General features: G+C 73.4%; 52 protein-coding genes (2 of these 52 running past the window's edge). 21 read left to right on the forward strand and 31 right to left on the reverse strand.

Annotation, left to right across the window (positions count from 1 at the left end; all coding sequences use genetic code 11):
• From ACIQF6_RS17945 to ACIQF6_RS17960, 4 genes are all read right to left on the reverse strand, one after another.
• Positions 1 to 902, reverse strand: partial view of an AI-2E family transporter gene (locus ACIQF6_RS17945; protein ID WP_400895845.1) — the 5' portion only. Its footprint begins 637 nt before the window's first position; only the first 902 of its 1539 coding nucleotides appear in the window; its start codon is at positions 900 to 902; its stop codon lies beyond the left edge, outside the window.
• 116 nt (positions 903 to 1018) lie between these two features.
• Positions 1019 to 1735, reverse strand: coding sequence for a glycerophosphodiester phosphodiesterase (locus tag ACIQF6_RS17950; RefSeq protein ID WP_400895848.1), 717 nt, complete (start codon positions 1733 to 1735; stop codon positions 1019 to 1021).
• 197 nt (positions 1736 to 1932) lie between these two features.
• Complete coding sequence (locus ACIQF6_RS17955) at positions 1933 to 2346, reverse strand: molybdopterin-binding protein (RefSeq protein WP_400895851.1); 414 nt, start codon at positions 2344 to 2346, stop codon at positions 1933 to 1935.
• A gap of 171 nt (positions 2347 to 2517) precedes the next feature.
• Positions 2518 to 3912, reverse strand: a complete 1395-nt coding sequence (locus ACIQF6_RS17960; protein WP_400895854.1) for an ROK family transcriptional regulator — start codon at positions 3910 to 3912, stop codon at positions 2518 to 2520.
• Between the two features lie 85 nt (positions 3913 to 3997).
• Between ACIQF6_RS17960 and ACIQF6_RS17965 the strand changes: the two genes are divergently transcribed.
• A complete protein-coding gene (locus ACIQF6_RS17965) occupies positions 3998 to 5191 on the forward strand; it encodes an MFS transporter (RefSeq protein WP_400895857.1) in 1194 nt (397 codons plus the stop codon).
• 288 nt (positions 5192 to 5479) lie between these two features.
• On the opposite strand, the gene ACIQF6_RS17970 is transcribed toward ACIQF6_RS17965, so the two are convergent.
• A complete protein-coding gene (locus tag ACIQF6_RS17970) occupies positions 5480 to 6244 on the reverse strand; it encodes a class I SAM-dependent methyltransferase (RefSeq protein ID WP_400895860.1) in 765 nt (254 codons plus the stop codon).
• 120 nt (positions 6245 to 6364) lie between these two features.
• Here ACIQF6_RS17970 and ACIQF6_RS17975 point away from each other — a divergent pair, with 120 nt between their 5' ends.
• Together ACIQF6_RS17975 and ACIQF6_RS17980 are read left to right on the forward strand one after the other, a co-directional pair.
• The gene (locus ACIQF6_RS17975; RefSeq protein WP_400895862.1) at positions 6365 to 7279 is read left to right on the forward strand and encodes a deoxyribonuclease IV; all 915 of its coding nucleotides are present in this window, start codon (positions 6365 to 6367) and stop codon (positions 7277 to 7279) included.
• 265 nt (positions 7280 to 7544) lie between these two features.
• Entirely contained in the window at positions 7545 to 8372 is an 828-nt protein-coding gene (locus ACIQF6_RS17980; protein WP_400895865.1) for a TVP38/TMEM64 family protein, read from the forward strand.
• A gap of 151 nt (positions 8373 to 8523) precedes the next feature.
• Here ACIQF6_RS17980 and ACIQF6_RS17985 read toward each other — a convergent pair whose 3' ends face one another.
• Positions 8524 to 8898 carry a YrdB family protein gene (locus ACIQF6_RS17985; protein WP_400895867.1) on the reverse strand — a complete coding sequence of 125 codons (375 nt, stop codon included), beginning with the start codon at positions 8896 to 8898 and terminating at the stop codon, positions 8524 to 8526.
• A gap of 223 nt (positions 8899 to 9121) precedes the next feature.
• Here ACIQF6_RS17985 and ACIQF6_RS17990 point away from each other — a divergent pair, with 223 nt between their 5' ends.
• From ACIQF6_RS17990 to ACIQF6_RS18005, 4 genes are all read left to right on the forward strand, one after another.
• The gene (locus tag ACIQF6_RS17990; RefSeq protein ID WP_400896403.1) at positions 9122 to 9586 is read left to right on the forward strand and encodes a DinB family protein; all 465 of its coding nucleotides are present in this window, start codon (positions 9122 to 9124) and stop codon (positions 9584 to 9586) included.
• Between the two features lie 590 nt (positions 9587 to 10176).
• Positions 10177 to 10572 carry a cell division protein SepF gene (locus tag ACIQF6_RS17995; protein WP_400895870.1) on the forward strand — a complete coding sequence of 132 codons (396 nt, stop codon included), beginning with the start codon at positions 10177 to 10179 and terminating at the stop codon, positions 10570 to 10572.
• Between the two features lie 346 nt (positions 10573 to 10918).
• Positions 10919 to 11473, forward strand: a complete 555-nt coding sequence (locus ACIQF6_RS18000; RefSeq protein WP_400895873.1) for a TetR/AcrR family transcriptional regulator — start codon at positions 10919 to 10921, stop codon at positions 11471 to 11473.
• Positions 11470 to 13140, forward strand: a complete 1671-nt coding sequence (locus ACIQF6_RS18005) for an MFS transporter (protein ID WP_400895876.1) — start codon at positions 11470 to 11472, stop codon at positions 13138 to 13140. Before ACIQF6_RS18000 ends, ACIQF6_RS18005 begins: the two co-directional genes overlap by 4 nt.
• A 109-nt stretch (positions 13141 to 13249) precedes the next feature.
• Here the strand turns inward: ACIQF6_RS18005 and ACIQF6_RS18010 are convergent, their stop codons facing one another.
• The gene (locus tag ACIQF6_RS18010) at positions 13250 to 14899 is read right to left on the reverse strand and encodes an alpha/beta hydrolase (RefSeq protein ID WP_400895879.1); all 1650 of its coding nucleotides are present in this window, start codon (positions 14897 to 14899) and stop codon (positions 13250 to 13252) included.
• A 357-nt stretch (positions 14900 to 15256) separates the two neighbouring features.
• Between ACIQF6_RS18010 and ACIQF6_RS18015 the strand changes: the two genes are divergently transcribed.
• A complete protein-coding gene (locus tag ACIQF6_RS18015; RefSeq protein WP_400895882.1) occupies positions 15257 to 15997 on the forward strand; it encodes a hypothetical protein in 741 nt (246 codons plus the stop codon).
• Positions 15998 to 16132: 135 nt separating this feature from the next.
• On the opposite strand, the gene ACIQF6_RS18020 is transcribed toward ACIQF6_RS18015, so the two are convergent.
• The gene (locus tag ACIQF6_RS18020; RefSeq protein ID WP_400895885.1) at positions 16133 to 16420 is read right to left on the reverse strand and encodes a hypothetical protein; all 288 of its coding nucleotides are present in this window, start codon (positions 16418 to 16420) and stop codon (positions 16133 to 16135) included.
• Between the two features lie 227 nt (positions 16421 to 16647).
• Here ACIQF6_RS18020 and ACIQF6_RS18025 point away from each other — a divergent pair, with 227 nt between their 5' ends.
• Positions 16648 to 17799: a nitrous oxide reductase family maturation protein NosD gene (locus ACIQF6_RS18025; RefSeq protein ID WP_400895888.1), complete on the forward strand. Its 1152-nt coding sequence runs from the start codon at positions 16648 to 16650 to the stop codon at positions 17797 to 17799.
• A gap of 44 nt (positions 17800 to 17843) precedes the next feature.
• The gene (locus ACIQF6_RS18030; protein WP_400895891.1) at positions 17844 to 18929 is read left to right on the forward strand and encodes a methyltransferase; all 1086 of its coding nucleotides are present in this window, start codon (positions 17844 to 17846) and stop codon (positions 18927 to 18929) included.
• A 113-nt stretch (positions 18930 to 19042) separates the two neighbouring features.
• Here ACIQF6_RS18030 and ACIQF6_RS18035 read toward each other — a convergent pair whose 3' ends face one another.
• Genes ACIQF6_RS18035 through ACIQF6_RS18080 form a run of 10 tightly spaced genes read right to left on the reverse strand, consistent with a single transcriptional unit; the run spans position 19043 to position 27815 of the window.
• Complete coding sequence (locus ACIQF6_RS18035) at positions 19043 to 20410, reverse strand: acetyl/propionyl/methylcrotonyl-CoA carboxylase subunit alpha (RefSeq protein WP_400895894.1); 1368 nt, start codon at positions 20408 to 20410, stop codon at positions 19043 to 19045.
• A gap of 9 nt (positions 20411 to 20419) precedes the next feature.
• Entirely contained in the window at positions 20420 to 20926 is a 507-nt protein-coding gene (locus ACIQF6_RS18040; RefSeq protein ID WP_400895896.1) for an acetyl-CoA carboxylase biotin carboxyl carrier protein, read from the reverse strand.
• Positions 20923 to 22605 (reverse strand): acetyl-CoA carboxylase, carboxyltransferase subunit beta, encoded by a 1683-nt coding sequence (gene accD, locus ACIQF6_RS18045; protein ID WP_400895899.1) that lies wholly within the window; start codon positions 22603 to 22605, stop codon positions 20923 to 20925. The genes ACIQF6_RS18040 and accD overlap by 4 nt, the downstream gene beginning before the upstream one ends.
• 45 nt (positions 22606 to 22650) lie before the next feature.
• Positions 22651 to 22971 carry a TcmI family type II polyketide cyclase gene (locus tag ACIQF6_RS18050; RefSeq protein ID WP_400896405.1) on the reverse strand — a complete coding sequence of 107 codons (321 nt, stop codon included), beginning with the start codon at positions 22969 to 22971 and terminating at the stop codon, positions 22651 to 22653.
• A 5-nt stretch (positions 22972 to 22976) separates the two neighbouring features.
• Positions 22977 to 23435, reverse strand: a complete 459-nt coding sequence (locus ACIQF6_RS18055) for an SRPBCC family protein (protein ID WP_400895902.1) — start codon at positions 23433 to 23435, stop codon at positions 22977 to 22979.
• Position 23436: 1 nt separating this feature from the next.
• The gene (locus tag ACIQF6_RS18060) at positions 23437 to 23691 is read right to left on the reverse strand and encodes an acyl carrier protein (protein WP_400895905.1); all 255 of its coding nucleotides are present in this window, start codon (positions 23689 to 23691) and stop codon (positions 23437 to 23439) included.
• A 26-nt stretch (positions 23692 to 23717) separates the two neighbouring features.
• Positions 23718 to 24941 carry a beta-ketoacyl synthase N-terminal-like domain-containing protein gene (locus ACIQF6_RS18065; protein ID WP_400895907.1) on the reverse strand — a complete coding sequence of 408 codons (1224 nt, stop codon included), beginning with the start codon at positions 24939 to 24941 and terminating at the stop codon, positions 23718 to 23720.
• Positions 24938 to 26200, reverse strand: coding sequence for a beta-ketoacyl-[acyl-carrier-protein] synthase family protein (locus ACIQF6_RS18070; RefSeq protein WP_400895910.1), 1263 nt, complete (start codon positions 26198 to 26200; stop codon positions 24938 to 24940). The genes ACIQF6_RS18065 and ACIQF6_RS18070 overlap by 4 nt, the downstream gene beginning before the upstream one ends.
• Entirely contained in the window at positions 26197 to 26628 is a 432-nt protein-coding gene (locus ACIQF6_RS18075) for a cupin domain-containing protein (RefSeq protein ID WP_400895913.1), read from the reverse strand. Before ACIQF6_RS18075 ends, ACIQF6_RS18070 begins: the two co-directional genes overlap by 4 nt.
• Before the next feature lie 44 nt (positions 26629 to 26672).
• Complete coding sequence (locus tag ACIQF6_RS18080; RefSeq protein ID WP_400895916.1) at positions 26673 to 27815, reverse strand: SchA/CurD-like domain-containing protein; 1143 nt, start codon at positions 27813 to 27815, stop codon at positions 26673 to 26675.
• A 223-nt stretch (positions 27816 to 28038) separates the two neighbouring features.
• Between ACIQF6_RS18080 and ACIQF6_RS18085 the strand changes: the two genes are divergently transcribed.
• From ACIQF6_RS18085 to ACIQF6_RS18110, 6 genes are all read left to right on the forward strand, one after another.
• The gene (locus ACIQF6_RS18085) at positions 28039 to 29709 is read left to right on the forward strand and encodes an FAD-dependent oxidoreductase (RefSeq protein WP_400895919.1); all 1671 of its coding nucleotides are present in this window, start codon (positions 28039 to 28041) and stop codon (positions 29707 to 29709) included.
• A gap of 228 nt (positions 29710 to 29937) precedes the next feature.
• Positions 29938 to 30498 carry an RNA polymerase sigma factor gene (locus ACIQF6_RS18090; protein ID WP_400895922.1) on the forward strand — a complete coding sequence of 187 codons (561 nt, stop codon included), beginning with the start codon at positions 29938 to 29940 and terminating at the stop codon, positions 30496 to 30498.
• Positions 30495 to 31316 (forward strand): zf-HC2 domain-containing protein, encoded by an 822-nt coding sequence (locus ACIQF6_RS18095; protein WP_400895924.1) that lies wholly within the window; start codon positions 30495 to 30497, stop codon positions 31314 to 31316. The genes ACIQF6_RS18090 and ACIQF6_RS18095 overlap by 4 nt, the downstream gene beginning before the upstream one ends.
• Before the next feature lie 30 nt (positions 31317 to 31346).
• The gene (locus ACIQF6_RS18100) at positions 31347 to 32153 is read left to right on the forward strand and encodes an ABC transporter ATP-binding protein (protein WP_400895927.1); all 807 of its coding nucleotides are present in this window, start codon (positions 31347 to 31349) and stop codon (positions 32151 to 32153) included.
• Positions 32150 to 33550 (forward strand): hypothetical protein, encoded by a 1401-nt coding sequence (locus tag ACIQF6_RS18105; protein ID WP_400895929.1) that lies wholly within the window; start codon positions 32150 to 32152, stop codon positions 33548 to 33550. The genes ACIQF6_RS18100 and ACIQF6_RS18105 overlap by 4 nt, the downstream gene beginning before the upstream one ends.
• A complete protein-coding gene (locus ACIQF6_RS18110; protein WP_400895932.1) occupies positions 33547 to 34122 on the forward strand; it encodes a hypothetical protein in 576 nt (191 codons plus the stop codon). The genes ACIQF6_RS18105 and ACIQF6_RS18110 overlap by 4 nt, the downstream gene beginning before the upstream one ends.
• 72 nt (positions 34123 to 34194) lie before the next feature.
• On the opposite strand, the gene ACIQF6_RS18115 is transcribed toward ACIQF6_RS18110, so the two are convergent.
• From ACIQF6_RS18115 to ACIQF6_RS18160, 10 genes are all read right to left on the reverse strand, one after another.
• Positions 34195 to 35595 (reverse strand): MFS transporter, encoded by a 1401-nt coding sequence (locus ACIQF6_RS18115; protein WP_400895935.1) that lies wholly within the window; start codon positions 35593 to 35595, stop codon positions 34195 to 34197.
• A gap of 96 nt (positions 35596 to 35691) precedes the next feature.
• Positions 35692 to 36150 (reverse strand): hypothetical protein, encoded by a 459-nt coding sequence (locus ACIQF6_RS18120; RefSeq protein WP_400895937.1) that lies wholly within the window; start codon positions 36148 to 36150, stop codon positions 35692 to 35694.
• Positions 36151 to 36263: 113 nt separating this feature from the next.
• Positions 36264 to 38789: a SpoIIE family protein phosphatase gene (locus ACIQF6_RS18125; RefSeq protein ID WP_400895940.1), complete on the reverse strand. Its 2526-nt coding sequence runs from the start codon at positions 38787 to 38789 to the stop codon at positions 36264 to 36266.
• A 187-nt stretch (positions 38790 to 38976) separates the two neighbouring features.
• A complete protein-coding gene (locus ACIQF6_RS18130; protein ID WP_400895943.1) occupies positions 38977 to 39591 on the reverse strand; it encodes a TetR/AcrR family transcriptional regulator in 615 nt (204 codons plus the stop codon).
• A 52-nt stretch (positions 39592 to 39643) separates the two neighbouring features.
• Complete coding sequence (locus ACIQF6_RS18135; protein ID WP_400895946.1) at positions 39644 to 41221, reverse strand: AMP-binding protein; 1578 nt, start codon at positions 41219 to 41221, stop codon at positions 39644 to 39646.
• A 126-nt stretch (positions 41222 to 41347) separates the two neighbouring features.
• Positions 41348 to 42175, reverse strand: a complete 828-nt coding sequence (locus ACIQF6_RS18140) for an inositol monophosphatase family protein (RefSeq protein ID WP_400895948.1) — start codon at positions 42173 to 42175, stop codon at positions 41348 to 41350.
• A 79-nt stretch (positions 42176 to 42254) separates the two neighbouring features.
• A complete protein-coding gene (locus tag ACIQF6_RS18145; protein WP_400895951.1) occupies positions 42255 to 43445 on the reverse strand; it encodes an acyl-CoA dehydrogenase family protein in 1191 nt (396 codons plus the stop codon).
• Positions 43446 to 43503: 58 nt separating this feature from the next.
• Entirely contained in the window at positions 43504 to 45432 is a 1929-nt protein-coding gene (locus tag ACIQF6_RS18150; RefSeq protein WP_400895954.1) for an acetyl/propionyl/methylcrotonyl-CoA carboxylase subunit alpha, read from the reverse strand.
• 38 nt (positions 45433 to 45470) lie between these two features.
• The gene (locus ACIQF6_RS18155; protein WP_400895957.1) at positions 45471 to 47069 is read right to left on the reverse strand and encodes an acyl-CoA carboxylase subunit beta; all 1599 of its coding nucleotides are present in this window, start codon (positions 47067 to 47069) and stop codon (positions 45471 to 45473) included.
• Positions 47066 to 48778 carry an acyclic terpene utilization AtuA family protein gene (locus ACIQF6_RS18160; protein WP_400895960.1) on the reverse strand — a complete coding sequence of 571 codons (1713 nt, stop codon included), beginning with the start codon at positions 48776 to 48778 and terminating at the stop codon, positions 47066 to 47068. Before ACIQF6_RS18160 ends, ACIQF6_RS18155 begins: the two co-directional genes overlap by 4 nt.
• 837 nt (positions 48779 to 49615) lie before the next feature.
• Here ACIQF6_RS18160 and gcvH point away from each other — a divergent pair.
• Both gcvH and ACIQF6_RS18170 read left to right on the forward strand, forming a co-directional pair.
• A complete protein-coding gene (gene gcvH / locus ACIQF6_RS18165) occupies positions 49616 to 49999 on the forward strand; it encodes a glycine cleavage system protein GcvH (RefSeq protein ID WP_400895962.1) in 384 nt (127 codons plus the stop codon).
• A gap of 61 nt (positions 50000 to 50060) precedes the next feature.
• On the forward strand, positions 50061 to 50657 hold the full coding sequence (locus ACIQF6_RS18170) for a GrpB family protein (RefSeq protein ID WP_400895965.1): 597 nt from the start codon (positions 50061 to 50063) through the stop codon (positions 50655 to 50657).
• 15 nt (positions 50658 to 50672) lie between these two features.
• Here ACIQF6_RS18170 and ACIQF6_RS18175 read toward each other — a convergent pair whose 3' ends face one another.
• Positions 50673 to 51107 carry a VOC family protein gene (locus ACIQF6_RS18175; protein WP_400895968.1) on the reverse strand — a complete coding sequence of 145 codons (435 nt, stop codon included), beginning with the start codon at positions 51105 to 51107 and terminating at the stop codon, positions 50673 to 50675.
• Positions 51108 to 51552: 445 nt separating this feature from the next.
• Between ACIQF6_RS18175 and ACIQF6_RS18180 the strand changes: the two genes are divergently transcribed.
• From ACIQF6_RS18180 to ACIQF6_RS18190, 3 genes are all read left to right on the forward strand, one after another.
• The gene (locus ACIQF6_RS18180) at positions 51553 to 52017 is read left to right on the forward strand and encodes a bacteriocin immunity protein (RefSeq protein WP_400895971.1); all 465 of its coding nucleotides are present in this window, start codon (positions 51553 to 51555) and stop codon (positions 52015 to 52017) included.
• A gap of 108 nt (positions 52018 to 52125) precedes the next feature.
• Positions 52126 to 52578 (forward strand): hypothetical protein, encoded by a 453-nt coding sequence (locus ACIQF6_RS18185; protein ID WP_400895974.1) that lies wholly within the window; start codon positions 52126 to 52128, stop codon positions 52576 to 52578.
• 35 nt (positions 52579 to 52613) lie between these two features.
• Positions 52614 to 53741 (forward strand): hypothetical protein, encoded by a 1128-nt coding sequence (locus tag ACIQF6_RS18190; protein WP_400895977.1) that lies wholly within the window; start codon positions 52614 to 52616, stop codon positions 53739 to 53741.
• A gap of 79 nt (positions 53742 to 53820) precedes the next feature.
• On the opposite strand, the gene ACIQF6_RS18195 is transcribed toward ACIQF6_RS18190, so the two are convergent.
• Together ACIQF6_RS18195 and ACIQF6_RS18200 are read right to left on the reverse strand one after the other, a co-directional pair.
• Positions 53821 to 54009, reverse strand: a complete 189-nt coding sequence (locus ACIQF6_RS18195; protein ID WP_400895980.1) for a hypothetical protein — start codon at positions 54007 to 54009, stop codon at positions 53821 to 53823.
• Between the two features lie 422 nt (positions 54010 to 54431).
• A protein-coding gene (locus ACIQF6_RS18200; RefSeq protein WP_400895983.1) for a phosphatase PAP2 family protein crosses the window boundary here: on the reverse strand, positions 54432 to 55349 show its 3' portion. 87 nt of this gene lie beyond the right edge of the window; only the last 918 of its 1005 coding nucleotides appear in the window; its start codon lies off the right edge, out of view; it ends in the stop codon at positions 54432 to 54434.

Below are 55349 nucleotides of genomic sequence, written 5' to 3' on the forward strand. Positions count from 1 at the left end.
GTGACCAGACCGAGTCCGGACAGCACCCCGTTGGCGAGAGAGTCCACCAGGTTGCTTCCCGCACCGGCGCTCTGGCGAAGCGCGTACTGGATCCGGTCGCCGAACGGTCCGAGCCAGGAGGCGATCCGGTCACCCGCCTGCTGGAGCCCCGCGGCGATCTGTGGAGCGCTGTCCACCAATGAGTTGACGAGCAGTGCGATACCGCTGGTGACAACCGCCACCAGGGCGGCACAGGTCAATCCGGCGGCCGCGCCGCGGCCGACGCCTCGGTTCACCAGCCATGGCATGACGGGGTAGAGCAGGGCGGTGGCCAGCAGCGCCACCACCATCGGGATGGTCGCTGCCCTGAGTTCCACAACCACGAACACGGCGAACCCGGCGACGGTGATGAACAGGATCACCGCAGCCGACCAGGCGGCGGCCGCGCGAATGGTCGGCGGCAGTATCACGGCCGGCCGCCGATCGTCCGGCACCGCCACGGGAGCGGCCGCCACGCCACCCGTTCCCGACGGGCCCTCAGTACCTATGGAGGTGTTTTCACTTGATGTCGATCGCTCACCGGACTCCGACGCCGCACCGGCGGCACCGGCGGCGCCGCCACGACCATCCCCGGTCCGCTCGCCGGAGGCAGGATTGCCGGCCCGCTCTTCACCGGCCGCACCGGCCGCACCAGCCGCGCCGCCTTCGGCTGGACCGGACTGTCCAGCCGCTGACGGCCTGTCACCAGCCCTGTCACCAGCCGGCCCCGGCGCGCCGGAGTGTTCGGTCGAATCCGCAGCCGACGGGTCACGATCCGAGTCGTTCACATTGGGCTGCTCAGGGCTGCCCCTGTCGCCGGGCGATGCCTGCGACTCGGCGGACTCGTTCGATTCGCGCGGTTCTGGGGAGTCGCCCGTTGCCACTGCTGCCTCCTCCGCCGCCGCCACGCCGAAATGATCGTCTTATTTCAGCACAAAACGGTCATCGCGGTTGGCAGTCACCGTGGGTCCGGCGCGCCGCCCTCGGAGGCGGTGGCGCCTCACATGGCGCGTCGGATGCCCGGGTGCTGGTCGATCGTCCGACGCAGCAGGCCGACCCGGTTGGAGGTGAGCGAGTCGACGCCGAGGTCGAGCATGCGTCGCATCGTCCTGCGCAGGTCGACGGTCCAGGTGGCGAGGCCGAGGCCGGCGTCGTGCACGGTCGCGACCAGGCGCTCGTCGACCAGTCCGAAGGGAGGGTTGAGGTAGCTGGGCCGCAGTTCGTCCAGCAGCCGCTGCTTGGGCAACTGAGGTCGGCTCCAGGTCAGCGAGATCTCCGCCTGGGGCGCGAGTTCCCGCACGGCAAGCATCGCGGCGACCGAGCCGCAGAATGCGACGCGGTCCGCCAGGTTGAGGTCACTGACGGTCCGCCAGGTAGCGGCAGCCGGCTGGGCGTCGTCCAGGTCGATCAGCAGCTGCGGGCCATCGGTCTGCGCCACAACCGCCAGTGCCTCGGAGAGGGTGGGGATCCGCAGGCCGGGTGTGGCCAGGTCCGCAAGCTGTTCGGCCGTCACGCGGTTGACCTGCCGCGGGTCGTTCCAGAGCCGTTCCAGCGTCCGGTCGTGGAGCAGTACCGGCACGCCGTCCCTGGTGAGCTGGACGTCGACCTCGACGGCGTCCGCTCCCGCCACGAGGGCGGCACTGACCGCAGGCAGGGTGTTCTCGCGGTGCTGGTACGGATCACCACGGTGGGCAACGGCGCGCACGCGGCTCTTCAACGGGGTCGTCCTCTCGCACAGTCGGGCAACTCACACCACGGGCCGCTTCACCAGCGGTTAGCCGCAGAACTCCGCATCCTAGGCGTCATCCGTTCGAGACTGCGCGGGCACCTCCGGCACCTGGCGGCGGCCGCCGCAGCCGGGTGGTCCAGGAGACTGCTGCACCGGCAGCCCGGGCTCGCCGATCGAACAACGGGTCAGCGGCGCTCGACGACGACATTGGTCGACTTGATGACGGCGGTGGCGGGGGCACCGGGCACCAGGCCGAGTTCCTCCACCGAGTCCCGGCTGATCAGTGAGACCACCCGGAACGGTCCGGCCTGGATCTCCACCTTCGCGGCCACGTCGCCCAGCACCACTGCGGTCACGATCCCGGGGAACCGGTTCCGCGCCGAGGACCGGCCTTCCGCCTCACTGTTCTCCGGACGCGCCAACTCGCGCGCGAAGGAAGCGAGTTCGGTGCCGGCGATGATCCGATGGCCGTGCTCGTCGCGAGTCGCCGCCAGACGTCCCGCATCAACCCACCGCCGCATGGTGTCGGCGCTCACCCCCAGCATGGAGGCCGCCTCGCCGATGCGGTACGGGTGGACGGGCCGGTCGGGGATGGCCATGGGTGCAGCTCCTGGGCGGCTCACGAAAAGCGGGACAGACTCCGCCATCCTGCCGTACCGGCAACCGTCCAGGTGTACACCCCACCGCCGGTGGTCCTCGACCACACGGCCCGGCCACCCGTCATCAGCGCGAGGCACCGCTCGACCCGCGCACCGATCGCGGCTGGAGCGTCACTCACCCCCGAACAGCTCGCGTCGCACCGCGTCGCCGGCGGTCAGTACCGCACCGGCGAGCACCGCGCCGCCTCCGGCCGTGCCGGCCCGGACCTCGGTGGCGAGCGGGGAGAGACGAGCGAGGTGGCGTTCCACCCGGGATGCCAGTTCAGGGCCGCCGGCCTGGCCGATCTCGCCGCCCAGCACCACGCAGCCGGGGTCGAGTACCACGCAGATCGCAGAGGCTCCGACTGCGATTCGTCCGGCAAGCTCGTCCAGGAAATCGTCGGCTCCGCTCTCGACAGCGAGGCGCACGAGGGCCTCGGCGCCGGGCTCCGGCCCGTCGGTCTCGGCGTGCAGTCCGTGGCGGGCGCCGAGTTCACAGATCGCGGCGCTGGAGACCAGCGAGTGGAAGCCGCCGTCGCAGCGGGTGGCCTCCGGAAGGCCTACGGTTCCGGGAACGGGAAGGAATCCGATCTCACCGGTGCCGCCGGAGGCACCGCGCCGCAGCCGACCGTCCAGTACCACCGAAGCGCCGACGCCATGGCCCAGCCAGATCAGAGCGAAGTCCTTCCGGCCGCGCGCCGCGCCGATCCGATGCTCGGCGACCCCTGCCAGGTTCACCTCGTTCTCGAGGATCACCTCGGTCCCGGGGCGGGCCCGCAGAGCGGCGAGCAGCTTGCTGTGCCACTCGGGCAGCTTCCCGGAGTTGTTGAGTGCGCCGCTCACCGGGTCCACCAGGCCGGGTGCGCCGACCGCGACGGTGTGCAGTTCACCGGCGCCGGCCTCGGCGGCGGTCGCGAGCAGGACATCGACAGTCCGCTCCACGAGCAGATCACCGTCCCCCACCCCGCTGTCCCCCACCCCGCCCCCTGCGGCCCCAGCCGTTCCCGTGCCGTCCGGTGCAAAGGCGAGACCAACAGCCCCGGCCGTTCCGGTCGCCCGCTCGGCCACAGAAGCCGTGGAGGCCGAGGAAACCGAGGAAGCCGAGGAGGTCGAGGAGGCCGAGGAGGCCGAAACAGCCTCAGCGGTCGGCCGCCCCGACCCGTCGGCTTCGCCCGCCACCGGTGCCACGATCGTGGCTGTGCCGAGCGTCCGCCCGGTCAGGTCGGCGACCACCAGGCTGACGCCGGTGGCGCGGATGTCGATTCCGGCGATGTGCGCGCGATCGGCAACCAGTCCATACAGGCGGGCGTTGGGGCCGCGGCGGAGCGCGGCGCTCTCTCCGGTCTGGGCGACAAGTCCACTGCGCTGGAGTCGTTCGAGCAGATCGGCGACGGTGGGCCGGGAGAGTCCGGTCAGCGTGCGCAGGTCGGATGCGGTGAGCGGGCCTCGATCGAGCAACAGGTCGAGAGCGAGCCGGTCGTTGATGGCCCGGGCGGTGCTCGGCGTGGCGGTGCGAGCGGTCGTCATGAGCCTGCATCCTTCCAGAGGTTTCTATCAGGCAGGGTCCCTGATAGTTTATTGCGAATCCGATCGACCCAAGGGGGAGCCCAGCATGGGCGAAACTCTCAAGGACGTCCGGCGCGCAAGACTGAGCGTGGCGCTGGTGTTCGCCGTCCACGGTGCTGTCACCGGCACCTTCGTCAGCCGTATCCCGTGGATCAAGGACCAGCTGGAGCTGAGCCCCGGTCAACTCGGCCTGGCCCTGGTGTTCCCCGCGATCGGTGCCTCGATCGCGATGCCGTTGGCCGGTCGCATCGTGCACCGCTTCGGCGCTCGGGCCGCCCTGCAGGGCCTGCTGTCCCTTTGGTGCCTCTCGCTCGCACTGCCGGCCCTCTCCCCGCACCTGGTGGTTCTCTGCCTCTCGCTCTTCGTCTACGGTGCGACGGCCGGCATGTCGGACGTGGCGATGAACGCCCAGGGCGTCGAGGTCGAGGAGCGGCTCGGCCGCTCGATCATGTCGGGTCTGCACGGCATGTGGAGCCTGGGCGGCCTGATCGGCTCCGGCTTCGGTGTGCTGGCAGCGCATCAGCAGATGGACGCCCGGATCCAGTACGCGGTGACCGCGCTGATCCTGGTCCTGCTCGCCCAGGTCGTGTCGCGCGGTCTGCTCGACGTCCGGCCGACCGCCGACGAGGAGGCGCCGCCCCGCTTCGCGCTGCCGCCGAAGGAAGCACTGTTCATCGGTTTGGTCGGCTTCTGCGCCGTCTTCGCCGAGGGCGCGTCGATGGACTGGAGCGGCGTCTACCTCCGCGACATCACCGGCGCCTCCCCGTCGACCGCCGCCGCCTGCTTCACGGCCTTCGCCGCCACCATGGCCGCGGCCCGTCTCGCGGGCGACGCGGTGATCCGACGCCTCGGCCCGGTACGCACCGTGCGGGTCAGCGGACTGGTCGCCGGCCTCGGCGGTGTGCTGGTGGTTCTCGCCCACAGTCCGTACCTGGCCATTCCGGGGTTCGCCCTGATCGGCATAGGCATCGCCGTCGTGGTTCCGCTCGCGTTCGCCGCCGCCGGCCGGGCCGGCACCAACCCGAGCCAGTCCATCGCCGGCGTCGCCACCATCACGTACACCTCCGGTCTGATCGCCCCGGCCGTGGTCGGTGGCATCGCCCAGGCGAGCTCGCTGACAGTCTCCTTCGCCGTCGTCACCCTGCTGGCGGTCGCCCTGATTCCGTCGGCCACAGCCATGCGCCACCGCACGTCCGCGGGCTCCTCGGCCCCCGCCGACTCCCTGGAGCCCAGCCACTGACCTGTCCCAACCGACCACCGACCGCGCGACCGGCCAACCCACCCGCGTCACCGGCGTCACCAGCCGAGTCGGCACCCGACGCCGCCGGTTGAGGGGCGCGAACACCGATCCCGCCCCTCAACCGCGACCGCCCCACGCCCAGACCCGAGCCTCCGAACCTCACCCGGGCCCCAGTCGGCCCCGGACCCTGACCGACCCGGCCCCGGCCCGGCCCGCCTGAATCAGCCCCGGCCTGAATCAGCGTCGGCCGGGGCACACCGCGAAAGTCTCCGCCTAACCTGCCGCGACTCAGGCAGGCCGGCGCTGTGTCACCCGCCACAACCGCCGTGGCAGATCGCCTTCCTCGAACGGTTCGACCTGCGCCGGGCCCCAGCCGTCGGCAAGCCGGTCCACCAGGTCCGATGAGAAGAAGTGCACCGCGAAGCCGCCGTGCTCCCAGATGTCGTCGCCGTGGCTGATCCCGGCTCCGAAGTGCGCGTCGCCGGTGTGCCGAACGGTGTACACGAGGACGCCTCCGGGTCGCAGTACCCGTCGCACCTCCCCGACCAACGCCTCCAATTCTGCCGTGGACAGCGCCATGCAGAACAGCATGTGCGCGTACACCGCATCGACCGATCCGTCCGGCAGGTGCAACGGCCGACGGAGGTCCTGCACCAGGGTGGTCACCGTCAGGCCGTCGGCGGTGGCCCGTGCAGTGAGCTGGTCGAGACCGACAGGGCTGAAGTCGACCGCGGTCACCGCAAAGCCTTGATGGGCGAAGAACAGCGCGTCGCGGCCGTGACCGGCGCCGAGTTCCAGGACTGCTCCCCCTGGTGGGAACACCGTGGCGGCGCGCTCCGCCGGCTCCGACGGCCGGTCCCCGTACATGCCGGGGTGAGCGGAGTACGTCCGCTCCCAGTGCTCGCGCTGCGACCGCGCCAGTGATCCGTCCATCTGCTCTCGCTCCTCCGTCCCGTCGACCGCCCGTCGACCGCCTGTCGGCAATCTGTCGACAACCTGGCGTTCAGCCGTCGAGTAATCGTCGATCGGCCGGTTGACATTCTCGGGCCGCACCCGGCCGACCGGCCGGCCCTACCGACACCATCGAGTTGCGGGACCGCCGAACGGGAGGCCTGCCGACGCCCCCGGCAACCCCAACAACCCCGGTGACCAGCCGGTCCATCCTGCCGTGAAATGCTCGTGGTCATGAAGTCCGTCCTGCGCAACCCGATCGGTGCCCATGTTCCCGTGGCCGGAAAGGGCCTGGTAGGGACAGGGCTGGCCTACGCCGCCAAAGTCGGGGCGGAGGCGGTGCAGGTGTTCGTCGCCAACCCGCGCGGGTGGGCGACTCCGGCCGGGAATCCCGCGCACGACCTGGCGTTCCGCACCGCCTGCGCTGAGCGGAGCATCCCGGCGTACGTCCACGCGCCGTACCTGATCAATTTCGGCTCCGACTCGGCGGCGACTCGTGAGCGTTCGGCCGAGTCGCTGACCCACTCGCTGCACCGCTCGGCAGCAATCGGCGCGCTCGGCGCGGTGGTTCACACCGGCTCGGCGCTGTGCGGCACCCGGGAGGAGGCGCTGGCCCAGGTTCGCGCGCAGGTATTGCCGATCCTGGACGGCCTCGATCGGTACGGGGACGACGCCCCGTGGCTGCTGCTGGAGCCGACGGCCGGTCAGGGCAGTTCGCTGTGCGCCCGAATGGAGGATCTCGCGGCCTACCTGGAGGCGCTCGACCACCACCCCCGGGTCGGGGTCTGCCTCGACACATGCCACGCCTTCGCCGCCGGCCACGACCTGGCCTCGCCCGGCGGGGTCGACGAGCTCTTCGACGCCTTGCACCAGGCGGTCGGGCCGGACCGCCTCCGGCTGATCCACGCCAACGACTCGCAGGACGTCGCGGGCGCCCGCAAGGACCGTCACGAGAACATCGGTGCCGGCCACATCGGCGCCCCCGCGTTCCAGGCTCTGCTTGCTCACCCGGCCACCGCCGGCGTCCCGCTGATCATCGAAACGCCGGACGGCCGCCACGACCCAGACCGCGTCGAAGGCGTCCGGCACGCCGCCGACATCGCCCTGCTGAAGCAACTTCGCCACCCGACCGCCTGAGCCGGCCCCAGGCCCCAGGCCTCCAACCGCGCCCAGCACCAGCCGCACCCACAGGCACCGCCCACACCCGCACCGCCAAGCCGCACCCGCCACTCGCACCACCCGGCCGCACCGGTCGCCGCCTGTCCGGTGCCGCCGCCCCGGGACAACATGCCCCCTCGAAGAACCGCCGCCCCGGGACAAGGTGCCCCCTCGCCGAACCGCCGCCCCGGGACAAGGTGCCCCCTCGCCGAACCCCCGCCACGGTGCCGGTTAAGCTCCCCAAGTGCCCGCCCCGCAGCCCACATCCGGCCCCACCGCACCGTCCCCTGTCGACATCGACGTCACTGTCGGTGACGCCGGTGCGATCGTCACCGCCGCCCCGACCGCGAACGCCGTCCCGACCACAGACGCCACCCCAACCACGGACGCCGTCCCGACCACGGACGCCACTCCGGCCCAGCCTGCGCCGCATCCGCGCGCACACCGCCGTGCGCTGCTGCGCCTCGGCCTGCTCGCGGCCGTCCTCGCTGGCGCCGCGGCCTCGCTGCTGCTGTGGGATCCGGCGGCGGTGCTGGCGGCGGCGACCGGTCCGTGGCGGATGCCGGTCGCGCTGGCGGCCTACGCCTTCGGCACGGTGGCGTTCCTGCCCCGCCCTGCTTTGAACGCGGGGATGGGGCTGCTGTTCGGTTCGATGTGGGGTGTGCCGCTGGCGATCGCGGGTTCGGCGATGGGCGCGATCGTCGCGTTCGCGCTCGGCCGGTCGCTCGGCCGGGAGGCGTTGCGGCCGTTGGTGCGGGGCAAGGTGCTGATCGAGATCGACCGTCGACTGTCCGAACAGGGTTTCCGCAGCGTGCTGCTGGTGCGCCTGTTCCCGGGGGCGCCGTTCCAAGCGGGCAACTTCGCCTGCGCCTTCTCCGGAGTCCGCTTCTGGCCGTACCTGGCGGCGACCGTGCTCGGCGTGGTCCCGACCACGGCGGCGTACGTGATCGCGGGTGCGAGTGCGAACTCGCCCGGCTCTCCGGCGTTCCTGATCTCGACATCGGTGATCGCGGCGATGTGCGTGTTCAGCGCCGTCTCACTCTGGCGCGCCCGCTCCCGCAGCTCCGCCTGACCGCGACTCCCAGCCCACACCACCCGCCGCACACCACCCGCCGCACACCGCCCCGCTGTGAAGCAGCGCCGGAGCCCGGTCCGACCGGAGCCCGAGCCCATGTCACGTCACGAACGGCACCCCGGAGGACAAGGGCGGCACCGGCACCCGCCTACCGCTCGATCTCCGGCGACCACTCGCCGACCAGCCGCAGCCAGACGGTGTTGACGATCATCACCACGCCGATGCCGATCGCCCAGCCCGAATGGCCGGTGACCGCCAGCAGGGCCACCGAGCTGCCCCAGACCAGCAGTTGGACGCCGTACCAGGCCGCCGCCGAGTCGCGCACCGGCCGTCGTGGTGCCGCATAACGTCCCCACAGCACCGCGGCAGCTACCGGCAGCACCAGCGCGATCGGCGCCCGCACCCCAACGGGCCCGCCGTTCCACAGCCCGTAACCGCCGATCGCCAGGGCGACCAGCGAGGCCAGCTCCAGCAACAGACGTAGCGTCAGCTGCACCCCCGTCATCACCTTGTGCACACCCACACCCCACCCACCTCGACCAGCGAAACAATCCGATCGTCGCACAAGAACGTGCACGCACCACCCCCCGCCCACCCCTGACCGCCGCAACCGCCGCGCCGCCCACCCCGGCCCAAAAACCAGTTCACACCCCACCCCACCCACGCCTCATCATGGCGAGGTGACCGACACCAACGCCCATGCCACCGTCCGCACCACTCCGCCCTTCGCCGCCGACGAGGCGACCATGCTCAGTTCCTGGCTGGACTTCCATCGCGCCACCCTCGCCCTGAAGTGCGAGGGCCTGACACCGGACCAGCTTCGTGAACGGTCCTGTCCCCCGTCCTCGATGTCGCTGCTCGGGCTGATCCGGCACATGGCAGAGGTGGAACGTCACTGGTTCCGCAAGTACCTGAACGGCGAGGACCTCGGGCCGGTCGGCCGTTACTGGTCCGACGCGTTCCCGGACGGCGACTTCGACCTGGTTGCCGACGCGGACCTGTCGGCCGACACCGCCGCCTGGCAGGAGGACATCGCCTACGCCCGCGCCGCGGTCGAGGGCGTTTCGCTGGACACCGTGGCCAAGCTCCCGTGGCGCGGCAACGAGGTGACGCTCCGCTGGATCCTGGTCCACATGATCGAGGAGTACGCCCGGCACAACGGCCATGCCGACCTGCTCCGCGAGCGGATCGATGGCGCCACCGGCGAGTGATCCACCAAGCCCGGCCCGCCAGGCCCCGCCCGCCCGGGCCGAACCACCCAACCCGGGCCACCCGACCCGAGCCGTCCCGAAGCAGGCCGGCCACCAGCCCCGAGCCGCCAACCCGCTGACCCCACAGGCCCCTCACAGACCTCCGCCGACCCGCCCCACGGGCCGCCACCGGCCCCCACCCGCGGCACTCGCGGCACGCGCGGCAACCCCCAATACACCCAACACGCGCGACACACCCAACGCAAAAGACGCACGCGACACGCGGTCGCCAGCGGAGAACCGGAAACCCCCGCCCCAAAACCCAGCCCATCAGGTGAAGCCGTTACATGATTGTTGACACACAGTCAACTGCCCTCCGGCTGCCACCGATAGTGTCGTCGCGCGCAACCGTTCACCGAACGTCTGCGTCGTTGCGAGTATCCGGGCAAGCACGGATATTCACCCACGCCACAACCCGTCGGGTGGGCGCGTGCGGGCACTTCTTCGGTGATCAGTGCGATACTCGGACAGTTCCAACAAGTGGATGACGTGTCAAAACGACCGTTGTCCCCCGGGGGACGAGTACGGAACGAGACAGGGAGGCGCGGCTAATGGGAGCACTTCGCGACGAGCACCACAACGGGTGGCTGATGCCCTCCGGCAGCTACCCGGCCGCGGTGTACGAGGAATCGTGGGACGGCGAGGAGACGCTGCCGAGCGGGCAGATCGGGCCGTCCAAGATCGTCTCGCTCCGACCCACCGGGTTCGAGGCCGCGCGCACCGTCGGCGAGCACATCCGCGCCGCCACGCCGGTGGTCATGGACCTCACCGAGATGAACGACGCCGAGGCCAAGCGGATGGTCGACTTCGCCTCCGGTCTGATCTTCGGCACCCGCGGCGGCATCGAGCGGATCGCCCGCCGAGTGTTCCTGCTCACGCCGGCGGACGTCGAGGTGATGGTCATCGACCGCCCGCTCGACGAGTCCGGTTTCTACAACCAGAGCTGATCCACCCGGCGGCGGCCCACCAACCCCACCCGAGCCGCCCGACCCCGCCGACACAGCTCCACACCGCACCACCTCCGAAGACCCCGCGCCCCGCGCGGGGTCTTCGGCGTGCGTACGCCCTCACCCGCACCCCACCCCACAATCCCCGGACCCCCAAAACACCGAACCGCCAGACCGCCAGACCGCCAGAGCACCGGACCGCCACAGCACCGCACCACCGCACCACCGCACCACCGCACCACCGCACCACCGGACCACAACACCGCCCACCCCACCCCCACCTCACCCATGAGACCCAAACCTCCAAAGTGAGACACGAATGTCTCATCTGCGCTAAGCTGATCTCATGGCAACCGACCGCGACTCCGTCCTCGAGGCAGCCGTCGGCGTCCTCTCCCGACGCCCGACGGCCCATCTCGACGAGATCGCCCGCGCTGCCGGCATCAGCCGCGCCACCCTGCACCGGATTTTCCCGGGCCGGGAGGCCCTGATCCGTGAGGTGGGCGCCCTCGGTCTGCGTCGGTTCTCCGCCGCGCTGGACACCGCGCAGGTGGAGGAGGGCAACGCCGAGGCGGCACTGCGCCGGCTGGTGGACGCGGTGGTGCCGGATGCCGCGCTGTGCGCGTTCCTGGCCGGTGAGAACCAGCTGTACGACGATCCTGAGATCAATGACCTCTGGGAGCTCCAGGACGCCCGGGTCCGCGCGCTGTTCCTGCGCGGGCAGCAGGAGGGGGTGTTCAGGATCGAGCTCTCGGCCGGCTGGCTCAGCGAGGCGTTCTTCGACCTGGTGGCCGGCATCGGCTGGGCCGTCCAGGAAGGCCGGCTCGCCCCTCGCGAAAGCGCGTTCTCGCTCGCCGAGCTGTTCCTCGGCGGCGCTCTACGGAGACCTGATACCCCATGAGTTCCCCCCTCGCCCGGCCCGACGACAACCGGACCGACGACAACCGGACCGACGACAACCGAACCGACGACAACCGAACCGGCGACAACCGGACCGACCTGCTCGACCAGAAAGATCGAAAAGACCGGAAGGAGCAGCTCGCCCGCCCCACCCGCCGCTGGACCGGTCTCGCCGTCCTCGTGCTCGCCGTCACCCTGGTGGCGGTGGACGCGACGGTGCTGTCCCTCGCCATCCCGTCGATCACCGAGACTCTCGGCCCTTCCGGCACCCAGCTGCTCTGGATCGGCGACGCCTACTCCTTCGTGCTGGCGGGCCTGCTGGTGTCGATGGGCGCGCTCAGCGACCGGCTGGGGCGCAAGCGGGTACTGCTGGCGGGGTCGGTGGCGTTCGGCGCGGCTTCGCTGCTGGCGGCGTACGCCCCGGGGCCGGGTTGGCTGATCATGGCCCGGGCGCTGCTCGGCGTGGCGGGCGCGACGATCATGCCGTCCACACTGTCGTTGATCCGCGCGCTGTTCCCGGATGCCCGTGAGCGGGCGACCGCGATCGGTATCTGGGGTGCGGGCGCGACGGCGGGCGCGGCGTTGGGGCCGCTGGTGGGCGGGGTGCTGCTGGAGCACTTCTGGTGGGGGTCGGTGTTCCTGCTGAACCTGCCGGTGATGGTGCTGTTGCTGGTGTTCGGCGGCTGGTTGCTGCCGGAGTCCCGCGATCCGCGTCCGGGGCGCTGGGACATGGTGAGCGTGCTGCTGTCGATGGCGGGTGTGATCGGCGCGGTGTACGGCATCAAGGAGTTCGCCGCGCACGGTCTGGAATCCTGGGCCACTCCGGCGACGTTCGCGCTCGGCGCGGCGGCTCTCGCGCTGTTCGTGCGGCGTCAGCTCCGCCTGGCGACTCCGCTGTTGGACGTTCGGCTGTTCCGTGACCGGCGGTTCACGGCGGCGGTGGTGTCCTCACTGATCAGCCTGATCGGCCTTTCCGGTGTGATCTTCTTCATGTCGCAGTACCTCCAGCTGGTGCGCGGTTACTCGCCGCTCTCGGCGGGCGTCGCCGAACTCCCGGCCTTCGTCGGCTCGGTGGTCGGCGGCCTGCTGACGGCCCGGCTGGCGCGGCGCGCGGGTGCGCGCCGGGTGCTGACGGTCAGTCTGCTGGTGATGGGCCTTGGCATCGCGGTGCTGGGCGTGGTCCGGACCGACAGCGCGTACCTGCTGATCGGCTCGTCGTTCCTGGCACTGGGTACCGCCGAGGGCGTGGTGTACACCCTCTCCTCGGACCTGGTGCTGGGTGCAGCCCCGGCCGACAAGGCGGGTGCTGCGTCGGCGGTGTCGGAGACGGCGTACGAGCTGGGCGCGGCGCTCGGCATCGCGTTGGTCGGCTCGATCCTGACGGCCCTGTACGCGGGGTCGCTCACCGTCCCGCCGCACACGGACCCGGCGCTGGCCGAGCAGGCCGGCCAGTCCCTCGGCGGTGCGGTGCAGGCGGCCGCAGCCCTGCCGGGCGACCTCGCCGATCAGTTGCTGACCAGCGCGAACTCCGCCTTCGTCCATGGCATCAACGTCGCCGCGTGGGTCTCGGCCGCCCTGCTGCTGACCGCCGCCGCCCTCGCCCACCGTCTGCTCCGCGCCCGCCCCGAGAGCCCCACCGCCCCGGGTCCGGTCGCCGGCGAATCCTGACACCGCTCGGGGCCGCGCCCGCCCCGACAACCCCCACCACCCCGAGAACCCCACCACCCCGAGAACCCCACCACCTCGGGTCCGCCCTGCAACGGCTCCCCCGCGCCCGTCAGGGCTGCTCCCGCAGGTGCGCCACCAGCCGTTCGGTGTCCTGCGGGGTCCAGCCGTCGGGCGGGACGATCCGGGACCAGGCCTCGACCGGCATCAGTCCGTAGCGGTGCCCGTGCCCCTCGGGCACCGCCTCGGACGCCGCCAGGTCGCAGGTGACCTGCCAGAACGTCACCAGGGGGTACCAGCGCATGGTCGGTGAGACGTCATGGGCGCGCTGCCCGTTCAGCCACCCGGGCCGGCTCCAGATCAGCGCGGGCTGCCACCACACCACCGGGTCGCTGCCGTTCTGCAGGTAGACGGCGCGGGGCTGCGGCCAGGGCGCGTCGGGGATCGCGAAGTCGGAGGGCTGCTGGGCGAAGCGCACGGTCCGGCCGTCCTGGTAGACGGGCCGCCAGACGGGGCTGCCGGGGGCCCGCCCGTCGGTGACGGCCTTCCGCAGCGGGTTGTCGGGGGTGGGTCCGACCAGCAGCGCCCCGCCGGTCTCCGCGGCGAGCTGGTCGATGCCGCCGGGGAAAGCCTGTTCGACGGCGTACGAGCCGAGGCTCTCGCCGGCCACCAGCAGCCGGGGTCGGCTGTCGGCGGGCAGCTGCAGCCAGTGCGCGCGGACGGCGTCGTAGAGGGCCCGGCCGGCCTCGCCGGCCTTTCCCTCCGTCAGGAAGGAGATCCAGCTGGGCAGGTAGGAGTACTGGAAGGCGACTTCGGCGCTGTCGCCGTCGTAGAGGTACTCGGGCGGCTGGGCGATGCGTTCGTTGACCCAGCCGCTTCCGGTGGTGCCCATCACGACCAGCACTTTCCGCTGGAAGCCGCCGGCCCGGTCGAGTTCGGCGACCGCGCGCCGGGCCCGCTCCTGAAGGACGCGTTCAGGGTCGGTGAGGCCGACTCCCTCGCCGGAGCGGAGGCCGACGTACGCCCGGACGGGGTCCTTGGCGGGGCGTCCGGTGAACGCGGAGATCCGGGCGGCGGTGGGGGCACTGCCGACGAAGTCGCGGCCCTTGTTGCCGAGGCTGTCCCAGCTCTCGTACGAAGCGGGGCTGCCTGACAGGGTGGGGAGTTCCGGACGGACGATGCCTGGGCCGGTCGAACGGTCCGTCAGGGCGGCCGCGCGTTCGGCGGCGCCGAGCAGGGCGCTCAGCAGGACGCCCTCGACGAGGCCGACGATCAGCACGGTGGCGAGCGCGGTGGCCCCGGCGGCGGCCACCCAGCCGGGAACGGCCGGGTCGAGGATCCACCGCAGCGTCCGGGTGCCGAGCCGGACGGCCCGCGCGGCAAGCACCAGCAGCCCGCCGAGCAGCACGGCGACCGGCAGTACCAGCGCCCACTGCCACCAGCCGATCCGCGGGTCGAGTCCGACGGCCCGCCGCACGTCGCCCTGCCAGCGCACGCTCCACGCGGTGATCGCGACGACGGCGCCGCCGCCGACTCCGGCCAGCAGCCACCAGCCGACCTGCCGCACGGCCGGCGGGGGCCGCAGCCCGCACCGGCGGGCGACCAGGCCGAAGAACGCGCCGAGCCCGTAGCCGAAGAACGCGGTGATCGCCCCGGCGGCGGCCTGCAGGAGCCAGGGCCGGGGCAGCAGCGACGGCGTGAAGGACAGGCAGTAGAACAGCACCGCCCCGACCAGCGCACTCCAACTCGGCCAACGCCGCACGATCCGCTGCTCCCCCACTGCCCTCGCCCTCCGCTCCGCCCGCCGCCGTCCGAAACCCTCCGACCATCCGCCATACGTATCTCGCTGCCGCAGCACTCGATCTGACGGACCGTCGGACTCCCCTCGAATGGCGCAGCGCCGCTGGCCACGGGGGTTGCCGGGCTCCGACGATGGGGACGGAGAGCGGAGCGCTGGTTCCGCACGTCCTGGTGCGGGCCGACGGCTCGCCGGATCGACCGCGGCGCGCAGTGACCGGCGCGGTTCTGAGCGAAAGGGTGCAGCGCGATGCAAGACGCGGACCGGAACAGTTCCGACCGGCAACCGACGCCCACCGGGGCAGCGCCCCACACCGAAGCAGTGGCCCACCCCGGGGCAGCGCCCCACACCGACCCGGCGCCCCCGGCGACCCGGCAGCGCAAGCCCCGCGAGCCCCGCGGGCCGTTGCTGCGTCAGGGCCGGGTCGGCCCGCCCGCCCGGCAGGCCCGGCCGGCCCGGCCCGGGCAGCGGGTCCGTCGCGGGGCGCGGCTGGTGGTCGCGCTCGGCGCGGCGGTGTCCGGCATCGCGGTGATGGCGTCCTGCGGTGGCACGTCGGGCGAGAATCCGGTGCAGGCGGCCATGTCGACGTTCACGGTGGGCCCGGAGCGTTTCTCGGGCGAGCCGCCGTCCCCGCTGGGCTCGCTGCACTCCTCGGCGCTGGCGTCGGTCTCCTCGGCGTCGGCGTCGGCGTCGCGCCAGGCGGCGGAGTTCGAGGCGTCGGCCAACGCCCAGGCGGCGGCGAGCCGGGACAAGGCGACCCAGGTGCTGGCGACCGTCCCGGACGCGGGCAACGCGCTGGGCGATGTGACGCTGACCGGGATTCCGACGCAGGTCACCGGCAATCTGACGGCGGCGAAGGTGACGGTCACCAACAGCACCCTGGAGACCCGCTCGTATGCGATCCAGGTGGACTTCACCGACAGCTCGGGTCAGGCCGTGGACTCGTCGGTGGTGGGCGTGGAGAACCTGGCTCCGAATGCCACCGCCAACCCGGTGGCGTTCTCCACGAAGAGTTCGGACACCACGCTGATCCCGGTGGTGGTCAAGGCCCAGCGCTACTGAACACCAAAATGGACACCGAAATGGACACCGAACCGAACATCGAGCCGAAAAACAAAAAAGACTGAGTGCCCGTCAGCACACTGTGCCCGCCGTTCGACCGTGGTCGAGCAGCGGGCACAGTGTGCTGACGGGCACTCAGTTGACCGACCGGAGGATGACGTCGTCGTAGTCCCAGGCGGGGTCGTCGGCGTCCGGCCAGCTCGCGGTCTCCACTTCGGTCTCGGGCCCGGCCTCCACGGGGGCGTGCCGGGCGGCGAGTTCCTCGTCGAGCCGGTACTCCTCGCTGCGCTGCCGCTCGGTGCGGTAGTGGTCGGCGGAGTGCGGTTCGGCGGGGAACAGCTCGGACCGGGCGACTCCGGCGGGGCACAGGTCGTCGGGGGCGGGGTCGGTCTGCTCTGAGGTTCGTTCACGGTGCAGGGTCATGGGTCCATAGTGGTTCGACCGGCCCGGACGGGCCCGGTACCCGGCCGTAGTGCCCCCCGATCGGGTGTACGGGTGGTGCCGCCCTCCCGGCCACCCGGTCGGCGGGCGCGGGCAACCCTTGCGACCGAACCCGGCTGGCCGCGGGCGGGGCGCGACCATAGCTTCGAGGCGGCGGGCGCGCGCCAACGCCGTCCGCGACCGCGACCCCAGGAAATCGGCTCCCCCAGATGACTTCTCTCTTCGCTCCGACACGCCCGCGCACCCGTCTCGCCGCCGTTCTGCTGTCCGCCGGCGCCGTCGTGCCCACCCTGCTGGCCGCCGCGCCGGTGCCCCCGGTCCTCACCGGCATCTCGCGCCCCGCCTCCGTCTTCGCCGGGACGGCCGCCCAGCCGAACGTGCATCGCCTCGAACCCGGCTCGTCCGTGCAGGCCGCCGTCGACGCCGCCCGTCCGGGTGACGTGGTGGAGCTGGCCGCGGGCACCTTCCCTGGCAGTGTCACCCTCACCACCGACCGGGTGACACTGCGCGGGCAGGGCAACCGCTCCGTGCTGGTGCCCGACCCGGCGGACCACAGCACCTGCGCCGCGGCCGGCAACGGGCTGTGCGTGACGGGTTTGGCGGACGACCGCGGGGCGCCGGTGCGGCCGGTGTCGGGCGCGGTGGTGGAGTCGCTGGCGGTGGCGGGCTTCGCGAAGAACGGGGTCGCCGCCGCCGTCACCGACCAGCTGACCATCCATCAGGTGACGTCCCACGACAACGGCCTGCAGGGCATCAGCGTGGAGATGTCGACCCGCTCGGTGCTCACCGAGAACGAGGCCCGGGACAACGGGCAGGCCGGGATCTTCGTCGCCAACTGGTTCGATCGCAAGGGCGGTGCGCTGGAGACCCGCGGCACCCAGGTGGCGGCGAACCGGCTGACCGGCAACCGGATCGGCCTGCAGCTGCGCCGGGTGCGCGACCTGATGGCGACGGGCAACCTGGCGTCCGGCAACTGCGGCGGCATCTTCGTGGTCGGTGACGACGGGGTGCCGCGGGCCGGCTCGCTGACCGTCGGCAACAACGTGGTGCGGGCCAACAACCGTTACTGCGAGCCCAATCCGCGGCTGGACTCGGTCCAGGGGACGGGCATCCTGCTGACCGGCACCGAGGACGTCGTGGTCTCCGAGAACCTGATCTCCGACCACTCCGGCAGCTCGCCGATGTCGGGCGGCATCGTGCTGTACCCGAGCGTGGTGGGCGCGCCGAACGCCCGCGCCGTCGTCACCGGCAACATCCTGAGCGACAACCAGCCCACCGACCTCGTCGACCGCGACCAGGGCACCGGGAGCTCCTTCGTGACCAACTACTGCAACACCTCCCAGCCCGCCGGCCACTGCTGACCGGCCCTCCGAGCCCTCCAGCCCCACGAAAGGCCGCCGCGCCCATGACCTCCGCCCCGACCCGCCCCGTCCCGCCGTCCGCCGGTGAACCGCCCGACGACCCCACCACGGCCCCCGCGGCCGCCGTGCCGCCCGCGATGGTGCTGCGCGAGCTGGCCTTCGGCGCCGCCTGCGCGGGCGCGGTGCGCGCGGCCGCCAGCCTGGGGCTGGCCGACGCACTGGACGAACAGCCCGCCACCGCCGAGGAACTGGCGGCCGGACTGGGCGTCGCCGCCGGCCCGCTGGAACGCCTGCTGCGGGCCCTGGTCTGCTACGAGGTGTTCGCCGCGACGGACGACGGCCGCTTCCACCACACCCCGCTGTCGCGCCTGCTGCGCACCGACGAGCCCGGCAGCCTGCGCGACATCGCGCTGTGGTGCACCGAGCCGTGGACGTGGCAGTCCTGGTCCCGGCTGGACGACGCGGTGCGCACCGGGCGCAGCGTGTTCGCCGACGCGTTCGGCAAGGAGTTCTTCCAGTACCTGCACGACGACGCGCCGGAGTCGGCGGCCCTGTTCAACCGGGCGATGACGCAGTCCAGCCGCCAGTCCGCGCAGGACCTGGCCGACTTCCTGGATCTGACGGGCATCGCCACGGCCGCCGACATCGGCGGTGGCCAGGGCCAGGCGCTGGCTGCCCTGATGGAGCGTCACCCCGGGCTGCACGGCACGCTGCTGGACCTTCCGAAGGTGATCGAGCACGCCGATCCGCGGCTGCTGCCGGGCGGGCCGCTGGCCGGCCGGGCCCGACTGGTGGCGGGCGACTGCCGCGTGGCGATCCCGGTGCAGGCCGATCTGTACCTGGTGAAGAACATCCTGGAGTGGGACGACGACTCCACCCGCCGCACGCTGCGCAACCTGCGCCAGGTGGCCCGTCCGGGCGCCCGGGTGGTGATCGTGGAGAACCTGGTCGACGAGTCGCCGTCGATGCGTTTCACCACCGCGATGGACCTGTTGCTGCTGCTGAACGTCGGCGGCGCCAAGCACACGCTGGGCAGTCTGACCGCGCTGATCGAGGAGTCCGGCCTGCTGCTGAAGGCCGTCGCCCCGGTCAACGCGTACCTGCACGCCTTCTCCTGCACCGTCCCCTGACCGTCCCCGACCGGCCGAGAGCCGTCCGGACCGCAGTGGTCCGGACGGCTCTCGGCCGGTCGCGCAGGCTGTGGCACAGGCTGTGGCACAGGCTGTCGCCACGGACGGAACGGCTACCCGGCGGCCTCCGCGGCCTCGGCGGCCATCTCGGCGACCAGCCCGGTGGTGTGCCGGCCGTCCCGGAAGCGCCGGTCGGCGAGGGTGCGGCGAAGGTAGTCGGTGGTGGTGCGGACGCCCGGGCCGTCGATGCGGAACTCGGCGAGGGCCCGGTCGAGGCGGGTGACGGCCTGTTCCCGGTCGGGCGCCCAGGCGATGGTCTTGGCGAGCAGCGAGTCGTAGTCGGGGCCGACCGTCCAACCGGCGTAGGCGTGGGTGTCGACCCGGACGAACGGGCCGCCGGGCGGGACGAATTCGGTGAGCAGCCCGGGGGTGGGCAGGAAGCCGCGCTCGGGGTCCTCCGCGTTGACCCGGGCCTCGACGGCCGCGCCGCGCGGCCGGACGGCGTCCTGGCGGAACGTCAGGGGTTCGCCGGCGGCGATGGTGAGCTGTTCGCGGACCAGGTCGATGCCGGTGACCATCTCGGTGACGGGGTGTTCGACCTGGAGTCGGCAGTTGACCTCCATCAGGTGGAACGCCCCGTCGGGGGCGAGCACGAATTCGAAGGTGGCGGCGCCGACGTAGCCGACGGCGAGGGCGCCGCGGACGGCGGCGGCGCAGATCTCGCGGCGCAGCGGGTCGGGCAGGTTGGGTGCGGGGGATTCCTCGATGAGCTTCTGGTGCCGGCGCTGCACGGAGCAGTCGCGTTCGCCGAGGTGGACGGCGTTGCCGTGCCGGTCGCAGAGCACCTGGACCTCGATGTGCCGGGCGCCGTCGACGTAGCGTTCCAGGTAGAGCCGTTCGTCGCCGAAGACGGCGCGGGCGTGGGCCCGGGTCTCCTGGAACGCGGTGGGCAGGTCGGCGGCGTCGCGGACCACGGCCATGCCGCGTCCGCCGCCGCCGGCTACGGCCTTGAGGATGACGGGGTATCCGGTGCGGGCGGCGATCTCGCGGGCTTCGGTGGGGCTGCGGACGGCGCCGACGGAGCCGGGCAGCACGGGCAGTCCGGCTTCGGCCATCAGCCGCCGGGCCACCGACTTGTCGCCCAGTTGTTCGATGACCTGCGGGGGCGGGCCGATGAAGGTGAGCCCGTTGGCTTCGCAGATCTCGGCGAAGTCGGGGTCCTCGGAGAGGAATCCGTAGCCGGGGTGGACGGCCTGGGCGCCGGTGAGCCGGGCGGCTTCGACGATGGACGGGATGTGCAGGTAGCTGGCCCTGGCGGCGGCCGGTCCGAGGTGGACGGCCCGGTCGGCGAAGCGGACCACCGCCGAGTCGCGGTCGGCGGTGGAGTGCACGGCGACGGTGCGGATGCCCATCTCCCGGCAGGTGCGGGCGATCCGCAGCGCGATCTCGCCGCGGTTGGCGATCAGCACGGTGGTGAACATGCGGGCCCCCTATGCGGGTTCGACGGCGATCAGCCGCTGCTGGAACTCCACGGCGGCGCCGTCGGCGGCGAGGATCTCCACCACCCGGCCGGCGATGTCGGCCTCGACGGGGCTCATCATCTTCATCACTTCGAGGATGCCGATCGGCTGGCCGGGGATGACGGTGTCGCCGACCGCGACGAACGGCGGCGCGCCCGGTTCGGGCGCGTGGAAGAAGGTGCCGATCATCGGGGCGCACACGTGGTGGGTGCCGTCCGCGGGCTCGCTCTCCGGGGCGGGGTCCGGGGCCGCCCGGGGGTCCGTCACCGGTGCGCTGGCCTCGTCCCATTCGACCTCGACGGCGGTGCCGAGGTGTTCGAGCCGGATCCGGCGGGGCGGGCGGGTGCTGGTGCGGGCGAGTTCGGCGATGCTGCGGCACAGTTCGGCGAGGTCCGCGACCTGGTCGGGGCCGCCGGATCCGTCACCGGTGAGGGCGATCCGTCCGCGGGACGGCTGGTGTTTCACCTCGACGGTCATGGCTGGCTCCAATCTGCCGCTTCTGGGCCGAGGTCGGCGCCGAAGCGGTGGAAGCGGGCCCGGCGGGCGGCGCGCAGCCGGTCCGGGTCCCAGGGGATCAGTTCGCGCAGGGCTTCGGTGACGGCGGCCTCCAGCAGGTCGGCCGCGGCGGCGTGGTCCTGGTGGGCTCCTTCGGGCGGTTCGGGGACGATGCCGTCGACGACGCCGAGGCTGAGCAGGTCGCCGGGGTGCATCCGCAGCGAGGCGGCGGCGGTGGGTGCGGCCTGCGGGTCCTTCCACAGGATGGCGGCGCAGCCTTCGGGGCTGATCACCGAGTAGATGCCGTTGGCGCTGACCAGGACGCGGTCGGCGACGGCGAGCGCGAGGGCTCCGCCGCTGCCGCCCTCGCCGATCAGCACGGTGACGATGGGGACGGGCAGGCGGGCCATCAGCCGCAGGTTCTCGGCGATCGCGGCGGCCTGGCCGCCGATCTCGGCCTCGGGTCCGGGGTTGGCGCCGGGCGTGTCGACCAGGGTGACCACGGGCAGGCCGAGTTTCGCGGCCAGGCGCATCAGCCGGTTGGCCTTGCGGTAGCCGGCCGGCTGGGCCATCCCGAACCGGCGGCGGCGGCGTTCGCCGAGGTCGGGCCCGCCCTTGTCGTGGCCGATCAGGACGACGGGGGTGCCGGCCAGGCGTCCGGTGCCGGCGACGATGGCGGGGCAGTCCTCGGTGAGCCGGTCGCCGTGCAGTTCCTGGAAGTCGTCGACCAGGCGGCGGATGTAGTCGAGGGTGGTGGGCCGTTCGGGGTGCCGGGCGAGGCGGACGTTCTGCCAGGGGTCGCGGTCGGCGAGTTCGTCGGCGGCGCGCAGGATGGCGGCGCCGTCGCCGGGCGGCCGGGGCCCGGTGGGGGGCCGCAGGCCGAGCAGGCGGCCGAGGACGGGGCGCAGGCCGATCCGGGGCACCACGTCGTCGACCATGCCGTGGGCGAGCAGGAACTCGGCGGTCTGGAAGCCTTCGGGGAGTTTCTCGCCGGTGGTCTGTTCGATGACCCGGGGTCCGGCGAAGCCCATCCGGGCGCCCGGTTCGGCGAGGATGACGTCGGCGAGGGTCGCGAAGGAGGCGGCGACGCCGCCGTAGGTGGGGTCGGTGATCACCGAGACGGTGAGGATGCCGGCTTCGTCGAGTTCGGCCATCGCCTGCGCGGTCTTGGCCATCTGCATCAGCGACAGCACGCCTTCCTGCATGCGGGCGCCGCCGCTGGCGGTGACGAGGACGAGTGGGACGCGGCGGTCCAGCGCGGTGGTGGCGGCGTGCGTGATGAGGGCGCCGACGGCGCAGCCGAGGCTGCCGCCGAGGAAGCGGAAGTCCATCACGGCGGCGACGCAGGGCTGGCCCTCGATCTGTCCGGCGGCGCACAGCACGGCGTCGTGCAGGCCGGTGCGGTCGCGGGCCTCGTCGAGGCGGTCCTGGTAGGGGCGGCTGTCGACGAAGCCGAGCGGGTCGTGCAGGGCGGGCACCGGTCCGATGGTTTCGGCGGTGCCCGGGTCGAGGAGCTGGGCGAGCCGCTGCGGGGCGGTGAGCCGCCCGTGGTGCCCGCAGTCGGGGCACACCTGCAGGGTGCGTGCCCAGCGCCGGCCGTAGATCAGGCCGGCGCAGCCTGCGCAGCGCACCCAGTCCGCCGGTTCGCTCTGTTCGGCCACGGCGGCTCTCCTTCCCTGTGCAGTTTCGCTGTCCGGTGCGCCGGTTCAGCGTTCCCAGCGGTAGAACTCGTGCGCCATGGCGTCCTTGGGGCTGCGCCAGGTCGCCGGGTCGTAGGCGTCGACGTAGACGGCGAGCCGTTCGCTGACGTCGCGGAACTCGGGGTGGTCGGCGTACTTGGCGACCTCGGGTCCGGCGGGGCGGTCGGACTCGATCAGGTGCAGGTAGACGTCGCCGAACTGGAACAGGCTGCGTCCGCTGACGCCGATCAGGCCGGGCAGGGTGCCGCGGTCGGAGTCGGCGAAGACACCGGCGATGTGCTCGGCGGTGCCGGGCTTCATCCGGGCGACGATCAGGGCGCGGTGCACGGCGCTCACCCGGCCGCGCCGGCGCGGTGTTCGACCTTGGCGCGGATCAGTTCCATCTGGACCTTGGAGTTCTGGTTGATCATGTCGGTCATCCGGAGGTCGTCGACGGGGGCGGTGGGCTTCATCGCGAAGTCCTGGATCCAGCGCATCCGGGTGGCCTGCGCGAGGTCCTCGTACTCCCACCGGATCTCCATGAATTCGAACGGTCCGGGTTCGACCCGGCGGGCGCGGACGGCGAGCGCGTCGCGGTCGGTCTCCCGTTCGGAGACCCAGCTCCACACCTGGCCCTTCTCGTCGGGGTGCATGGTGAGCCGGAACCGCACCAGTTGGCCCTTCCGGTCGATGACTTCGACGGAGGCGTACTCGCTGAACAGCTGCGGCCACCCTTCCAGGTCGTTGGTCATGTCCCAGACCAGGTCGACGGGGGCGTTGATGAGGATGGTGTTGTCGGTGTGTCCGGGCATGTCAGGCACCAGCTTTCACAGTGGAGTTGACGGTCTGCAGGAACTCGGCGACGGGGCGGCCGAGCAGGTCGGTGGAGTCGATGGAGACGCCGTAGCGGTTCTCCAGGTCGGAGAGGACGCCGAGCACCCCCAGCGAGTCGACGCCGAGGTCGAGGAACATGCAGCCCGGGTCGGCGAGTTGGTCCACGGTGACCTGGACGCCGGCCCGGGCCTTGATCAGGGTGGCGAGTTCCTCGTAAGTGATCTCGGATGCCATCTGTTGCTCCTAGCGGTGGGTGGAGGTCAGGCCCGGCGCAGCACCAGGGCGGTGTTGGAGCCCATCTGGCCTCGGCTGAGCACCAGGGCGGTGCGCAGTTCGGCGGGTCGTGGGCGGCCTATGACCAGGTCGAGGCCGTACGGGCAGTCCTCGGTGTGCGGGGTGGGCGGGATCAGGCCCTGTTCGAGGGCGAGCACGGCGGCGGCCACGTCGAGCGCGGGGGCTCCGCAGTGGGCGCGGCCGAAGCCGGCCTTGGGGGCGGTGACGGGGACCCGTTCAGCGTGTTCGCCGAGCGCGTCGGCCAGGGCGAGGGCCTCGGCGCGGTCGGCCTCGGGGCTGCCGAGGGCGTCGGCGAAGACCACGTCGATCTCGTCGGGTGCGCAGTGCGACTCGGCGAGGGCGCCGCGGACGGCGTGGGCCAGGCCTTCGCGGCTGTCGGCCCAGCGGGCGGCGCCGGTGAAGGTGGCGGTGTGCCCGGCGATCCGGGCCCGGGTGCGGGCGCCGCGCCGGCGGGCGCTGTCGGCGTCCTCGACCACGAACATGGCGCCGCCCTCGGCCGGGACGAAGCCGGCCGCGTCTGAGCCGAACGGCCGGTAGGCGCGGTCGGGGTCGTCGGCGGTGGACAGTCCGGGGTAGCCGAGCTGGCAGACCATCGAGTACGGGGCGATGGGGGCTTCCGCGGCGCCGGCCAGCACCGCGTCGGTACCGCGTCCGACGGCGCGGGCGGCGTGGGCGAGGGCGTCCAGGCCGCCGGCCTCGTCGGAGGCGACCACGCCGCACGGGCCCTTGAAGCCGCCGCGGATGGAGATCTGGCCGGTGGAGGCGGCGTAGAACCAGGCGATCGACTGGTAGGGGCCGACCAGGCGGGGGCCTTCGGCCCACAGGTGCTGGAGTTCGCGCTGGCCGAACTCTCCGCCGCCGGAGCCGGCCGCGGTGACCACGGCCACCTGGAACGGGTCGGCCGGGTGGGGCGTCAGGTCGGCGTCGGCCATGGCGAGTTCGGCGGCGGCCATCGCGAAGTGCGTGAACCGGTCGGTCTGCACCAGGTAGCGCGGCTCGACGAACTCCTCGGCGTCGAAGCCGCGGACCAGGCCGGCGATCCGCAGCGGGAGGTTCTCGCAGCCCTCGCGGTCGATCCGGGCGAGCGCGGAGCGGCCCTGGCTGAGCGCCTTCCAGTAGTCGTCGGCGCCGATGCCCTGCGGGGAGACCACGCCGACGCCGGTGATCACCGCGCTGCGGGTGGGGCTCATGCCGCCTCCGCTCTGCTCAGCACCACCGCGGACTGGAAGCCGCCGAAGCCGCTGCCCACCGACAGCACGTGGCGCAGCGGCAGTTCGCGGGCGGTGCGGGGGACGTAGTCGAGGTCGCACTCGGGGTCGGGTTCGGTGTAGTTGGCGGTCGGCGGGACGACGCCGTGGTGCAGGGCGAGGGTGCAGGCGACCAGTTCGATGGCGCCGATCGCGCCGAGCGAGTGGCCGACCATCGACTTGATGGAGCTCATCGGGGTGCGCCGGGCGTGCGCGCCGAGGGAGCGTTTGACGGCGGCGGTCTCGTGCCGGTCGTTCTGCTTGGTGCCGGAGCCGTGCGCGTTGACGTAGTCGATCGCGTCGCCGGGCAGCCGCGCGTGGGCGAGGGCCCGGTCGATGGCTTCGGACATCTCCACGCCTTCCTTGGTCAGGCCGGTCATGTGGTAGGCGTTGCCGAAGGTGGCGAAGCCGCCGAGTTCGGCGTAGATCCGGGCGCCGCGCCGCTCGGCGTGCTCCCATTCCTCCAGCACGATGACGGCGCCGCCCTCGCCGAGCACGAAGCCGTCGCGGCTCGCGTCGAAGGGGCGGGAGGCGTGTTCGGGGTCGTCGTTGCGGGCCGAGGTGGCTTTGATGGCGTCGAAGCAGGCGACGGTGATCGGGGAGATCGGCGAGTCGCAGGCGCCGGCGACGATCACGTCGGCGCGGCCCTCCTCGATGGCGAGAGCGGCGTAGCCGACGGCGTCGAGGCCGGAGGTGCAGCCGGTGGAGACGGTCTGCACGGGGCCGTGCGCGCCGATCCGTTCGGCGACCGCGGAGGCCAGCGCGGCGGGGGTGAACGCCCGTTCCAGGTGCGGTTCGGCGGGCCGGTGGTCGACGTCCCAGTGCTCGCCGCGGTTGCTGACCAGCACGTAGTCGTGTTCCAGCCGGGTGGTGCCGCCGACCGCGGTGCCGAGCGAGACGCCGACCCGCCACGGGTCCTCGCGCCCGGGGTCGAGTCCGGCGTCGGCGATCGCCTCGTCGGCGGCGACCAGCGCGAACTGCACGTAGCGGTCGTTGCGGGCGATCTGGTCGGCGGTCAGACCGTGCGCGGCGGGGTCGAAGTCGCACTCGGCGGCGATCCGGGAGCGGAAGCCGTCGGGGTCGAACAGGGTGATGCCGCGGGTGGCGGTACGGCCGTCGGTGAGCAGCGCCCAGAACTGCGGGACGCCGATGCCGCCGGGTGCGACCACGCCGATCCCGGTCACCGCGACCCGGCGGTTCACGAGGCCGCCCCGGCCGGTTCCGGCGGCCCCGCTTCGGAGTCGCTCTGCTCCTCGGTGTCGACGTGGCCGAGGTCGGGGCGGGGCGCGAGCGGCCCGAGGTGGAAGACCATCCGGGCCTGCGCGGAGCCGACGTTGCGGAACCGGTGCCGCATCCCGATCGGGATCATCAGCCCGTGGTCGGGCCGCAGCGGCCGGGTCCGGCCGTCCAGGTCGACCTCGAGTTCGCCGGACATCACGAACACGAACTCCTCGGAGTACGGATGGTAGTGCTCGCCGATCCGCTCCCCCGGTTCGATGATCGCCACTCCCATGAATCCGCTGGTCGCACCGACCACCGGCGGGGTGAGCATGGCCCGCAGGTCGCCGCCGCGCTTGCGGTTCGGGGGCGCGTCGTCGATGTGGACGACTCGTGGCATCTCGGTGGTCATGGTGGGCTTCCTCTCCGGAGTGGGGACGTCGGCGGTCGGGGTGGTCAGGCGTCGGCCGAGCGGCGGTCGGTGACCGGGGTCATCGCGCACTCGGCGAGCAGGTGGCGCAGGCCGTCGGTGCTGGGCACGGGGTGCTCGGCGTCGACCTCGGCGAGCTTGGTGAGCACCGCGGCGGCGTGCGGGCCGGCCACGCCGAGGGCGGTGGCGGGGTCGTCCGCCGGGTCGGTGAGCAGGTCGACCAGCCGGACCACCAGGTCCTCGCGGCGGTGGACGGTGGCGCGTACCAGCGGCGAGCCGGGGTCGGCGGCGGCGTGCTCGTCCTCGCCGCCGAGCAGTTCGGCGAGCGCCGCGCCGCAGCCGGGGCGGACCGGGTACAGGTAGGCGTGCCGCTGCACCTGGCCGGGCTTGAGCGCGGCGTGGTGGCGGACGGCGGGCAGTCCGGCGCGCTGGAAGAAGTCGCGGGCGGCCAGCGGGTCGTCCAGGTCACGGTCCTCCTCCAGGTACGGGTTGATGGCCACTTCGACGGCCCGCACCTCGGGCTGCTGGGCGACGTGCCGCAGCGCGGCGACCAGGTCGCCGGCGACTTCGACGCAGCGCACGATCCGGTTGCCGTGCATGAACAGCGAGGTGCGCAGCAGCCGGGTGGTGTCGTCGACCCGGGCCTGCGGGGAGCGGTAGCCGCCCAGCAGTTCGGCGGCCTTGGCCTCGGTGCCGGGTTTGACGGTGAAGCTGAGCGCGTGCCGGACCACGCCGTCCGGGCCGGGGCGGGGCGCGGCGGGCACGCCCGGGTGGTGTTCGCCGGGGCGCAGCGGCGCGGCGGGGCTGTCGATGGTGCGGGTGCCGTGGGTCTCGCGCAGCACGGTGTAGCGCAGCGAGCGGGTGTCGCGGACGCACCCGTGCAGCGGTCTGACCATGTCGCGGTGGGCCGGGCTGTCGACCCAGGCGAGGAACGGCTCGGCGCTCTCCCATTCGCTGGTGATCAGCCAGCGCGACGGGTCGTCGATGGACTGGCAGAGCTGGTCGCTGACGTGCCCGGGGACGGCGGAGACCTGGTGGCGCAGCAGCTCGTACACGTCCAGGAAGTGGTCCTGGGCGCCGTCGTGGACGTCGAGCATCAGCACGACGCGAAGCCGGCCCGCAGCGGGCCGGCCGGTGGCGGTCTCCTCGGACTGGGAGAGCAGGGTCATGGCGGCGGAATCCTGTCGTCGGTTCGCTCGGGGGCCCTCGGTCGGCCGTCGGTGCCGTTCGGCTCGGCGGGCGGGGCTGGTTCGCACTCGATCGTCGACGGGGGCCGGGGCGGGCGCGAGAGTTCACGGCCATCCGGGCGAAGCACCCTGCGTGACCGTCGGCAGCGGGGGATGGTTGCTGGGTCTGGCGTATCCAGCGCCCCGCACGGATGGAACAGAGCTGATGAACACACAGATGGCGGACCGGGTTCCGGTCCTGGTCTCGGGCGGTTCCCTGGTGGGGCTGTCGCTGTCCCTCTTCCTCGGCCGGCTCGGCGTCCCGCACCTGCTGGTGGAGCGGCACGCGGAGACCTCCCGGCATCCGCGCGGGCGCGGCAACAACCTGCGGACCATGGAGCTGTTCCGCACCGCCGGGGTGGAGGACGACATCCGGGCGGCGGCGTCGGTGCTGGCCGACAACCACGGCATCCTGCAGGCCGAGACGCTGTCCGGCGGTGAGCAGGAGTGGCTGTTCCGGGAGATCGACCCCGGCGGGGCGCTGGCCCGGTTCAGCCCGTCCTCGTGGTGCCTGTGCAGCCAGAACGACCTGGAGCCGGTGTTGCAGCGGCACGCGGCCGAGCGCGGCGACGTCCGGTTCAACACCGAGCTGGTCTCCTTCGAGCAGGACGCCGACGGGGTGACGGCGCGGCTGCTGGACCGGGCCACCGGCACGGAGCGCGAGGTGCGGGCCGACTATCTGATCGCCGCGGACGGGCCGCGCAGCCCGGTCCGGGAGCGGCTGGGCATCGGGCAGTCCGGGCGCGGCGACCTGTTCCACAACATCAGCGTCACCTTCCGGGCCAAGCGGCTGGCCGAGGTGGTCGGCGACCGGCGGTTCATCGCCTGCTACCTGACCGACCCGGCGGGGGCGGGCGCGCTGCTGCCCGTCGACAACCGCGAGCAGTGGGTGTTCCACCTGCCCTGGCACCCCGAGCGCGGCGAGAGCGTCGAGGACTTCACCGACGTCCGCTGCATCGCGCACATCCGGGCCGCCGCCGGGGTGCCCGACCTGGACGTGGAGATCACCGGCCGGGCCCCGTGGCACGCCGCCGAACGGGTCGCCGACCGGTACGGCGCCGGGCGGGTCTTCCTGGTCGGGGACGCCGCGCACGAGATGCCGCCGACCGGCGCGTTCGGCTCCAACACCGGCATCCAGGACGCCCACAACCTGGCCTGGAAGCTCGCCGCCGTGCTGGCCTGCTGGGGCGGGCCTCGGCTGCTGGACTCCTACGAGAGCGAGCGCCGCCCGGTCGCCGTGCAGACCGCGGCCCGGGCGGCGGCCCGCTCCGTCGAGCACCAGCACCCCGGCTTCGACGCGGCGCCCACCGGCGGGCCGCGCACCAACGTGCTGGCGGTGGCGCTCGGCTACCGCTACCCGGAGGGCGCGCTGGTCGGCGCGGACGCCACGGCGGGCGTCGTCCCCGAGCGCTTCTCCGCGACCGGCGAGCCCGGCACCCGCGCCCCGCACGTCTGGCTGCGCGACGCCGCCGGGACGCGGCTGTCCACCCTCGACCTGTTCGCCGCCGGACCGGTCCTGCTCGCCCCGGCCGAGGGCGGCGGCGGGTGGCCGGCCGCCGCCCGGCAGGTGGCCGAGCGGACGGGGGTGCCGCTGCGCTGCCTGCTGATCGGCGACGGCGGCGACCTGCTGCCCGAGCCGCCCGCCGACCCGCCGTCGGGCGCCCGCCCCACCGGGCCGGTCTCCCCCACCACCTGGCCCGACGCGTACGGGTTGCACCCGGGCGGCGCGACGCTCGTCCGCCCGGACGGCTTCGTCGCCTGGCGCGCCACCGGTGCCGTCGGCGACATGGTTGCGGCCTTGCGCGTCGGGGTCCACGGCATGGCGGGGCTGGCCTGAAGCGGGAGAGCACGCACGAAACCACGGGCGCGTGAACCCGCGCGACAAGCGCACGTCACCTCCGCAAGGTCGCGATCCCGTGCAAGTCGTTGTCCTGCGTCGCGATCTTGCGCCGGGGCGTCTTCCGCTTCGCGCAGTTCCCCGCGCCCCCGGCTTGCCGTCCCCCGGTATGTGACCGGGATCACCTCGCGGTGAGAACCCGGGCGCAGACCCCCGCGTCTGGCAGGTGTGAGAGCACGCAGGAGAGCACTGGACGAGCTGGACGAGGAACGTCTGCTCCGTCTGGTCGCCAAGGGCGACCGCGGGGCGTTCGACGAGCTGTACCGGCGCACCGCGCCGTGGCTGGCGGTGCGGCTGCGCCGCCGGTGCGCGGACGAGCAGATCGTCGCCGAGGTGATGCAGGAGACCTTCCTCGCGGTGTGGCGCGCGGCCGGCGCGTTCGCCGGGAGCGTGGCGGGCGGCAGCGCCGTCGGCTGGCTGTGGACCATCGCGGCCCGCCGCCTGGTCGACGCCTTCCGCCGCCGCGCGCACCACGCCGAGCCGCCGGCCGCCGCGGCCCACCTGGCCGCCGCCCCGGCCGCCGAGGACGAGGCGCTGGCCGCCGCGGTCGGCGGCGACGTGGGGGACGCGCTGCGGCGCCTGGCGCCCGAGTTGCGCGCGGTGCTGCAGGCCACCGTGCTGGACGGGCTGTCCGTCCGGGAGACCGCCGTGCTGCTCGGACTGCCCGAGGGCACGGTCAAGACCCGTGCCCGCCGGGCCCGGATCGCGATGCGCAAGGAGCTGGCATGAGCACGGACCACGCGTCGGCCGGGCTGATCGACGAGTACGCGCGGGGCGGGGCCGCGCTGCCCACGGACACCGTCTGGGCCCTGGAGGCGCACCTGGAGGGCTGCGCACGCTGCCGGGGCCTGCTGGCGGCGTCCGTACCCGCCGCGGCACCCGGTATCACTGCGCTCGTCGACGACGTCCACGCCGCGCTGCGACCGCAGTTGGACGCGGCCCGCCCACTGCCGCTGCGCCGCCGCCGGGCCCTTCGGCGGCCGGCCTGGGCCGCCCCGGCCGTGGCGCCCTGGCTGCTGACCGCCGTCGGCGTGGTGCTGCTGGCGCTGCTGATGGACTCCGGCGGGTCGCCGGACCCGCTCCGCCGGGTGTCGCCGCTGCTGCTGGTCGCGCCCGTGCTGCCGCTGTGCGCGGCGGCCGCGGCCTGGGTGCCGGGCCTCGACCCGGCGCACGAGCTGACCGCCGCGACCCCGCGTTCCGGCCTCCCGCTGCTGCTGCGGCGCACCGCCGCCGCGCTGGCCGCGGTGGTGCCGGTGCTGCTGGCGGCGGGCGCGCTGACCGGGGCGATGACGGTCGCGCAGTGGCTGCTGCCCTCGCTCGCGTTCACCACGACCGCGCTCGCGCTCGGCAGCGTCGTCGGCGTCGGCCGGGCCGCCGCCGCGCTGGTCGCCGTCTGGGCGGCCGTCGTCGCGGCCCCCGTCTGGGCCACCGGCCGCCTGCCGTTCGTGCTGCGGCCCGAGCAACTGCCGGGCTGGGCGCTGCTGTTCGTCCTCGGCGCGGCCACCGTGCTGGCCCGCCGCCGCGCCTACTCGGCGCCCCGAAGCTGACCCACCCCCCTTTCGGAAGGAACCACCTCCATGCCACGCGCCGTCAGCGCGTCCTCCGTCGCGCCCAAGACCCACGCCTGGGAGATCCGGGCCGAGGGCCTGCTCGTCCGCGCCGGACGGAAGAAGATGGCCGTCAACGGCCTCGATCTCGCCCTGGGCACCGGTGCCCACGGCCTGCTCGGCCCGAACGGGGCCGGCAAGACCACGCTGATCCGGGCGCTGGCCACCGTGCTGCGCCCGGCCGGCGGCGAACTGGAACTGCTCGGCGTTCCCGCCGGCCGCGCCGACCTGCGGGCGCTGCGCCGCCGGATCGGCTACCTGCCGCAGGACTTCGGCTACTACCGGCGGTTCACCGTCCGCGAGTTCGTCGAGTACATGGCCTGGCTGAAGGAGGTGCCGAAGGCCGAGATCCCCGGCGCCGTCCAGCGGGCGGTGGAGCGGGTCGGCCTCGCGGACCGCGCCGACCACCGGATGAAGACGCTGTCCGGCGGCATGGTGCGGCGGGCCGGCATCGCCCAGGCCATCGTCAACGACCCCGACCTGCTGCTGCTGGACGAGCCGACCGCCGGTCTGGACCCGGCGCAGCGGCTGCGCTTTCGCGAACTGCTCCAGGAACTCGGCCGGGAGGCCTGCGTGGTGGTCTCCACCCACCTGGTCGAGGACGTCGCCGCCGCCTGCTCCGACGTGGTGCTGTTCGCGGACGGCCGGCTGGTCTTCCAGGGCGCCCCGGACGAGCTGGCCGCCGCGGGCGGCCCCGAACACCCGGGCGACAGCCCGCTGGAGCGCGGCTACTCGGCGCTGCTCCGCCGCTCCGAGCAGCCCGGGGGCGTCTGGTGAACGCACGTGTCCTGCGGACCGAGCTGCGACGCTCGGCCGCACCGTGGGCCGGGCTGCTGGTGCTCGGCGGCTCGCTCGCCGTCCTGTTCGCGATCGACGGCATCTGGTGGCGCGGCACGGCCGGCTGGACGGCGCAGTGGACCTCGTTGGCGATGTGGACGCGCTGGCTGCTGGGCTTCTGGTGGCCGCTGGTGATCGGTGTCGGCGCGCTGTACGGCCTGCGCGACGCCCGGTCGGGAACGGCCGAGCTGTTCGGCACCGTGCCGAAGCCGGCCTGGCGACGGGCCGCGCTGCCCGCCGGGGCGGCGGCGGGGACGCTGACGGCGGGCTTCGGCCTGGTGGTGGCGGCGGGCGCGGTGCAGGTGGCGGCCGGCGGCACCGCCTACTGGACGCCCGGCTGGCTGCCGATCTCGCTGGTCGCGGCGCTCGCCCTGGCGGCGGGCGCGGTGTTCGGCATGGGCGTGGCCCGCGCCGTGCCCTCGGTGCTGACCCCGCCCGCGCTGGTGGTGCTCTGCCTGCTGACCGCGGACATGCTGCTGCGGAGCTCCGGCGACGGCGCGGTGCCGCGCGGAACGGCACCGAACCGGCTCGTCCTGCTCTCCGTGGTGACCGTCGATCCGCGGGAGGCGCTGCTGACCCTGGCCGGGCGGGTCCATCTGGGCCAGGCGCTGTGGTTCCTGGGCCTGGCCGCGACCGGGTTCGCCCTGCTGGTCGCCGCCACCCGGCGGGCCCGGCTGCTGGCCGTCGTCCCCGTGCTGGCGGGCGCGGCCCTGGCGCTGGCGGTCCTGCCCGGCGACCCGCTGCGCACCTACGTGACGGATTCGGCGGCGGCGCGGCCGGTGTGCGACGGGCCGGTGTGCGTGACCGCGCTGAACCGCGCCCGGCTGCCGGAGCTCTCGGCGCGCAGCGCGGAGGCGCTGCGGGTCCTGGACGGCGTGCTGGGCGAGCGGGCGCCGCGGGCGGTCACCGAGGACAGCGCGCTGCGCGCCCTCGGCGACCTCCGGCAGGTGTCCGCCGGGGCGGTCCTGGTGGACTTCGACGAGCGGGAGTTCGCCGGGGCGAGCGGACAGGACCTCACCCGGGCCCTGGTCGCGCAGGGCCTGGTGCCGACCTGCCGCGCGCGCACCGACCGGGAGGGCGGCCTGGTCGAGGACGCCGCCGTGCAGAGCATCGCCGCGAGTTGGGCGCTCGGCGACAGCGCCCTGGTGCCGGTGGAGACTCCCTCGTCCAACGGGTACGACCGGCAGGTCTGGGAGGAGGCCCGGGCCGTGTGGCCCGTGTTCGCCGCGCTCCCCCCGGCCGAGCAGCGGGCCCGGATCACGGCCGTGCACGAGGCCGCCCTGTCCTGCTCGACGAAGCGGCAGCTGCCCGTCCTGGCCGGATCGGAGACACGGTGAACCTGCTTGCTCTGTACGCCCGTTCGCGCCAGGTTCCGCTGTCGGCGGCGGTGGTCGCCGGGGTCACGGTGACGCTGTGGGCGCTGCTGCGCGGCACTCCGGCGGGCTCGGAGAACCTGGGGCTGGCCGCCCTCGTGCTCACCGGCCACGTGGTGGCCGCCGTCGTCGGTCTCGGCGGGCAGGACGCGATGCTCGACCGCACCGCCGCGATCCGCTGGGCGCCGCGGCGCGCCGCGCACGTCCTGCTGATCGGTGCGGCCGCCGGCACCGCCCTGCTGGCCGTCCAGGGAGTCGGGCCGCAGCTCGCCGCCGCCCCGGTGGTGATCCGCGACAGTGCGGGCCTGGCCGGGCTGGCCGCGCTCGGCACCGCCTGCTGGGGCACCACGTACGCGTGGGCGCTGCCCACCGGCTGGCTCGCCCTCACGATGCTGGTCCCACCGCCGGCCGGCCGCCCGGGCCAGGTGACCGCCTGGCTCGTCCAGCCCGCCGGCACCGCGGCGGCCACCGCGACGGCGACGCTCCTGCTGCTGGCCGGCACCGCGCTGTACGCCGTCCGCGGACCGCGCAGGTAGCCGGCCCGCGAAACACGGGGCGCCGGGGGGCCGATGGACCCCCGGCGCCCCCGTCTGTGCGGCCGCCGGCGCTCAGGGGCGCAGTGCGGCGACCAGCGCCAGCAGCACGAAGGCGATCACCACGGCGAGGCTGAGCTGGAACGCGCCCGGGTAGTCGGCGGGCGTGTGCAGGTGGCCGAAGAAGGTCGCGCCGACGGTGGCGATGCCGGCCGCGGAGCCGATCCGCTGGGCGGTCTGCAGGACTCCGCCCGCGCTGCCGGCCCGGGCGACGGGCACCTCGTTGAGGGTGAGGGCCTGGTTCGGGGAGACCACCAGGCCGCTGCCGAGGCCCGCCAGCAGGAGGGGCAGTGCGGTGGCCCAGCCGACGAACGGCCCGTTGAAGAGGTGGACGGCGAGCGCGGCGAGCGCCAGGCCGACGGCGACGGTGGACAGGCCGAAGGCGATCAGCCGCCGGCCGTAGCGAACCACGATCCGTCCGCCGATGGTGGAGGCGACCGCGGAGGCCAGCGCGAACGGGGTGATGGCGAGGCCCGCGTACAGGGCGCTGTAGCCGCGGCCGGACTGCAGGTACAGCGTGAAGACGAAGAAGACGGCGGTGAACCCGGCGAAGTACAGCAGCGACACCAGCGAGCCGGCGGTGAACGAGCGGGTGCGGAACAGCTCGGGGTGGACCAGCGGTTCGCGGCGGCGGGCGTAGCTGTGCTCCCACAGGGCGAACGCGGCGAGCACCACCACGGAGCCGGCCAGCAGCAGCCACTTGCGCGGGTCGTGCCACTGGGCCTGGACCAGCGGGAGCAGCAGCAGGACGGTGCCGGTGCCGAGCAGCAGCACGCCGACCGGGTCGAAGTCGCGGCGGGCGCAGGTGGCGGGGGTGGGGACGGGCAGCAGGCGGCGCGCGAACGGGAGGAGGACCAGGCCGATCGGGAGGTTGACGTAGAACACCCAGCGCCAGCCCTGTTCGGTGCCGAACGCGGCGATCAGCACGCCGCCGAGCAGCGGGCCGACGGCGGTGGAGAAGCCGATGGTGGTGCCGAGCAGGCCGAACGCGCGGGCGCGTTCGCCGCCACGGAAGAGCTGCTGGATGAAGCCGGAGACCTGCGGCACCAGCAGTCCGCCGGACATGCCCTGGAGCAGTCGGGCGATCACCAGCCAGTCCTCGTTCTGGGCGGCGCCGGCCAGGGCGCTGGTGGCGGTGAACAGGGCGAGGCCGGTGAGGAAGACGGGGCGGCGGCCGATCGCGTCGCCGAGCCGCCCCGCGGGGACCAGGACCAGGCCGAACGCCAGCGAGTAGCCGGACAGCACCCACTGGAGTCCGGCCTCCGACATGTGCAGGCCGGTGCGCACCGACGGCAGGGCGACGTTGACGATCGACACGTCCAGCAGCGTCATGAAGCCGGCGACCAGGCACACCGCGAGGGCCCGCCAGCGGCGCACCTCGGTGCTGGTGTCGCCGGCGGTGATGGGCTGCGCCATGCGTGGTGTCCTTCCGTCCGGCGTCCAGTCTGGGCGGCGCGGACGGTGGCGGGCGGGCGGCGCGCCGAGGTTGACGGCCGGTCGGCCGATGTCGGGTCAGGAGTCGGGCGGCAGGTCGAGGACGAGCTGTTGGGCGTCGGCGAAGGCGGGCGGGGCGGCGCCGAGGTCGGTGAGGGTGGTGACCACCACGGCGTCGACGCCGGTCAGCCAGTTGCTGGTCTTGGACTGGACGACCACGCGCTGGCTGTGTTCGGCGCCGTCGCAGAGCACCTGGGTGGGCGAGGTGCGGGTGGAGCCGAAGGCGACGGTGGCGGGGTCCTCCGGGTCGGTCTGCTCGACGGAGGTGTTGAGCGAGCGCGGGCCGTCGCCGGCGGCGCAGGCGTAGTCGAGGTCGACCCGGACCCGGCTCGGGACCTTCGGGTCGATGCTCACGCCGGTGATCGTGATGACCGTGGCGGTGTCCGAGGCGTCGGGGTCCTGGTCGGCGACGGCGGCGGGCGCGACGGCCAGGCCGAGGGCGAGGGAGGCGAGGACGGCGGGGAGGCGGAGTTGCACGGCGGGGCCTTCCGGTCGGAGGAGCGGTTTCTCCGACTCTCCGTCAGCCCCGCCGGGTGGGCGAGTGCTGTCCGCCGGGCGGGTGTCGTCCCGGCGCGCCTGCGCGGCGCGGGTCAGCCTGGCCGGTAGGGCAGTTCGATCTCCGCCCAGACCACCTTGCCGTTCTTGGTGGGGCGGGTGCCCCAGCGGTGGGCGAGTTCGCTGACCAGGTGGATGCCGCGGCCGCCCTCGTCCTCCTCGGCGGAGCTGCGCAGCCGGGGCGGCTGGCCGCCGGCGTCGGAGACCTCCAGGGTGAGGGTGCGGTCGCGGAACAGGCGCAGCCGGCGGGGGGCGTCGGCGTGCAGCAGGGCGTTGGTGACGAGTTCGCTGACCACGAGTTCGGCGTAGTCGGTGAGGGTGGACAGGCCCCACGTGTCGAGGGTGGCGCGGGTGAAGCGGCGGGCGCGGGAGGGCAGCGGGCCTTCGGTGGGGAGGACCAGGGTGGCGATCCGGTCGGCGGGCACGGGCAGCGCCCGGGCCATGATCATCGCGATGTCGTCCTCGGTGCCGTCGGTGACCAGCGCGGACAGCGCCGCGTCGCAGCTCTCCTCCAGGGTGCGGCCGGGGGTGGCGAGGGTGCGGGCGAGCAGGTCGATGCCTTCGTCGATGTCGCGGCCGCGGCGTTCGACCAGGCCGTCGGTGTAGAGCGCGAAGGTCGAGCCGGCGGGCAGCGTGAACTCGGTGGATTCGAACGCGCCGCCGCCGATGCCGAGCGGGACGCCGGGCGGCAGGTGCATCACGTGGGCGGTGCCGTCGGGGTCGACCCGCACCGGCGGGAGGTGGCCGGCGGAGGCGATCACCACGGTGCGGTCGACGGGGTCGTAGACGGCGCACACGCAGGTGGCGAACTGGCCGTCGCCGATCGCGGAGGCGGTCTCGTCGAGCCGGCCGAGGACCTGTTCGGGCGACAGGTCGAGGGTGGCGAGGGTGCGGGCGACGGTGCGCAGCTGGCCCATGGTGGCGGCGGCGCGGATGCCGTGGCCCATCACGTCGCCGACCACAAGGGCGACGCGTCCGCAGGACAGCGGCACCACGTCGAACCAGTCGCCGCCGACCTCGCTGACCACGCTGGAGGGCAGGTAGCGGTGGGCGATCTCCAGGCCGAGGGTGCGGTGGATCTCCTGCGGCAGCAGGCTGCGCTGGAGGGTGAGGGCGGTTTCGCGTTCGCGCCGGTAGAGCCGGGCGTTGTCGATGGCGAGGGCGGTGCGGGCGACGAGTTCCTCGGCGAGCGAGACGTCGGCGGCGGCGAACGGTTCGGGGTTGCGGGTGCGGATGAACTCGGCGCCGCCGAGCACCATGCCGCGGGCGATCACCGGCACCAGCAGGTAGGAGTGGATGCCGGCGGCGAGGCCGGGGGCGACCCGGTCCTCGCTGGGCACGATGGTGCGCAGCACGTCCTCGTCGACCTCGGGCCGGAACAGCGGGCGGCCGGAGCGCAGGCACTTGGTGTAGGTGCGGTCGGGGCCGTACTCGGCGGTGCCGCCGACCTGGTCGGCGGCGCCGGTCAGGCTGCTGCCGTAGGCCTCGCCGACGGCCAGCGCGCGGACCTGGACGACCTTGCCGGGCTGGATGGGGGCGGGTTCCTCGCCGCGCAGGACGGGTTCGAGCAGGTCGAGGGTGGCGAAGTCGGCGAACCGGGGGACGACCGCCTCGATCAGTTCCTCGGCGGTGCGCTGCAGGTCGAGGGTGGTGCCGATGCGGGCGCCGGCGGAGGCGAGCAGGGCCAGGCGTTCCTGGGCGCGGGCGGCGCGGGCCTCGGCCCGGAAGCGTTCGGTGACGTCGATGATCGAGGAGGAGACGCCGAGCACCCGGCCGGTGGAGTCCTCCAGCCGGAAGTAGGACGCCGACCAGGCCCGGTCGCGGTGCGGGTCGGCGGGGACGCGGCCGTGCGACCGGGCGTCTATGACGGGCTTTCCGGTGGCCAGCACCTGCCGCATGACGGCTTCGACCTCGGCGGCGTTGATGCCGGGCAGCACGGCGGTGATCCGCCGGCCGAGGTGCTGTTCGGCGGTGAGGCCGTTGATCCGGGCGAGCGCGCCGTTGAGGCGGACGAACCGCAGGTCGGTGTCGTAGACGGCGAGGCCGATCGGCGACTGGTTGAAGAAGCCGTCGAAGACCGCCAGGTCGGACTCCACCTCCTGCAGGGCGTGCGCGTCGGAGGCGGTGGCCAGCAGCAGGGTGCGGCCGTCGGGTTCGACGACCGGATAGGTGTGGAACTCCAGTTCGACGGTGGAGCCGTCCCGGCGGCGGACCGGGTGGGTGCCGGACCAGCCGCGGCCGGTCAGCAGCCTGCCGAACAGCTTCTCGCCGGCGTCCACCCCCTCGTCGGCGAGCAGCAGCCGGGCGGGGTGCGCGCCGAGGGCGTCGCGGGCCGACCAGCCGGTGAGGGCTTCGGCCTCCTCGCTCCAGTGCAGGATGCGGCCGTCGTCCTGGACCAGCGCGGTGGCCAGCGGGACCAGGCGGTGCCCGGCCAGGCGCGCGGAAGCGGCACCCGCCGCGTCGCGGCCGGGCGTCTGTTCGAACCCGTGCGTGCTCAGTTGGCCACCTGCCCGGTACCTTCCCCGGTTCTGCCGGTTGTTCCGGCTTCCACCAGACTGCATGGCCTGTCGCACGCCTGCGACCGGTGATCCTGCGGGCGACGTGACCGAAGGTGAGAGTCTCCTCGATCCGGGCCTTTCCGGGCAAGGGGAAGACGGTGATCTGCCGGTGGTCGCGGCCGGTCAGGGCGGGTTCGGGCCGGGTTCGGGGCGGATTTCCGGGCGGTTTCCGGGGCGGCTTCCGGGGTGCTCAGCCGGCCAGCGCGGCGTCCAGCAGACGCGACCACTGGCGGACGATGCCGGCCCGGCGCGGGCCGTCGTCGGTGAGCAGGTTCGCCAGGCCGAGGCCGCGGGCGAGGTCCAGCGTCGCCTGGACGGTCTCCCGGACGCCGGTGGCGCTCTCGTCGGCGCCCAGGCATTCGACGGCGGCCCGGTGCGCCTCGCGGCCGACGTGGTTCTCCAGGCTGACGATCCGTTCGCGCAGCGGCTGCTCGGTGGCGGCGGCCACCCACAGGTGCAGCGCGGCCCGGAACAGCGGGCCGGTGTAGAGGAGGACGATCATCTCGACCACCGCCTCGGTGCGCTCCGGGCCGGGCGGCGGCAGCTCCTTGACGTGCGCGAGGACGGCGGCCAGCCGCTCGGCGGCGACGTGTTCGACGGCGGCGGTGAACAGGTCCTCGCGGGTGCGGAAGTGGTGCTGGGCGGCGCCGCGGGTGACACCGGCCCGCTCGGCGACCACGGCGACGGTGGAGCCGTTCCAGCCGACGTCGGCCAGGCACTCCACCGCCGCCTCCAGCAGCCGGCGGCGGGTGGCCCGGCTGCGGTCCTGCTGGGGGGTGCGGGCGGCGGAGGTGCTGGTCGTCATCGGCGACTCCTGCTCGGCTGGGCGGTCTGCGCTCGTTGATCCTCGCAGAGCCTCAGGTGCGGGCGGCGCGGTCCCGCAGTTCGCGGCGGAGGATCTTGCCGGTGGAGGACTTCGGCACGGCGTCCAGGAACTCCACCTCGCGCACCTTCTTGTACGGGGCGACCCGGCGGGCCACGAACTCGATGACCTCCTGCTCGGCGAGTTCGCAGCCGAACGCGGGCACCACGTACGCCTTGGGGCGTTCGGTGCCGTCGGCGTCGGTGACGCCGATCACCGCGGCGTCGGCGATCGCCGGGTGGGTGAGCAGCAGGGCCTCCAGTTCGGCCGGCGCGACCTGGTAGCCCTTGTACTTGATGAGCTCCTTGACCCGGTCGACGACGTACAGGTAGCCGTCGCCGTCGACGTGGCCGACGTCGCCGGTGTGCAGCCAGCCGTCGGCGTCGACGGTGGCGGCGGTCTCGGAGTCCCGGCCGAAGTAGCCCTTCATCACCTGCGGGCCGCGGAACAGCAGTTCGCCGTCCTCGTCGGGCCCGAGGTCGCGGCGCGGCTCGTCGAAGGACAGCACCCGCAGTTCGGTGCCGGGGATCAGCCGGCCGACGGTGCCGACCGGCGGGTGGGGGTCGTGCGGCGGGACGATGTGGGTGGCCGGGGAGAGTTCGGTCATGCCGTAGGCCTGGAGCACGTGCGGCAGGCCGAGGCGGCGGGCGCAGGCGGCGGCGAGTTCGGCGTCCAGCGGGGCGGCGGCGCTGAGCACGTAGCGGACCGAGGACAGGTCGAAGCGGTCCACCAGCGGGTGCTTGGCGAGCGCGAGGGCGATCGGCGGCGCCACGTACACGGCTTCGATGCGGTGGTCCTGAATGGCCGTCAGGAACTGCTCCAGGTCGAAGCGGGGCAGCACGACGACGGTGGCGCGGGACCGCAGCGGGCGGTTGAGCAGCGCGGTCAGGCCGTAGATGTGGAAGAACGGGAGGACGGCGAGGATGCGTTCGCCCGGGGCGGTCTTCAGCATGGCGTCGAGCTGGGCGAGGTTGGTGGAGACCGAGCGGTGGGTGAGCATCACGCCCTTGGGCAGGCCGGTGGTGCCGCTGGAGTAGGGCAGCACGGCGAGGTCGGCGGCGGGGTCGAACTCGGGTGTCGGCTCGGGGCCGTCGCTGGCGGCCAGGTCGGTGAGCGAGCGGTGGCCGTCGGCCCGGTCGCAGACGAAGATCTCGACGACGGGGTGGGCGGCGGCGGCCTCCAGGGCGACGGGGAGGAACGCGGCGACGGTGATGATCCAGCGGGCCCCGGAGTCGCGCAGCTGGCCGGCAAGTTCGGTGGCGGTGGCGAGCGAGCTGACCGGGGTGACGGTGGCGCCGGTGCGGGTGGTGCCGTAGAACGCCAGCGGGTAGGCCACGGTGTTCGGGCTGAACAGCGCCACCACCTCGCCCTTGCCGATCCCCGCCGCGGCCAGCCCGGCGGCGACCCGGCGGCTGCCCCCGTCCAGTTCGCGGTAGCTGACGGTCCGTCCGGTCAGTGCGTCGATCAGGGCGGGCCGCTCGGCATGCTCGCCGGTGGCGCAGTCGCCGAGGACGGCGTCGTGGATGGGCCGGTCGAGCGGGGCGACGGTCGGGTAGTCGCTGTGGAACACCATGTGGGCCTCCGGGGCTGGCTCGGCGGTCGGGAGTGGTGGCGCGGTCCTGCTCGTCTGTGCTGGTGATGCGTGCCGCTGGCCAAGATTGCCGGGGCGGGGAGGGGCGCGGGCAGGGCGCGTGGCGGCTTACGGGGTCGCGCGGCGGTACTGGCGGTCGATCAGGTCGAGCAGGCGGGCGTGGGTGTCCGGGTCGGCGGCGGCCAGCAGGCCGCCCTCGCCGCTGTGCAGGGGCTTGCCGCGCAGGTCGGTGACGGTGCAGCCGGCCGCCTCGCACAGGGCCAGGCCCGCCGCGAAGTGCACGCTGTCGCCGAGGTGCCCGTCGGTGACGTAGGCGGCGCGCCGGCCGGCGGCGACCCAGGCGACGGCGAGCGTGCTGGAGACCACCCGGGGGCGGAACGCGGCCTCGAAGCCGGGGTCGGCGAGCAGCCGCGCGGCGCGGAAGGCCGCGGCGTTCGGGTACGGCGGGTCGAGGTTGACGTCGACCAGGGCGGAGTGCGCGGACGGGACCAGCGACCTGTCCTGCCCTCCCTGGCGGACGAAGGCCCGTTCGCCGTCGGTCCAGAACGTCTCCCCCGTGTACGGGTCGGCGGTGGCGGCGGCGACCGTGCGGCCGCGCTCGCGCAGGGCCACGTTGACGGCGACCAGGTGGGAGCCGACGGCGTAGTTGAGCGTGCCGCAGAGCGGGTCGATCAGCCAGCGGCGGTCGGCGTCGACCGCGCCGATGCGGCCGCTCTCCTCGGCGGTGAACGCGTCCCCGGGGTGGGCGGCGCGCAGCAGGTCGAGGATGGCGGCCTCGGCGGCCAGGTCGGCGGCGGTGGCGAAGTCACCGCCGCCCTTGTCGTGCCGCTCGGCGGTGGCCCAGGCGTGGGCACGGACGGCCTCGGCGCCGGCCTCGGCGGCGCGCCGGGCGAGTTCGACGTCGGGGCGGTGGTCTCCGGTGTGCTTGATCGTCATGGCGCGAGCGTAGCCTCCGGCCCCGGTGCGAGCCGATGGTCCGTCAATACGGCTCGCACCGGCGCGTCCTGTTCGGGCGTCAGTAGGAGCGGGGCAGGCCCAGGGTGTGCTGGGCGACGTAGTTGAGGATCATCTCCCGGCTGACCGGGGCGACCCGGCCGACCCGGGTGGCGGTGATCAGCGCGGCGAGTCCGTACTCCTGGGTGAGGCCGTTGCCGCCGAGGGTCTGGACGGCCTGGTCGACGGCGCGGCAGGAGGCTTCGCCGGCCGCGTACTTGGCCATGTTGGCGGCCTCGCCGGCGGCCAGGTCGTCGCCGGCGTCGTAGAGGTGGGCGGCCTTCTGGGTCATCAGGCGGGCGAGTTCGACCTCGATGGCGCACTGGGCGAGCGGGTGGGCGATGCCCTGGTGGGCGCCGATCGGCTGGTCCCAGACGGTGCGGGTGCGGGCGTAGCCGACGGCGGTGTCGAGGGCGTACCGGGCGATGCCGAGGGTGAAGGCGGCGGTCATGATCCGCTCGGGGTTGAGTCCGGCGAACAGTTGCAGCAGGCCGGCGTCCTCGTCGCCGACCAGGGCGTCGGCGGGCAGCCGGACGTCGTCCAGGAAGACCTGGAACTGCCGTTCGGGGGCGGTGAGTTCCATCGGGATGGGCCGGTAGTCGAAGCCGGGGGTGTCGTGCGGGACGACGAACAGGGCGGGCTTGAGCCTGCCGGTGCGCGCGTCCTCGGTGCGGCCGACGAACAGCACGGCGTCGGCGTGGTCGATGCCGGAGATGAACACCTTGCGGCCGCTGAGCAGCCAGTCCTCGCCGTCGCGGCGGGCGACGGTGCCGATCCGGTGCGAGTTGGAGCCGGCGTCGGGCTCGGTGATGCCGAACGCCATCACCTTGCTGCCGTCGGCGAGTCCGGGCAGCCAGCGCCGCTTCTGCTCCTCGGTGCCGAACCTGGCGATCACGGTGCCGCAGATCGCCGGTGACACGATCAGCATCAGCAGCGGGCAGCCGGACGCTCCCAACTCTTCGAGCACGATGGCGAGTTCGCTGATCCCGGCGCCTCCGCCGCCGTACTCGGCGGGCAGGTTGACGCCGAGGTAGCCCAACTTGGCGGCCTCCGACCAGAGTTCCTCGACGGGCTGGTTGGCGCGGGCCTTGCGCTGGAAGTACGCGCGGCCGTAGCGGCGGCCGAGCGCGGCGACGGCCTCGCGCAGGGCGCGGCGGTCCTCGGACTCGATCAGCGGGGAGGCGGGCAGCGAGGTGGTGCGCGGTGCGGACATCTGCGGGTCCTTCCGGGCGGAGGGTGGCGGCGTGCCGGGCCTTGGTGCGGGGTCGGTCTCAGGGGGCGGTGACGACGGCGAGCACGGCGCCGGTCTCGACCTGTTGGCCGACGGCGACGGGGAGTTCGGCGAGCAGGCCGTCGGCCGGGGCGGTCACCTGGTGCTCCATCTTCATCGCCTCCAGCCAGAGCAGCGGCTGTCCGGCGGTGACGGGCCGGCCGGGTTCGGCGGCGATCCGGACGACCGTGCCGGGCATCGGGGCGATCAGCGTTCCGGGGGCCAACTCGGCGGCCGGGTCCGGGAATCGGTCGAGGACGGTCAGGGTGTGGTGCTCGGTCGGGCCGTCCACGAACACCTGGTCGCCGTGCCGGGCGATCCGGTAGCGGCGGCGCAGCGGGCCGACCTCCAGGTCGACGGACTCCGGTGTGCTGCCGAGGAGTCGGACGTCGGGGTGGTCCTCGGCGAGCAGGCCGTCGCGGGTGAGGCGGTAGCGGACGTCGAGTTCGGCGCCGTCGGCGGTGCGGTAGCGCTTGTGCTGCGGCCGGGAGGGCAGGTTGCGCCAGCCGGACGGGGCGGTGCCGGGGTGGCCGGCGGCGTCGGCGAGGGCGGCGGCGAGGGCGGCGAGCGGCGCGGACTTGCCGTCCGGGTCGAGGAGTTGGTCGGCGTGTTCGACGAGGAAGGCGGTGTGCACGGCGCCGTCCAGGAAGGCCGGGTGGCGCAGCGCGCGGACCAGCAGGTCGCGGTTGGTGGCCGGGCCGTGCAGGCGGGTGCGGGCGAGGGCGTCGGCGAGGCGGCGGGCGGCGGCGCGGCGGGTGGGGGCCCGGGCGATCACCTTGGCGAGCATCGCGTCGTAGTGGACGGTGATCCGGTCGCCCGCTCCGACACCGGCGTCCAGGCGCAGGCCGGTTTCCGCCGGGTGGGTGGCGAACTCGACGTCCACGCCGGGGACTTCGAACAGGTGCACGGCGCCGGTGGCGGGCTGCCAGTCGCGGGCGGGGTCCTCGGCGTACAGCCGGGCCTCGATCGCGCAGCCGTCGGCGGGCGGCGGGGCGGCGGGGAGCTTCTCGCCCTCGGCGACGGCGAGTTGGAGGGCGACCAGGTCGAGCCCGGTGACGGCTTCGGTGACGGGGTGCTCGACCTGGAGGCGGGTGTTCATCTCCAGGAAGGCGAGCCGGCCGTCGGGGGCGAGCAGGAACTCGGCGGTTCCGGCGCCCCGGTAGCCGATGGCGCGGGCGGCGGCGACGGCGGCGCCGTGCAGGCGGGTGCGCAGGTCGGCGTCGAGTCCGGGCGCGGGGGCCTCCTCGATCACCTTCTGGTGGCGGCGCTGGAGCGAGCAGTCCCGGTCGCCGACGGCCCACACGGTGCCGTGCGCGTCGGCCAGCAGTTGCACCTCCAGGTGCCGGCCGGTGGGCAGGTACGGCTCGCAGAACACTTCGCCGTCGCCGAACGCGGCCGCCGCCTCGGCCCGGGCGGCGGCCAGCGCGTCCGGCAGTTCGGCGAGGGTGCGCACCACCCGCATCCCGCGTCCGCCGCCGCCGGCCGCGGCCTTGACCAGCAGCGGCAGGTCGGCCTCGCCGGGCGTCTGCGGCACTGTCAGCACGGGGACGCCGGCGGCGGCCATCAGCCGTTTGGCGGCGGTCTTGGAGCCCATGGCGGCGATCGCGGCGGGCGGCGGGCCGATCCACCGCAGTCCGGCGTCCTGCACGGCCCGCGCGAACTCCGCGCTCTCGGACAGGAATCCGTAGCCGGGGTGCACGGCGTCGGCGCCCGCGTCCAGCGCGGCCCGGATCAGCAGGTCGGCGCGCAGGTAGGTGTCGGCGGGCGCGGCGCCGGGCAGCCGGACGGCGGTGTCGGCCTCCTGGACGTGCCGGGCGCCGGCGTCCGGGTCGGCGTACACGGCGACGGTGGCGATGCCGAGGGTGCGGCAGGTGCGGAAGATCCGGCGGGCGATCTCGCCGCGGTTGGCCACCAGCAGGGAGATGATCATCCGTCAGTTCACTTTCCTCGATCGGTGGTTGGTGGTGGCTACATCCGGAAGACGCCGTAGCCGCAGGCGCCCTCGACCGGTCCGCTGTGGATCGCGGAGAGGCAGATGCCGAGCACGGTCCGGGTGTCGCGCGGGTCGATCACCCCGTCGTCGTAGAGCCGGCCGGACAGGAACGCGGGCAGCGACTCGGCCTCGATCTGCTGCTCGACCATGGCGCGGACGGCGGCGTCGGCGTCCTCGTCGTACGGTCGGCCCTTGGCGACGGCGGACTGGCGGGCCACGATCGAGAGCACGCCGGCCAGTTGCTGCGGTCCCATCACGGCGGACTTGGCGCTGGGCCAGGCGAACAGGAAGCGCGGGTCGTAGGCGCGGCCGCACATGCCGTAGTGGCCGGCGCCGTAGGAGGCGCCCATCAGCACCGAGATGTGCGGGACGGTGCTGTTCGACACCGCGTTGATCATCATCGCGCCGTGCTTGATGATGCCGCCCTGTTCGTAGTCCCGGCCGACCATGTAGCCGGTGGTGTTGTGCAGGAACAGCAGCGGCCGGTCGCGCCGGTTGGCGAGTTGGATGAACTGGGCGGCCTTCTGCGACTCCTGGCTGAACAGCACGCCCTGCGCGTTGGCCAGGACGCCGACCGGGTATCCGTGCACGGTGGCCCAGCCGGTGGCCAGGCTGCTGCCGTACAGCGGCTTGAACTCGTCGAAGTCGGAGCCGTCGGCGATCCGGGCGATCACCTCGCGCGGGTCGAACGGCGCCTTCAGGTCGCCGGGTACGACGCCCAGCAGCTCGTCCTCGTCGTACTTCGGCGGCTGGTACCAACGTGCCTGCTCCGGGCCGGACTTGCGCCAGTGCAGCCGGTGGACGACCCGGCGGGCCAGGCGCAGCGCGTCGGGTTCGTCGACGGCCAGGTGGTCGGCCAGGCCGGAGGTGCGGGCGTGCATCTCGGCTCCGCCGAGCGACTCGTCGTCGGCCTCCTCGCCGGTGGCCATCTTCACCAGCGGCGGTCCGCCGAGGAACACCTTGGCGCGTTCCTTGACCATGATCACGTGGTCGGACATGCCGGGCACGTACGCCCCGCCCGCCGTGGAGTTGCCGAACACCACGGCCACGGTGGGGATTCCGGCCGCCGAGAGCCTGGTCAGGTCGCGGAACAGCGCGCCGCCCGGGATGAAGATCTCCTTCTGGCTGGGCAGGTCCGCGCCGCCCGACTCCACCAGGTTGACCAGCGGCAGCCGGTTGCGCAGGGCGATCTCGTTGGCCCGCAGCGCCTTGCGCAGCGTCCAGGGGTTGGACGAACCGCCGCGCACGGTGGGGTCGTTGGCGGTGATCACGCACTCGGTGCCCTCGATCACGCCGATCCCGGTGACCAGCGACGCGCCGACCGGGTAGTCGCTGCCCCAGGCGGCCAGCGGGGACAGCTCCAGGAACGCCGAGTCCGGGTCGATCAGCAGCTCGATCCGCTCCCGGGCCAGCAGCTTGCCCCGACTGCGGTGCCGCTCCACATACTTGGGCCCGCCGCCGGCCAGCGCCTTGGCGTGCTCGGCGTCCAGCGCGGCGAGTTTCTCCAGCATGGCGGCGCGATTCTCGGTGTACGCGGGCCCGCTGGTGTCCAGCCGGGTGGGCAGTACGGTCACAGCAGTGCCTCCGGGATGTCGAGGTGCCGGGAGCGCAGCCACTCCCCCAGCGCTTTGGCCTGCGGGTCGAACCGGGCCTGAGCGGCGACGCCCTCGCCGAGCAGCCCGCGAATGACGAAGTTCACCGCGCGGAGGTTCGGCAGCAGGTGCCGCTCGATCTCCAACTCGGCTGCCTCCGGGAGCAGTTCACGGATCTTCTCGACGGTGAGGGCATGCGCGAGCCAGCGCCAGCCGGCCTCCCCGCGGGCCCACACGCCGAGGTTGGCGTCCCCGCCCTTGTCGCCGCTGCGGGCCCCGGCGACCAGGCCGAGCGGGGCGCGACGGGTCGGTCCGGATTCGGGCTCTGTCGGCAACTCCGGATGTCTCAAGGGAATTTGATCCACCGGCTGCCGCTCCGGCCGGACGGGGACGACGTCTCCGCCCGGCAGGTGGGCCAGCTGCTCGACCTGCTTCGCGTCCAACTCCCGCGCCTCGAACACCCCGTAGGGCGAGGCCGGGGCGGGCGGCGCGGTCAGGTGGAAGCCCGGGTAGCCGGCCAGGCCGAGTTCGACGGCGGCGGCCGTGAGGGCGCGGCCGACCTTCGCCTCCTGCGGGTCGCGGGCGGTGAGCCGGAGCAGGGCACTGGCCCGCTCCTCGGTGTCGGCGTCCGGGCGGTCGGTGCGGGCGAGCGTCCAGCGCAGCTCGGCCGGCGGGTCGGTCAGCGCGTGCGTCAACTGCCGTTGCAGATAAGCCGCTTTGGCCTCGATGTCGAGCCCGGTGAGGACGAACACCAGCTCGTTGCGGTAGCCGCCGAGCCGGTTCAGTCCGACCTTGAGGGTGGCGGGCGGGGCCTCGCCGCGCACCCCGCCGATCCGCACCCGGTCCAGGCCGTCCGCGGTGAGCGTCACGGTGTCCAGCCGGGCGGTGACGTCCGGCCCGAGGTAGCGCACCCCGCCGGTTTCGTACAGGAGTTGGGCGGTGACGGTCTCGACGGTCACCACTCCGCCGGTGCCCGGGTGCTTGGTGATCACGCTGCTGCCGTCGGCGTGCAGCTCGGCGAGCGGGAAGCCCGGGTGGTCGAGAGCCTCCCCGTGTTCGGCGAAGAACGCGTAGTTCCCGCCGGTGGCCTGCGCCCCGCACTCCAGCACGTGCCCCGCCACCACCGCGCCCGCCAGCGCGTCCAGGTCGTCGGGCGTCCACCCGTGGTGCGCGATCCCCGGCCCGACCACCAGCGCCGCATCGGTGACCCGCCCCGTCACCACCACGTCCGCGCCGCCCCGCAGGCACTCGGCGATGCCGAACGCCCCCAGGTAGGCGTTGGCGGCGAGCAGCGGGCGCCTCGGCTCCTCCCCCGTCCAGCCGAACTCCGCTGCGCGGGGCAGCAGTTCGTCCCCCGTGACATACCCGATCCGGGTGTGGACGCCCTGCCGCGCCGCGAGGTCGCCGAGCGCCTGCGCGAGCCGTTCCGGGTTGAGACCGCCTGCGTTGACGACGATCCGCACCCCGCGGTCCATCGCCTCCGCGAGACACTCCTCGGCCTGCCGCAGGAACGTCCGCGCGTAGCCCAGCTTCGGATCCCGCATCCGGTCCCGGGCCAGGATCAGCATCGTCAGCTCGGCCAGGTAGTCCCCCGTCAGCACGTCCAGCGGCCCGCCGGTCAGCATCTCCCGGAACGCGGCGAACCGGTCCCCGTAGAACCCCGAAGCATTGCCGATCCGCAACACCGGCACACCTCCCCAACTCCCGGTCGCCCGCCGGCCGTTCGCCTCATCCGGTCGCGACCGAGCGTGGCACCGCGCCGCCGACAAATCAAGCACGCGTGCTTGTTTTTCGGCCGCCGACCCGGAAACGGCCCCGCCGGCCCTGCGGATGGCGGTGATCGCCGCCGGTGGACGGCCACGGCGCCGTCCGATCGCTCCGCGTGGTCGCCGCCGGGCCCGGGGACGGCCCGACCTCGCCCTTGCCGAACAGCAGGATGCAGAGCCGTGATCACTCCTTCGCACCCAGCCGTGCCGGGCCAGGTCCGAGCCCCGGCAGCGCACGACCCCGCAGGCCCCCTCCACGTCACGAGCCACGGGTCGGAGATCCTCCGCACGGCCCTGCCCGCGATCGACCGGGCCGGCGCGACGCTGTGGCACCGGACGCTTCCCGGAACCGGACGCTCCCGATCGCGCACGTCGCCGCAGGGCGTGCTCCGGCTGGCGCGCCCCGGGGAGCAGGGCCCCGTCTCAGCCAGTGTCTGTTCGTCTCCGGACGGGGCCGATTCTCGTGCCGGAGAAGGGCTTTGCCGGTCGGCACCGGTTCGGCGTGACCGTGCCGGAGTTCGCCCTTGAGGTCGTCCGCCCCGGTGGAGGCGTTCGCCCGTTCTCGGCCCGGGCGTCGTCCCGCCCTCTCTTCCTGCCGTTGGGCCGCTGAGCGGGCAGGGCTCCGGGCCGTTCCGGGACGGCGGGGTGCTCCTGTCAAGCAGAACTGACATTTCGTCAGGGATCGGTGGGAAATCCGACGCTTCCTGCGCGATGTCCGGCATGCTGAGGCAGCCGGTCAAGTCGTCCCAAGGAGGACAAATCATGTCGAACATCCCTGCCGATCTGCGGTTCGCCGAGTCGCACGAGTGGGCGCGACAGGAGTCCGACGGGACGGTGACGGTCGGGATCAGCGATCACGCCCAGAAGTCGCTCGGCGACGTGGTGTTCGTGGAACTGCCGAAGGTCGGGCAGGTTCTCAAGGCAGGCAACGCGGCCGGCGTGGTGGAGTCGGTGAAGGCCGCCTCGGAGATCTACGCGCCGGTCGGCGGCACGGTGACCGCCGTGAACGAGGAGCTGGGCGAGGAGCCCGAGTTGGTCAACGAGGAGCCGTACGACGCCTGGATCTTCAAGCTCAAGCCGTCCGACAAGTCGGAGTTCAAGAAGCTGCTGGACGCCGCCGGGTACAAGGCGCTCATCGACGAGTGAGCTGTGCGGGTGCGGAACCTCCGCACGGGTTTCGCACCCGCCCTGCGATACATTCGTTCGGGTGACCACCAACGCCGCCTCCGCCCCCAACGTGCTCGACCACGACGCCGATTGGGCGCAGCAGGCCCTCGCCCTCACGGCCGAGCTCCGTTCGGCCCTCGCGCCGCTGCCCCTGCACGTCGAGCACATCGGCAGCACGGCGATCCCCGGGATGGCCGCGAAGCCGATCCTCGACGTGCAGATCACCGTCGCGGACCTGCACGAGGCCGAGCGTGCGTTCGACGGCCCGTTGGCCGACAGGGGTTTCCAGCGGTCGCCGTACCAGTACGACCATGTGCCGGCGGGCATCGACGACGACCGTGAGCGGTGGGCGAAGCGGCTCTGGCGGCGGCGCGGCCAGGAGGGCCCGGACTGCAACCTGCACGTGCGGCTGCTCGGGTCGCCGAACGAGCGGCTGGCGCTGCTCTTCCGCGACTGGTTCCGGGCCCACCCGGAGGCGGTGCCCGCGTACGGCCGGTTCAAGACCGTCCTCGCCGGCGTCGTCCACGACATCGACACCTACGCGGACGTCAAGGACCCGGTCGTCGATCTCGTCGTCACCGTCGCCGAAGCCTGGGCCGCCGCGACCGGTTGGGCGCCGCACGCCGGGGAGAGCTGACGGCGCAGCCCCGGATCAGTCGAGGCAGAACTCGTTGCCCTCGACGTCCTGCATGTTCTGGCAGGACTCGTTGTACTCGTCGGCGAGCAGGAGTTGGCCGCGGGTCGCGCCGAGGGCGATCAGGCGGACGGCTTCGGCTTCGAGGGCGGCCAGGCGCTCTTCGCCGACCAGCCCGGTACCGATCCGGATGTCGAGGTGGACACGGTTCTTCACGACCTTGCCCTCGGGAACGCGCTGGAAGTACATCCGCGAGCCGATGCCCTCGGGGTCGGCGGCGGTGAACCAGGAGCCGCGCTCCTCGGGCGGCTGCGACTCGGTGTACGCCTCCCAGGTGTCGAAGCCCGCCGGGGGCTGCGGCGGGACGTAACCGAGCGCCTCGCACCAGAAGCGGCCGACGCGCTCCGGGTCGGCGCAGTCGAAGGTGATCTGGAACTTCTTGACCGATGGCATCGCGCCACCGTAGCAGGGGTGGATCTTGCCTTCGAGTGGATTACGGCGCCGAACAGTTGACGGTCCGTCGGCCGAGGGCCGGGGTGCCGGCTCCTCGACCGAGCCGGGTGACGACGGATGACGACCTGCCCGACCTCGGCGTCCTGCCGGGACGGTCGCCGACCCTGTTGGTGCCGCTCCGCGGCCGGGGCAGGCGTGCCGTAGTAGCCCGGCCGCACCGGCGGGACCGGGTTGCCGCAGCAGCCCTGCGCTTCCCCCGGACCGTCGAGGTCCGCTGCGATCGAGGTGTGCTCGCGCCTGCGGCGCACCGGTTCGCGGGCCGGGGGGCCGGGGTCGTGAACACGTCCGGGCCCCGGCGGACGACTCGGCCTGTCGGGATCGAGGGATTGGGGCGGGCGGGCCGCTGTCCTCGGGCGTGTCGGCGCGATCGGGCACAATCCGGGTCATGGACCTGAGACCGGAGCTGCTGCCACCGCCTGTGAGCCGGGAACGGCTGGCCGAGTTGTGCCGCGAGATCGAGCGGATCGCCGACCTGGCGATGAAGCACCCCGAGGCCGTGGACGAGGCGGTCGCGGCTTTCAATGCGATGACCGGGCACGACTACGGAGCGCTCTGCTTCGCCGAGTACGACGGCAGCCGGAGCCTGGAGGACTTCGCCCGGGAAGCCGCCCGCCCCGCTCGCCCCCAGGTCTCCGACATCACCCGGGACGAGCTGGTCGAGGTCGTGCGCCGGCTGCTGGAGGACCCTCCGGACAGCGACAACAGCGACTACTACCTGCGGCTGCTGGAGGCCAACGTGTCGCACCCCCGGGTTTCCGACCTGCTGTTCCACCCGCCGGCCGAGCTTCGGAACGCCTCCGCGGAGCGGATCGTCGAGGCGGCGCTGCGGTACCGCCCGATCGCACTCTGAGCAACCGGCGCGCCAGCCACCGCAGATCACCGCGGTCGGCGCCGACTCGCCGCCAGGACGCTGCTGTCAGGACGGCGATGTCAGGCCGCTGTGCCATGCTCCGGCGCCATGGGAGTGCTGTTCGGCTATTTCGCCGCTGCTGATGACGACGACGCCCTGGGGGCGATCGTCCGGGACGACGACGAGCCTTTCGGGGCGGGGTACGACGGGACGGTGGTGAAGGGCATTGATCCGGTGGTGGTGCTCGGGCCCGCCGAGGAGTTGGTGACGGGACGGTCGGGTGCGGCGGTCCGGGCGGATCCGCGGTGCGGGGCGCTGGTCGGCATGGACGAGGACGGCGAGGCGGTGGTGCTGTCGCTGTCGGACGCGTTCCGGGACGCGCTGGCGCGGCAGGACGACGCCGCCCTGGGCGAGGTCGCGGAGCGGTGGGCAGCGGTCGACGGGGTGTTCGACGGCCCGGCCGACCCGGACGAACTCGCCGAGTTCCTGCGGGAGCTGGCCGGGATCGCCGCCCGGGCGGTGGCGCGGTGCGCGCGGCTGTACTGCTGGGTCTGCCCGTAGAAGCCGACAGACAGGCGGAGAGTAGGGTCGGTCGGATGACGGTCGATGTCGATGCGGTGTTGCGCGGTGCGGTCGCCCTGCCGGGCGGGCGGGACGTGGTGGACGGGTTCGGGTTCGAGGGTCGGGCGGGTTCGCGCCGGGCGCTGCTGCGGGACGGGGCGCGGCTGGCGGTGTTCGACCTGGACGCGGTGTTCGGCGGGCGGCCGGAGCCGTCCGCCACCTTTCCGCTGCCGTGGCCGGGTTGGACGGGCGGGGTGCACTCGGTGAGTCCGGACGGCTCGTTCGCGGTGTTCTCGGGGCAGCGCGCGGTGCGGGCCGTCAACGGCGACGGAACCACCCGATGGGAGTACCGGCACCCGTGCTGGGGGCCGGAGTTGGGGCATCCGCACAGCGGCGACGAGCAGGAGGTGTGTCGGGGTTCCGAGCACGGTTCCTGCTGGGTCTCGGACGACGGGCGGGTGGTGTGGGCGCACCTCCCGGGCACCTCGGACGCGGAGGATTTCGCGGAGGAGTGGGTGGTCCTGGATGCCGCCGACGGCCGCCTCCTGGCCCGCCAGGTCCTGGACTGCGTCGCGGCCGGCTCGCACCACCAGTCCCATCCGGGCACCGGCCACGTCGGGCTGTGCGTGGGCATGGGCCAGGACGGCATCGGCCTGTACTGGGCACGTTGGGACGGCGAGCAGCTGCGGGACGTCCGGCTGGAGGAGGAGGGCGACCGGATCCTGGCGGACGTCCACCCGGAACATTCCGCGTACCTGACGGTGCAGCACGACGGCTGGGACGTCCAACTGCACGCCGTGGACGGCACGTTGCTCGCCGAGGGTGCGCCGCCGGACGGCCCCGACGGCCTGCCCGCCTGGGACTGGCAGTGCGGCTTCGTCGACCCGGGCACCGTCCTGGTCTCCACCCTGGACTGCGCCGACGAGGACGGCGCCCACTGGCTGCTGGACGCCGCCACCCTGGTGCCGCGTCAGCGCGTCGCCTACCCGGACGGCCGCACCCCGGGGTACGCCTGCCCGCTCGGCGACGGCAGCTGGCTGACCTTCGACGACCGGTCCGGCCTGCTCCACCGCTGGTCGGCCGCGCCGACGAAGCCGAACGGCCAGCCCGCCGAGGCGGCGCGCCAGGACTGGAAGCCGACCGGGCGCCTGCCCACCGGCTGACCCCGGGACGGCGGCCCCGAGCACGCGGAACAGCCCGGGCGTTCGAAGCGGCCCGAGCATGCGGAGCGGCCGCCGGCGTTCAGAGCAGCCACAGGCCGAGGCCGGTGACCAGGATGCCGGTGGCGATCAGCAGCGGGCCGAGGAGGTGGTCGCGGGGGCGGTCGGCGCCCGGGCGGATGCGAATGGTGGAGGCCAGTCCGACGCCGAACAGCAGGACGCCGATCGAGGTCAGGATCACCCACAGCGCGACAGTGTGACCGGAGATCATCGGGTCGTCGGCAGGGCGGCGGTTCGGGGGCGCTCGCCGGGCGCAGACGGGGTGTGGGGTGCGGCCATGGTGGGTCCTCCTGCGGTGTTCCGCACGACGCTACCCGCGTCCACAACAAGACTCCGCCACAGATTGGCAAAGCCTTCACCGCAACCGGTGGGCGGCCCTCCCGAAACCGGTTTTTGACGGAGCGTCAGCTTCCACATGCGGTCCAACCGGCGGTGACGGCCAGTCTCCGACTCCCAGCGAACGCCCAGGAAACTCACCGGCCGCTCGGAGGGGGGTTCCGAGGTGGTTGCGCAGGCGGTGAGGAGAACGCGTCGGGGGCGCGGCGGCTTTGCGGAGGTCCCGCACACAGGCCCCCGGCCCCGGCCCGGCACCACCTTGCCGGGCCGGGGCCGGGGGCCCCGTGCGAGGGAGAGTCAGGCGACCGGGACGGAGGGCGGCGCCACGGGGGCCGCGGCGGGGGCCTCCTGCTTCGCGGCGCGGGCCGCGGCCCGGCGGGCGAGGAAACGGTTGACCAGGGTGACCACCACCCAGGCGTAGGCCCAGCCGACCAGCACGTCGATGATGAAGTGCTCGCCGCCGTAGACCAGGGCGAAGCCCATGGCCAGGGGGTACGCGGCGAGGATCACCCGCATGGTGCGCCCGGCCCGGGGCCAGAACACCAGGGCGATCATCATCGGGTACGCGGAGTGCAGCGAGGGCATCGCGGCCACGTCGTTGGCGAACCGGCTGCCGTTCTCGAAGATGGTTCCGGCCCGGTGCAGGCCGCTGTTCTCCAGCACGGCGTTGACTATCCGGTCGACGGCGGGCAGGTGGTTCTCGATCGCGGCCAGCCACGGCGGGTCGGCAGGGTAGAGCACATAGGTGAGGAAGCCGGCGAAGGTGATGATCAGGTAGCAGGCGAGGAAGTGCCGGAAGCGGGCGTGGTTGCGCTTCCACAGCACGGCGAGGATCCCGAAGACGGCGAAGAAGTGCGACATGTAGACGACGACGATCGCGTAGTCGTACCACTGCGGGTGCCCGGGGTGGTAGAGCAGGTGCTGCAGGCGCACCGTCCAGGTCTCACCGAAGCCGAGCACCTTGTCGAAGGCGATCTGTGGGGCGTAGTGCGGCCGCCAGGGGGTGTGCGCACCGTAGCCTCTGAGCAGCGAGTAGGCCCAGACCACGGCCATCACCGGCACCCAGTCGCGCAGCACGTACAGCCAGCCCTTGCGGCCGCCGCTGTGCACGGAGGCCGCGACCAGCGCGGCAATCAACCAGAGGAAGACCACGTCGTTGGCGTACGGCAGTCCGTAGACCGCGAGGTAGCGCCAGAAGGCGAGGGCGAACAGCGG

This window comes from Kitasatospora sp. NPDC092948 (assembly GCF_044754805.1).
Classification (GTDB): domain Bacteria; phylum Actinomycetota; class Actinomycetes; order Streptomycetales; family Streptomycetaceae; genus Kitasatospora.

What these genes read in the sequence shown, in the direction of transcription:
- ACIQF6_RS18020 (WP_400895885.1), bottom strand. Translation starts at nt 16,420, where the DNA reads ATGACCCTGCACCGTGAACGAACCTCAGAGCAGACCGACCCCGCCCCC.
- ACIQF6_RS18125 (WP_400895940.1), bottom strand. Translation starts at nt 38,789, where the DNA reads ATGCAGTCTGGTGGAAGCCGGAACAACCGGCAGAACCGGGGAAGGTAC.
- gcvH (WP_400895962.1), top strand. Translation starts at nt 49,616, where the DNA reads ATGTCGAACATCCCTGCCGATCTGCGGTTCGCCGAGTCGCACGAGTGG.
- ACIQF6_RS18060 (WP_400895905.1), bottom strand. Translation starts at nt 23,691, where the DNA reads ATGGCATCCGAGATCACTTACGAGGAACTCGCCACCCTGATCAAGGCC.
- ACIQF6_RS18055 (WP_400895902.1), bottom strand. Translation starts at nt 23,435, where the DNA reads ATGCCCGGACACACCGACAACACCATCCTCATCAACGCCCCCGTCGAC.
- ACIQF6_RS18040 (WP_400895896.1), bottom strand. Translation starts at nt 20,926, where the DNA reads ATGACCGTCGAGGTGAAACACCAGCCGTCCCGCGGACGGATCGCCCTC.
- ACIQF6_RS18195 (WP_400895980.1), bottom strand. Translation starts at nt 54,009, where the DNA reads ATGATCTCCGGTCACACTGTCGCGCTGTGGGTGATCCTGACCTCGATC.
- ACIQF6_RS18180 (WP_400895971.1), top strand. Translation starts at nt 51,553, where the DNA reads ATGGACCTGAGACCGGAGCTGCTGCCACCGCCTGTGAGCCGGGAACGG.
- ACIQF6_RS18075 (WP_400895913.1), bottom strand. Translation starts at nt 26,628, where the DNA reads ATGACCACCGAGATGCCACGAGTCGTCCACATCGACGACGCGCCCCCG.
- ACIQF6_RS18185 (WP_400895974.1), top strand. Translation starts at nt 52,126, where the DNA reads ATGGGAGTGCTGTTCGGCTATTTCGCCGCTGCTGATGACGACGACGCC.
- ACIQF6_RS17990 (WP_400896403.1), top strand. Translation starts at nt 9,122, where the DNA reads ATGCTCAGTTCCTGGCTGGACTTCCATCGCGCCACCCTCGCCCTGAAG.
- ACIQF6_RS18085 (WP_400895919.1), top strand. Translation starts at nt 28,039, where the DNA reads ATGAACACACAGATGGCGGACCGGGTTCCGGTCCTGGTCTCGGGCGGT.
- ACIQF6_RS18145 (WP_400895951.1), bottom strand. Translation starts at nt 43,445, where the DNA reads ATGTCCGCACCGCGCACCACCTCGCTGCCCGCCTCCCCGCTGATCGAG.
- ACIQF6_RS18035 (WP_400895894.1), bottom strand. Translation starts at nt 20,410, where the DNA reads ATGTTCACCACCGTGCTGATCGCCAACCGCGGCGAGATCGCGCTGCGG.
- ACIQF6_RS18140 (WP_400895948.1), bottom strand. Translation starts at nt 42,175, where the DNA reads ATGACGATCAAGCACACCGGAGACCACCGCCCCGACGTCGAACTCGCC.
- ACIQF6_RS18030 (WP_400895891.1), top strand. Translation starts at nt 17,844, where the DNA reads ATGACCTCCGCCCCGACCCGCCCCGTCCCGCCGTCCGCCGGTGAACCG.
- ACIQF6_RS17955 (WP_400895851.1), bottom strand. Translation starts at nt 2,346, where the DNA reads ATGGCCATCCCCGACCGGCCCGTCCACCCGTACCGCATCGGCGAGGCG.
- ACIQF6_RS18080 (WP_400895916.1), bottom strand. Translation starts at nt 27,815, where the DNA reads ATGACCCTGCTCTCCCAGTCCGAGGAGACCGCCACCGGCCGGCCCGCT.
- ACIQF6_RS17960 (WP_400895854.1), bottom strand. Translation starts at nt 3,912, where the DNA reads ATGACGACCGCTCGCACCGCCACGCCGAGCACCGCCCGGGCCATCAAC.
- ACIQF6_RS18175 (WP_400895968.1), bottom strand. Translation starts at nt 51,107, where the DNA reads ATGCCATCGGTCAAGAAGTTCCAGATCACCTTCGACTGCGCCGACCCG.
- ACIQF6_RS18000 (WP_400895873.1), top strand. Translation starts at nt 10,919, where the DNA reads ATGGCAACCGACCGCGACTCCGTCCTCGAGGCAGCCGTCGGCGTCCTC.
- ACIQF6_RS18065 (WP_400895907.1), bottom strand. Translation starts at nt 24,941, where the DNA reads ATGAGCCCCACCCGCAGCGCGGTGATCACCGGCGTCGGCGTGGTCTCC.
- ACIQF6_RS17975 (WP_400895862.1), top strand. Translation starts at nt 6,365, where the DNA reads ATGCTCGTGGTCATGAAGTCCGTCCTGCGCAACCCGATCGGTGCCCAT.
- ACIQF6_RS18100 (WP_400895927.1), top strand. Translation starts at nt 31,347, where the DNA reads ATGCCACGCGCCGTCAGCGCGTCCTCCGTCGCGCCCAAGACCCACGCC.
- ACIQF6_RS18005 (WP_400895876.1), top strand. Translation starts at nt 11,470, where the DNA reads ATGAGTTCCCCCCTCGCCCGGCCCGACGACAACCGGACCGACGACAAC.
- ACIQF6_RS18150 (WP_400895954.1), bottom strand. Translation starts at nt 45,432, where the DNA reads ATGATCATCTCCCTGCTGGTGGCCAACCGCGGCGAGATCGCCCGCCGG.
- ACIQF6_RS18135 (WP_400895946.1), bottom strand. Translation starts at nt 41,221, where the DNA reads ATGGTGTTCCACAGCGACTACCCGACCGTCGCCCCGCTCGACCGGCCC.
- ACIQF6_RS17965 (WP_400895857.1), top strand. Translation starts at nt 3,998, where the DNA reads ATGGGCGAAACTCTCAAGGACGTCCGGCGCGCAAGACTGAGCGTGGCG.
- ACIQF6_RS18025 (WP_400895888.1), top strand. Translation starts at nt 16,648, where the DNA reads ATGACTTCTCTCTTCGCTCCGACACGCCCGCGCACCCGTCTCGCCGCC.
- ACIQF6_RS18190 (WP_400895977.1), top strand. Translation starts at nt 52,614, where the DNA reads ATGACGGTCGATGTCGATGCGGTGTTGCGCGGTGCGGTCGCCCTGCCG.
- ACIQF6_RS18115 (WP_400895935.1), bottom strand. Translation starts at nt 35,595, where the DNA reads ATGGCGCAGCCCATCACCGCCGGCGACACCAGCACCGAGGTGCGCCGC.
- ACIQF6_RS17995 (WP_400895870.1), top strand. Translation starts at nt 10,177, where the DNA reads ATGGGAGCACTTCGCGACGAGCACCACAACGGGTGGCTGATGCCCTCC.
- ACIQF6_RS18130 (WP_400895943.1), bottom strand. Translation starts at nt 39,591, where the DNA reads ATGACGACCAGCACCTCCGCCGCCCGCACCCCCCAGCAGGACCGCAGC.
- ACIQF6_RS18095 (WP_400895924.1), top strand. Translation starts at nt 30,495, where the DNA reads ATGAGCACGGACCACGCGTCGGCCGGGCTGATCGACGAGTACGCGCGG.